Annotated in this window: 53 protein-coding genes, 1 tRNA gene and 5 pseudogenes (1 of these 59 running past the window's edge); 31 read left to right on the top strand and 28 right to left on the bottom strand. The window is 68.2% G+C overall.

Annotated features, from left to right (window positions below):
* From RM423_RS08785 to RM423_RS08760, 6 genes are all read right to left on the bottom strand, one after another.
* Positions 1–450, bottom strand: the beginning of a protein-coding gene (locus RM423_RS08785; protein ID WP_311422644.1) for an alkaline phosphatase family protein. It extends 2361 nt beyond the left edge of the window; 450 of the gene's 2811 nt are visible here — the first part of the coding sequence; the start codon lies at positions 448–450; its stop codon lies off the left edge, out of view.
* A gap of 3 nt (positions 451–453) precedes the next feature.
* A complete protein-coding gene (locus tag RM423_RS08780) occupies positions 454–1809 on the bottom strand; it encodes an ABC transporter permease (RefSeq protein WP_311422643.1) in 1356 nt (451 codons plus the stop codon).
* On the bottom strand, positions 1809–2762 hold the full coding sequence (locus RM423_RS08775; protein WP_311422642.1) for an ABC transporter ATP-binding protein: 954 nt from the start codon (positions 2760–2762) through the stop codon (positions 1809–1811). Before RM423_RS08775 ends, RM423_RS08780 begins: the two co-directional genes overlap by 1 nt.
* Before the next feature lie 567 nt (positions 2763–3329).
* On the bottom strand, positions 3330–4508 hold the full coding sequence (locus RM423_RS08770) for an LLM class flavin-dependent oxidoreductase (RefSeq protein WP_311422641.1): 1179 nt from the start codon (positions 4506–4508) through the stop codon (positions 3330–3332).
* 188 nt (positions 4509–4696) lie between these two features.
* A complete protein-coding gene (locus RM423_RS08765; RefSeq protein ID WP_311422640.1) occupies positions 4697–6187 on the bottom strand; it encodes an aldehyde dehydrogenase in 1491 nt (496 codons plus the stop codon).
* Positions 6188–6312: 125 nt separating this feature from the next.
* Positions 6313–7383, bottom strand: a complete 1071-nt coding sequence (locus RM423_RS08760) for an AraC family transcriptional regulator (RefSeq protein ID WP_311422639.1) — start codon at positions 7381–7383, stop codon at positions 6313–6315.
* A gap of 316 nt (positions 7384–7699) precedes the next feature.
* On the opposite strand from RM423_RS08760, the gene RM423_RS08755 reads away from it, so the two are divergent.
* From RM423_RS08755 to RM423_RS08715, 9 genes are all read left to right on the top strand, one after another.
* Positions 7700–8224: a flavin reductase family protein gene (locus RM423_RS08755; protein WP_311422638.1), complete on the top strand. Its 525-nt coding sequence runs from the start codon at positions 7700–7702 to the stop codon at positions 8222–8224.
* Positions 8221–8763, top strand: coding sequence for an NAD(P)H-dependent oxidoreductase (locus RM423_RS08750; protein WP_311422637.1), 543 nt, complete (start codon positions 8221–8223; stop codon positions 8761–8763). Before RM423_RS08755 ends, RM423_RS08750 begins: the two co-directional genes overlap by 4 nt.
* Positions 8760–9563: a GTP cyclohydrolase II gene (gene ribA / locus RM423_RS08745; protein ID WP_311422636.1), complete on the top strand. Its 804-nt coding sequence runs from the start codon at positions 8760–8762 to the stop codon at positions 9561–9563. Before RM423_RS08750 ends, ribA begins: the two co-directional genes overlap by 4 nt.
* Complete coding sequence (locus tag RM423_RS08740) at positions 9560–10810, top strand: CaiB/BaiF CoA transferase family protein (protein WP_311422635.1); 1251 nt, start codon at positions 9560–9562, stop codon at positions 10808–10810. Before ribA ends, RM423_RS08740 begins: the two co-directional genes overlap by 4 nt.
* A 2-nt stretch (positions 10811–10812) precedes the next feature.
* Positions 10813–11763: a hydroxymethylglutaryl-CoA lyase gene (locus tag RM423_RS08735; RefSeq protein ID WP_311422634.1), complete on the top strand. Its 951-nt coding sequence runs from the start codon at positions 10813–10815 to the stop codon at positions 11761–11763.
* 226 nt (positions 11764–11989) lie between these two features.
* Entirely contained in the window at positions 11990–12862 is an 873-nt protein-coding gene (locus RM423_RS08730) for a nucleotidyltransferase domain-containing protein (RefSeq protein ID WP_311422633.1), read from the top strand.
* A complete protein-coding gene (locus RM423_RS08725; RefSeq protein ID WP_311422632.1) occupies positions 12859–13203 on the top strand; it encodes a HepT-like ribonuclease domain-containing protein in 345 nt (114 codons plus the stop codon). The genes RM423_RS08730 and RM423_RS08725 overlap by 4 nt, the downstream gene beginning before the upstream one ends.
* A 211-nt stretch (positions 13204–13414) precedes the next feature.
* Positions 13415–14257: a GAF and ANTAR domain-containing protein gene (locus tag RM423_RS08720; protein WP_311422631.1), complete on the top strand. Its 843-nt coding sequence runs from the start codon at positions 13415–13417 to the stop codon at positions 14255–14257.
* Between the two features lie 76 nt (positions 14258–14333).
* The gene (locus RM423_RS08715; RefSeq protein ID WP_311422630.1) at positions 14334–15491 is read left to right on the top strand and encodes an RtcB family protein; all 1158 of its coding nucleotides are present in this window, start codon (positions 14334–14336) and stop codon (positions 15489–15491) included.
* Between the two features lie 136 nt (positions 15492–15627).
* Here RM423_RS08715 and RM423_RS08710 read toward each other — a convergent pair whose 3' ends face one another.
* Positions 15628–15933, bottom strand: coding sequence for a hypothetical protein (locus RM423_RS08710; RefSeq protein WP_311422629.1), 306 nt, complete (start codon positions 15931–15933; stop codon positions 15628–15630).
* 226 nt (positions 15934–16159) lie between these two features.
* Between RM423_RS08710 and RM423_RS08705 the strand changes: the two genes are divergently transcribed.
* The 3 genes from RM423_RS08705 to RM423_RS08695 all read left to right on the top strand — a co-directional run bounded on the left by RM423_RS08705 (position 16160) and on the right by RM423_RS08695 (position 16923).
* Positions 16160–16236 (top strand) — tRNA-Ile (locus tag RM423_RS08705).
* Between the two features lie 193 nt (positions 16237–16429).
* Positions 16430–16591 (top strand): hypothetical protein, encoded by a 162-nt coding sequence (locus tag RM423_RS08700; RefSeq protein WP_311422628.1) that lies wholly within the window; start codon positions 16430–16432, stop codon positions 16589–16591.
* Between the two features lie 98 nt (positions 16592–16689).
* Positions 16690–16923, top strand: coding sequence for a hypothetical protein (locus RM423_RS08695; RefSeq protein ID WP_311422627.1), 234 nt, complete (start codon positions 16690–16692; stop codon positions 16921–16923).
* Positions 16924–16944: 21 nt separating this feature from the next.
* On the opposite strand, the pseudogene RM423_RS25520 reads toward RM423_RS08695, so the two are convergent.
* From RM423_RS25520 to RM423_RS08685, 3 genes and pseudogenes are all read right to left on the bottom strand, one after another.
* Positions 16945–17085 (bottom strand): annotated as a pseudogene (locus tag RM423_RS25520) (hypothetical protein); the annotation flags it as partial.
* 660 nt (positions 17086–17745) lie between these two features.
* On the bottom strand, positions 17746–17892 hold the full coding sequence (locus RM423_RS08690) for a hypothetical protein (protein ID WP_311422626.1): 147 nt from the start codon (positions 17890–17892) through the stop codon (positions 17746–17748).
* Between the two features lie 578 nt (positions 17893–18470).
* Complete coding sequence (locus RM423_RS08685) at positions 18471–19268, bottom strand: COG4705 family protein (RefSeq protein WP_311422625.1); 798 nt, start codon at positions 19266–19268, stop codon at positions 18471–18473.
* A 90-nt stretch (positions 19269–19358) separates the two neighbouring features.
* On the opposite strand from RM423_RS08685, the gene RM423_RS08680 reads away from it, so the two are divergent.
* On the top strand, positions 19359–20024 hold the full coding sequence (locus RM423_RS08680) for a response regulator transcription factor (protein ID WP_311422624.1): 666 nt from the start codon (positions 19359–19361) through the stop codon (positions 20022–20024).
* A gap of 11 nt (positions 20025–20035) precedes the next feature.
* On the top strand, positions 20036–21274 hold the full coding sequence (locus RM423_RS08675) for an ATP-binding protein (protein WP_311422623.1): 1239 nt from the start codon (positions 20036–20038) through the stop codon (positions 21272–21274).
* 209 nt (positions 21275–21483) lie between these two features.
* Here RM423_RS08675 and RM423_RS08670 read toward each other — a convergent pair whose 3' ends face one another.
* On the bottom strand, positions 21484–22758 hold the full coding sequence (locus tag RM423_RS08670; RefSeq protein WP_311422622.1) for a HAMP domain-containing sensor histidine kinase: 1275 nt from the start codon (positions 22756–22758) through the stop codon (positions 21484–21486).
* A gap of 253 nt (positions 22759–23011) precedes the next feature.
* On the opposite strand from RM423_RS08670, the gene RM423_RS08665 reads away from it, so the two are divergent.
* Genes RM423_RS08665 through RM423_RS08650 form a run of 4 tightly spaced genes read left to right on the top strand, consistent with a single transcriptional unit; the run spans position 23012 to position 27817 of the window.
* Positions 23012–23692, top strand: a complete 681-nt coding sequence (locus RM423_RS08665; protein WP_311422621.1) for a hypothetical protein — start codon at positions 23012–23014, stop codon at positions 23690–23692.
* The gene (locus RM423_RS08660; RefSeq protein WP_311422620.1) at positions 23692–24399 is read left to right on the top strand and encodes an ABC transporter ATP-binding protein; all 708 of its coding nucleotides are present in this window, start codon (positions 23692–23694) and stop codon (positions 24397–24399) included. Before RM423_RS08665 ends, RM423_RS08660 begins: the two co-directional genes overlap by 1 nt.
* Positions 24399–25160, top strand: coding sequence for an ABC transporter ATP-binding protein (locus tag RM423_RS08655; RefSeq protein WP_311422619.1), 762 nt, complete (start codon positions 24399–24401; stop codon positions 25158–25160). Before RM423_RS08660 ends, RM423_RS08655 begins: the two co-directional genes overlap by 1 nt.
* Positions 25157–27817: an FtsX-like permease family protein gene (locus RM423_RS08650; RefSeq protein WP_311422618.1), complete on the top strand. Its 2661-nt coding sequence runs from the start codon at positions 25157–25159 to the stop codon at positions 27815–27817. Before RM423_RS08655 ends, RM423_RS08650 begins: the two co-directional genes overlap by 4 nt.
* Before the next feature lie 15 nt (positions 27818–27832).
* Here RM423_RS08650 and RM423_RS08645 read toward each other — a convergent pair whose 3' ends face one another.
* Positions 27833–28546 carry a response regulator transcription factor gene (locus RM423_RS08645; RefSeq protein ID WP_311422617.1) on the bottom strand — a complete coding sequence of 238 codons (714 nt, stop codon included), beginning with the start codon at positions 28544–28546 and terminating at the stop codon, positions 27833–27835.
* 104 nt (positions 28547–28650) lie between these two features.
* On the opposite strand from RM423_RS08645, the gene RM423_RS08640 reads away from it, so the two are divergent.
* The 3 genes and pseudogenes from RM423_RS08640 to RM423_RS25510 all read left to right on the top strand — a co-directional run bounded on the left by RM423_RS08640 (position 28651) and on the right by RM423_RS25510 (position 30157).
* Entirely contained in the window at positions 28651–28851 is a 201-nt protein-coding gene (locus RM423_RS08640; RefSeq protein ID WP_311422616.1) for an ABC transporter permease, read from the top strand.
* 106 nt (positions 28852–28957) lie between these two features.
* Positions 28958–29464: pseudogene (locus RM423_RS25515) on the top strand (ABC transporter permease); the annotation flags it as partial.
* 360 nt (positions 29465–29824) lie between these two features.
* Entirely contained in the window at positions 29825–30157 is a 333-nt protein-coding gene (locus RM423_RS25510; RefSeq protein ID WP_396327657.1) for a VOC family protein, read from the top strand.
* A 212-nt stretch (positions 30158–30369) separates the two neighbouring features.
* Here the strand turns inward: RM423_RS25510 and RM423_RS08630 are convergent, their stop codons facing one another.
* From RM423_RS08630 to RM423_RS08620, 3 genes and pseudogenes are all read right to left on the bottom strand, one after another.
* Entirely contained in the window at positions 30370–31584 is a 1215-nt protein-coding gene (locus tag RM423_RS08630) for an IS4 family transposase (protein WP_311422614.1), read from the bottom strand.
* Between the two features lie 209 nt (positions 31585–31793).
* Positions 31794–32690: pseudogene (locus RM423_RS08625) on the bottom strand (IS1380 family transposase); the annotation flags it as partial.
* A pseudogene (locus RM423_RS08620) lies at positions 32632–33102 on the bottom strand (recombinase family protein); the annotation flags it as partial. The pseudogenes RM423_RS08620 and RM423_RS08625, both read right to left, overlap by 59 nt.
* A 343-nt stretch (positions 33103–33445) precedes the next feature.
* Between RM423_RS08620 and RM423_RS08615 the strand changes: the two are divergent.
* Positions 33446–33865: a GNAT family N-acetyltransferase gene (locus RM423_RS08615; protein WP_311422613.1), complete on the top strand. Its 420-nt coding sequence runs from the start codon at positions 33446–33448 to the stop codon at positions 33863–33865.
* An 8-nt stretch (positions 33866–33873) separates the two neighbouring features.
* Here RM423_RS08615 and RM423_RS25505 read toward each other — a convergent pair.
* Positions 33874–34303, bottom strand: a pseudogene (locus tag RM423_RS25505) (phosphatase domain-containing protein).
* Between the two features lie 193 nt (positions 34304–34496).
* On the opposite strand from RM423_RS25505, the gene RM423_RS08610 reads away from it, so the two are divergent.
* The 4 genes from RM423_RS08610 (at position 34497) to RM423_RS25500 (ending at position 38384) form a co-directional block, all read left to right on the top strand.
* The gene (locus RM423_RS08610) at positions 34497–35075 is read left to right on the top strand and encodes a recombinase family protein (protein WP_311422612.1); all 579 of its coding nucleotides are present in this window, start codon (positions 34497–34499) and stop codon (positions 35073–35075) included.
* Positions 35076–35084: 9 nt separating this feature from the next.
* Positions 35085–36572, top strand: a complete 1488-nt coding sequence (locus RM423_RS08605) for a Mu transposase C-terminal domain-containing protein (RefSeq protein ID WP_311422611.1) — start codon at positions 35085–35087, stop codon at positions 36570–36572.
* Complete coding sequence (locus RM423_RS08600; RefSeq protein WP_311422610.1) at positions 36559–37482, top strand: AAA family ATPase; 924 nt, start codon at positions 36559–36561, stop codon at positions 37480–37482. The genes RM423_RS08605 and RM423_RS08600 overlap by 14 nt, the downstream gene beginning before the upstream one ends.
* A gap of 152 nt (positions 37483–37634) precedes the next feature.
* Positions 37635–38384, top strand: a complete 750-nt coding sequence (locus RM423_RS25500; protein WP_396327653.1) for a CPCC family cysteine-rich protein — start codon at positions 37635–37637, stop codon at positions 38382–38384.
* On the opposite strand, the gene RM423_RS08590 is transcribed toward RM423_RS25500, so the two are convergent.
* Positions 38306–39226 (bottom strand): NmrA family NAD(P)-binding protein, encoded by a 921-nt coding sequence (locus RM423_RS08590; protein ID WP_311422608.1) that lies wholly within the window; start codon positions 39224–39226, stop codon positions 38306–38308. The genes RM423_RS25500 and RM423_RS08590 overlap by 79 nt on opposite strands.
* A gap of 106 nt (positions 39227–39332) precedes the next feature.
* Positions 39333–39944, bottom strand: coding sequence for a TetR/AcrR family transcriptional regulator (locus RM423_RS08585; protein ID WP_311422607.1), 612 nt, complete (start codon positions 39942–39944; stop codon positions 39333–39335).
* Positions 39945–40037: 93 nt separating this feature from the next.
* On the opposite strand from RM423_RS08585, the gene RM423_RS08580 reads away from it, so the two are divergent.
* The 5 genes from RM423_RS08580 (at position 40038) to RM423_RS08560 (ending at position 44721) form a co-directional block, all read left to right on the top strand.
* Entirely contained in the window at positions 40038–40982 is a 945-nt protein-coding gene (locus RM423_RS08580; protein ID WP_311422606.1) for an NmrA family NAD(P)-binding protein, read from the top strand.
* A 69-nt stretch (positions 40983–41051) separates the two neighbouring features.
* On the top strand, positions 41052–41588 hold the full coding sequence (locus tag RM423_RS08575; RefSeq protein WP_311422605.1) for a cupin domain-containing protein: 537 nt from the start codon (positions 41052–41054) through the stop codon (positions 41586–41588).
* A 136-nt stretch (positions 41589–41724) separates the two neighbouring features.
* Positions 41725–42414: an N-acyl homoserine lactonase family protein gene (locus RM423_RS08570; RefSeq protein ID WP_311422604.1), complete on the top strand. Its 690-nt coding sequence runs from the start codon at positions 41725–41727 to the stop codon at positions 42412–42414.
* Positions 42415–42808: 394 nt separating this feature from the next.
* Positions 42809–43210: a helix-turn-helix domain-containing protein gene (locus tag RM423_RS08565; protein ID WP_311422603.1), complete on the top strand. Its 402-nt coding sequence runs from the start codon at positions 42809–42811 to the stop codon at positions 43208–43210.
* Positions 43207–44721, top strand: a complete 1515-nt coding sequence (locus RM423_RS08560) for a PIN domain-containing protein (protein WP_311422602.1) — start codon at positions 43207–43209, stop codon at positions 44719–44721. The genes RM423_RS08565 and RM423_RS08560 overlap by 4 nt, the downstream gene beginning before the upstream one ends.
* A 34-nt stretch (positions 44722–44755) precedes the next feature.
* Here the strand turns inward: RM423_RS08560 and RM423_RS08555 are convergent, their stop codons facing one another.
* The 10 genes from RM423_RS08555 to RM423_RS08510 all read right to left on the bottom strand — a co-directional run bounded on the left by RM423_RS08555 (position 44756) and on the right by RM423_RS08510 (position 56038).
* Positions 44756–45700 (bottom strand): hypothetical protein, encoded by a 945-nt coding sequence (locus RM423_RS08555; RefSeq protein WP_311422601.1) that lies wholly within the window; start codon positions 45698–45700, stop codon positions 44756–44758.
* Positions 45693–47255 carry a class I tRNA ligase family protein gene (locus RM423_RS08550; protein WP_311422600.1) on the bottom strand — a complete coding sequence of 521 codons (1563 nt, stop codon included), beginning with the start codon at positions 47253–47255 and terminating at the stop codon, positions 45693–45695. Before RM423_RS08550 ends, RM423_RS08555 begins: the two co-directional genes overlap by 8 nt.
* Positions 47255–47896: a serine O-acetyltransferase EpsC gene (gene epsC / locus RM423_RS08545; RefSeq protein ID WP_311422599.1), complete on the bottom strand. Its 642-nt coding sequence runs from the start codon at positions 47894–47896 to the stop codon at positions 47255–47257. The genes RM423_RS08550 and epsC overlap by 1 nt, the downstream gene beginning before the upstream one ends.
* Entirely contained in the window at positions 47883–49040 is a 1158-nt protein-coding gene (locus RM423_RS08540) for an NAD(P)/FAD-dependent oxidoreductase (protein WP_311422598.1), read from the bottom strand. Before RM423_RS08540 ends, epsC begins: the two co-directional genes overlap by 14 nt.
* Positions 49037–49402 carry a cupin domain-containing protein gene (locus RM423_RS08535; RefSeq protein ID WP_311422597.1) on the bottom strand — a complete coding sequence of 122 codons (366 nt, stop codon included), beginning with the start codon at positions 49400–49402 and terminating at the stop codon, positions 49037–49039. Before RM423_RS08535 ends, RM423_RS08540 begins: the two co-directional genes overlap by 4 nt.
* Positions 49399–50727, bottom strand: a complete 1329-nt coding sequence (locus RM423_RS08530; RefSeq protein WP_311422596.1) for a SidA/IucD/PvdA family monooxygenase — start codon at positions 50725–50727, stop codon at positions 49399–49401. Before RM423_RS08530 ends, RM423_RS08535 begins: the two co-directional genes overlap by 4 nt.
* Positions 50727–52130, bottom strand: a complete 1404-nt coding sequence (locus tag RM423_RS08525) for an aspartate aminotransferase family protein (RefSeq protein ID WP_311422595.1) — start codon at positions 52128–52130, stop codon at positions 50727–50729. The genes RM423_RS08530 and RM423_RS08525 overlap by 1 nt, the downstream gene beginning before the upstream one ends.
* Positions 52131–52141: 11 nt before the next feature.
* Positions 52142–53440, bottom strand: coding sequence for a SidA/IucD/PvdA family monooxygenase (locus RM423_RS08520; RefSeq protein WP_311422594.1), 1299 nt, complete (start codon positions 53438–53440; stop codon positions 52142–52144).
* A 145-nt stretch (positions 53441–53585) separates the two neighbouring features.
* Positions 53586–54857, bottom strand: coding sequence for an APC family permease (locus RM423_RS08515; RefSeq protein WP_311422593.1), 1272 nt, complete (start codon positions 54855–54857; stop codon positions 53586–53588).
* A gap of 173 nt (positions 54858–55030) precedes the next feature.
* Positions 55031–56038, bottom strand: coding sequence for a GlxA family transcriptional regulator (locus RM423_RS08510; protein ID WP_311422592.1), 1008 nt, complete (start codon positions 56036–56038; stop codon positions 55031–55033).
* Positions 56039–56459 lie beyond the last annotated feature (421 nt).

Below are 56459 nucleotides of genomic sequence, written 5' to 3'. Positions count from 1 at the left end.
GAACTTGCCGTCCGGCGAGTACGTCGGACCCTCCTGGCCTACCGTGCCGTCGGAGAGCTTCTGGCTCACCCCGGTGGCCGATCCGACCGTCCAGATCAGCTTGTAGGACGACAGGTCGAAGACCTGCAGGACGACGGACTTGTCGGCGCTCGTCGCGGCGAGGTATCGCCCGTCCGCGCTGACCGACGAGCCCATGAACTTGCCGAACTTGGTGAGCAGGCGGTCACCGAGCGGCTGGATGATCTGGTTGTCGGAGACCTGGATGCCGTTCGCGTACTGCGTGCCGACCTGGTTCTGGCCGAACATCTGCGTGGATGCGTACGCCACCCCAGCGCCGGCGACGAGGACGGCTGAGGTGCCGGCGACGACGATGCGCAGGCGGCGGCCGGTCAGCCCCGGGAGCCCGGAGCGGGCCCCTGAGACGGATCGGCGTTGTCGCGTTACTTGCATTACTTATCCCTTCGCGGTGGGGGTGAGCAGGTCGACGGAGCCGTCGAACTGCCACAGGGGATTGGGTGCATCCCCCGTCGAGGTGTGGACCTGGAAGAAGCCGTTGACTTCCTGTGGTCCATCACCGTCGGCGACGTACCGCCCATCTGCGGTGACGTCGAGCTGATAGCTGGCCGAGCCGGTGGCCGTGGCGCCGGGGATGTGCCAGGACACGACACACCGCCAGTCGTTGCCGGGTCCGGAGTCCTCGACCCGGGAACCGCCCTTGTCGCACGACGCGCCGGTCCGCAACTGCTGCTCCGTCACGTCCGGACGGTGCAGTTCCCGGGACTGCAGGCGGTACAGGTGGGCGTAGGCAGTGGCCAGCGAGTGCTGCAGCTTCGGCCGGTCGATACCGGAACCGGAGGCCGGGACCGCGACGGCCGCCACCCCGATCGTGACCGCGAGCAGCGCACCCAGCGGCAGTACGGCGTCGAGCGCCACGCGTCGGCCGGATCCGTCGTAGGCCAGGTCGGTGAAGTCGCGGCGCATGAACAGCAGGTAGGCGAGCACTGTCGCGGCCGCCGCCCACACGAGGCTGATCCCGATGCCCATCAGGATCGGGCCGCTCTGCGCCGGGTCGGTGAACAGCCCGCGCCAGGCCAGGAAGGCGTAGCTGGGCAGCGCGACGCGCACCACGACGGGCAGCGGCAGCAACTGCGCCAGCTGCAGCAAGATCGCCAACAGCACGGGCATCAGCAGGCCCATCGGGGAGCGGCCGAGCGCGACCGAGCCGAGCAGTCCGACCGCCGAGAACGCGAGCGTCGGCGCGAGTGCCGACGCCCAGGCCAGCAACACCGCGGCGCCCGCGTGCCCTGCCGTAAGAAGATGGCCGTCGAGGCCGACGAGTGGTTGGTTGCCGACGGCCACCAACCCGCCGACGATGCTGGAGCCGGTCAACCCCGCAGCGAGCAGCAGGATGACGCTTCCGCTGGCGAGCGCCTTCGCCGCGAAGATCCGCCGCGGCGAGCGCACGGCGACGAGCAGGTGCCGCCACGTGCCGAGCCGGTCCTCGGCGGCGAACACGTCGCCGGCGACCAGCGATGTCAGCAGCGGCAGCACCCAGCTGCAGCAGAACGACAGCACCACGAGCGAGCCCGCCCAGCCGCTCTGGCCCATCCAGCGGCCGAAGACCGTGTCGGCGGGTAGCGAGCTCTGCCGGCTGACGGTGGCGACGAACAGTGCCGGGCCGACCCAGCACCCGGCGAGCAGGAGGCGGATGCGCCACTGTGCCAGCAGCTTCACCAGTTCGAAGCGGTAGCCGTTGCGGACCGGCGCCGGCCGTGCGCCCGCTCGCGGCAGTGCGACGGTTGCGGTCATCAGCGGTTGTCCCTGTCGTCGTCCGGCGGGGTCTCGGTCAGAGCGAGGAATGCCGCCTCGAGCGGCGCGACGACCGGCGCCAGCTCGCGCACCGCCACCCCGGACCCGACCAGCTGCGCGACGAGGTCGTCCAATGCCGGTACGCCGCCGCGCACGAGCAGCGCCCCGGCGTCCTGGCGCCGGCGCAGGTCGTCGTCGGGCAGCAGGCGCACGTCCGGCGTCCCTGCCGCGATGCGCCGGGCGGCGTCCGGGTCGGAGGTGCGCACCCGGTAGTCGAGCTCGCCGGTCTCGGCGGCGAGCTTGCTGACGGGGCCGGAGAAGACGACCCGGCCGTGAGCGAGCAGGGTGACCTCGCTGCACAGCGCGGCCAGGTCGTCCATCCGGTGACTGGACAGGATGACCGACGTGCCGTGCGCCGCCAGATCGATCAGCACGCGGTGCACGTGGCGCGCGCCGGCGGGGTCCAGACCGTTCGCCGGCTCGTCGAGCACCAGCAGCCGTGGCTTCGTCAGCAGAGCGGCGGCGAGTCCGAGACGCTGCCGCATCCCGAGTGAGAAGCCGCGGACGCGGTCGTCCGCGACATCGGTCAGGCCGACCTGCGCCAGGGCGTCATCGATGCCGCCGGGGTCGTCCCCCCGCAACGAGGCCTGGGCGGCGAGGTTCCGGCGGGCGGTGAGCGAGGGGTACAGACCCGGCCCGTCCACGAACCCGGCCACGCCGTCCGGGAGGGCGAGCGTCCTGCGGACCGGGCTGCCCAGGATCTCCAGGACGCCGCCGTCGGGAACCGCCAGGCCGAGGAACAGGCCGAGCAACGTCGTCTTCCCGGCGCCGTTCGGCCCGACCAGACCGTGCACCTGCCCTTCGGTGATGTCGAGGTCGACGCCGTCAAGGGCGACGACCTCGCCGAAGGACTTGGTGATCCCGCGCGCACGGATCGCGGGCGTGCTGTCCATCTCGATCCCCCTCGATGTTGTTTGCGGCACAAGAAACCCTATGGAGCTTCTTTGGCCTCACGAGGGATGCCAGGCGAACCTTGGGTGAATGCCGAGCGACACTCGCGTCGGTTCTGCAGCCGGGCGGGCAGCTGATCTGGGATCGGCCGGCAGGGTTGGCGTCGGTCGCCTCATCCCGTGCGTGACTCATACCGACTGTGGCCTCTTTGCGAGTGCGCTGATGCGGACCTGTCCGCGCTGGGTGGGTGGCCGGCGCCTTCCCGGCCCGCTCCGGTGACTTGATCAGGATGACTGCCCGACCACATGGTCGTGGCCCCTCACAGAGCTGTCGTCGCGCATGCTCACCCGTTCGTCGTCGGCGTGGACACCCACGCCCGCTCCCAGGCCCTGACGGTCCTTGCCTGCCCGCACGGCGAGCAGGTCGACTCAGCCCGGCCCGTCATAAAAGGCATCGGACGGGTGAAGTCACTCCGCGTGACTCCACCCGTCCGATGAGGAAGCCGAACTACCCGAGTGGTTGTGTCGTTTCCACGTCGGGCAGATCGGTATCACCTGCCGGTTCGTACCTCAGGCGTGGCGAAGGCCTGCTTCGATCATCAGCGGCATGACCTCGTCTCCGAAGAACTTCATCTCCTCGTTGAAGTCGATCATGCCCATGATCATGCCGCCCATGCCTGCGTCGCTGAGTTCCTTCAGCCCCTGGACGACCTGCTCCGGGGTGCCGACCAGCGGGTAGCCGCCCCAGCCGGCGATAAACCGCTCGGACATCTCGCGGGCGTGGTCGAAGGACTGGCTCGCGCCGGACAGCGCGATGTTGATGACGTTGCCGGCCGCGCCCCAGTCGCCCTTGTCTACGACGTTCTGGAAGTCGCGCTTGGCCTCGGCCTCGGTCGGTCGGCATACGACCAGGCCGTAGGTCATCACGTCGATCTCGCGGTGGTACTTGTCCTTGGCCAGGCCGCGGACCTTCTTGGTGTAGGCATCGATGTTTTCCAGCGTGTCCAGGGACGCGAAGTTGACGTCGACGTTGCGGGCGGAGAACTCCACGCCGCGCGGTGAGTTCCCGGCGTTGAGCAGTGCGGGCCGGGGTGCCTGCCAGGGCTTGGGGTAGGCCTCGAGGTCGCGGCCGCTGAAGAACTCGTTGTCGACGTCGAACGAACCGGTCTCGGTCCACAGCTGGGTGGCCAGGTCGATCCACGCCTGACCAAACTCGTAACGCTGGTCGTGCTCGCGCTGCTCGCCGCCGAACATCTCCATTTCCGGCGGCACCCAGCCCATGACGAGGTTGACGCCGAAGCGGCCGTGCGAGATGCGGTCGATGGTCACGGCCTGCTTGGCGGCGACGATCGGATGAACGGTCGGCAGGTGCGACGTGGCGAAGATGCCGATGTTCTCGGTGGCCTGCGCGGTGGCTGCCGCCCAGGTGTAGGTCTCGAAGCAGTTGCCGTTGAAGTTCGTCGAGCCGCCAAAGCCTTTCCAACGGGCGACGGGGACGAGGGCCTCGAAACCGAGTTCGTCGGCCTGCCGGGCGATGGACAGGTTGTGTTCCCAGGAGATCTCGAAAGACGACTCCGCGTGGGACATGATCAGCCCGTAGGAACAGTTCTGCCCGAACAGTCCGAGCTTCATCTTCTGATCGTTGAAGATCGGGTTGGTGCGTCGACCGTCCTCGACCGGCTGGGTCTCTGCGGGCGGTCGAGGATCTGTCGGGGCAAGTCCGAGGCGCTCGTTGGCACTCTGGGTCATGGCTGTCTCCTTTGTCGGCCGGCGGGCACGTTGGTGAATCCGACGCTAGGCAGGGTGTGGCGTAGGTGACAGCCGCACAGTGCAGTCATCCGTCCGCCACGCGCAGAGATCTGCGGTTTAGGTCGTCTGATACGCCACTGGCCCGCATACCGCGAGGTATGCCGGCCAGCAGAACACCGTTCGACGGGTCAGCCGAGTTGGAATGGGTCTCTGGTGCCGCCGGTGAGCTCGACGAACACCGATTTGTTCTCGGTGTACTCGTACACCGCGTCGATGCCGTTCTCGCGCCCGATTCCGCTGGCGCCGAAGCCACCGAAAGGCATGTTCGGGGCCAGAACTCGGTAGGCGTTGATCCAGATGGTGCCGGCTCGCAGTTTGGCCGCGACCCGGTGCGCGCGGTGCACGTCCTTGGTCCACACGGCGCCCGCCAAGCCGTAGGGAGTGTCGTTGGCTAGCTTCAGCGCCTCGTCTTCGTCGCTGAAGGTGTAGGCCGCGAGGACGGGTCCGAACACCTCTTCGCGCACGATGGTGTTCTGCGGTGTCACATTGGTGACCACCGTGGGCTTGACGAACAGGCCACCCTGCGCGGCGTCCGGTTCGCCACCACAGGCGAAGGTGGCGCCTTCGGCGGCGGCGCCCTGTAGGTAGGACAACACCTTCTCGTACTGCGGCTGGTTCGCGACCGGCCCCATCTCGGTGTCGGCGTCGAGCGGATCGCCAAGCTTGATCGAGTTGGCGCGGGCAACCACCTTGTCGATGAGCGCGTCGTGGACGTCTTGGTGGACGATCAGCCGGCTGCCGGCCATGCACGTCTGACCGGTCGCGGCGAACACGCCTGCGATCAGGCCGTTGGCGGCGGCGTCGAGATCCGCATCGGGGAACACGATCTGAGGGCTCTTGCCGCCGAGTTCCAGCGTGACGCGGTTGAGGTTCGCGCTTGCTGCCTGGGCGACCTTCGCTCCCGTCGCCGAGGAGCCGGTGAAGGCGATCTTGTCGACGCCGGTGTGCGAAGCCAACGCCTGTCCCGTCGAGCGGTCCCAGCCGGTGACGACGTTGAGGACACCGGCCGGCAGGCCGGCTTCGAACAGCACCTCGGCGAATGCCACGGTGGACGCCGGGGCGTGCTCGGACGGCTTGACCACGCAGGTGTTGCCGGCAGCGAGCAGCGGGGCGAGCTTGAAGGTCAGAAGCAGCAGGGGTGAGTTCCACGGCGTGATGGCGCCGACGACGCCGATCGGTTCGCGGCGCGTGTAGCAGAAGTAGTTCGGGTTCATCGGGGGGACGGAGCGGCCTTCGATCTTGTCGGCCAAACCGGCGAAGTAGTAGTAGTACTGGGGCAGGCCCTTGAGCTGGCCGAGCATCTCGCGCATCAGCTTGCCGGAATCGTTGACCTCGAGCCGGGCCAGCCGCTCGGCGTTGGCCAGGATCGCGTCGCCGCACTGTCGCAGGATCGCCGCGCGCTGGAAGCCGGTCAGCTGGCCCCACTCGCCCTCGAACGCGGTGCGTGCTGATGCGACCGCCTCGTCGACGTCCTCAGGGCTGCCGTCGGCGAGAACGGCCCACGGCTTTCCCGCGTACGGGTTGGTGGAGTCGAAGGTCTTCCCGGATCGGGCGTCGACGGACTTGCCGCCGATGAACAGCTTGAACTCTTCCAGGCCGGATTCTGACGTCGACGTCATCGGCTGCTCCTCTGTCGGTGAGGTGTCTTGGCTTCGGAACTTGGTACGTCTGACGCTAGGCCGCGCCGTCGGTCCGGACTATCCGCCGGGCGCTCGCGAGACTCACGACAGCGCACCCGGGTAGGTCAGCGGCGCAGCGTGACGCTGGGTAGCTCGCCGAAGCGTTCGCGGTACTGCTGAGCGAAGCGGCTCTGATGGAAGAAGCCCCAGCGGGTCGCGACATCCGTGACCTGTACGTCAGTTGCGTTGCTGCGCAGCAGCTCAGCTCGGACGTGGTCCAGACGCAGGCGACGAAGGTAGGCCATCGGTGACTCGTTGAACGTGTGCTGGAACGACGCATGCAGCGTCCGCACGCTCATGCAGCCGACCTTGGCCAGCTCCTGCGGCGTGAGCGCCTCGTCGGCGTTGGCTTCCATGTATTCGACAACCGGCGCCAGGCGACCGAACCGGACAACCTCGGCCGGCTGAGCCAGGACGTCGCTGAACTGGTGCCTCCCGGCGTGCAGCACCTGCGTCATCACGAACGCCTCGAGTTGTTCGCGAGCAAGCGGCTGCTCGGCCAGCCCGCCGGGACGGTCGAGTTCGGAGGCGAGGAACTTCACCGAGTTGACGAGGCTCGTGCCCACAGAACTCGTGAGATCGAGGCCGAAGTCGAAGTCGATGACTTCGGCGACAGGCTGACCGATGAGGTCGGCGAGATGGTTCTCCAGGCTGACGCGCGGGATCTTGAGGATGAGCTGTTCGGCGTCGGGCGTCCACCGCACCGTGTTGCGCTGGTGGGGGTTCAGCACGATGCCGCGCGCGTGCGACGAGGTTTGTTCGCGTTCGCCGTCCGAACGGTCGGCGTCGGTCGACCCGGCAACGGTGAGGTTGACGTGGTACGTCTCCTCCGTCGCGGGCATCACGAGCTTCGTATTGGCCTGATAAGTCAAGAATCCCAGCGTGAAGCGGTGGTCGGTGACGGCGTTGAGGGTCATGTCCAGGCGATCCGAGTCGCCGGTCAGGTCGTGCGGAAGGTAGATCCGTTCGACGGCGTCTCGTGCTTCTTCCAGGCTCTGCGTTCCGACGATGGGGAATCGGGACAAGGGCCGGCGCGCCTCGGTCTCCGAGCCTGCGCTGTCAGCTGGTTCGTCGGGCACGACCCCATTGCCTCCTCGCGGTTCCAGTACGGCGGCGTTGCCTGTGGCCTGCGACACAGAAGAACGGTAGGTCGCAGGGCTGTTGGTTATCCAGCCGCACAGTGCGCCTGTCTATCCGCGCAGTGCGGCAACGGTATCCGCGTTCCGCGACAAGAACGGCCGGCGGACGTTAGTCGGCGATTCGGTCGAGCAATGGGCCGATGCGGTACTCGACCGGTCTCCGCATCGCGAGGGCCGTGTCGGTGCGGTCAACACCGTCCATCGCCAGGGCGGACGCCGGCACCGCCGGCACACGGAGGCCTTTGCTCGCAGCGGATGCCACCCAACGTTGAGGGGATAGTGGCCTCCACCACGGGTCCGTAGCGTCGAATGAATGACGAGAGGAACCGACTCCGCAGCCGGCGTCCGCAGCTTCACGCCCGAGGCGATGCGCGAGGTCCTCGGGTCGTTCTGCTCCGGCGTCGTGGTCGTCACCGCGCTCGGCGACGAGCCGCTGGGCTTCACCTGCCAGTCGTTCGCCTCGCTGTCCCTGGACCCGCCGCTGATCAGCTTCAGCCCGGCACGAACCTCGACAACATGGCCGCGCATCCGCGAAGTCGGCATGTTCTGCGTGAACGTCCTCGCCGAGAACCACCCCGAGCTCAGCACCAGGTTCGCCCGATCCGGGACCGACAAGTACGCCGGCGTCGACTGGACGCCAAGCCCCAAGGGCTCACCGATCCTCGAGGGCGTGGTGGCATGGATCGACTGCACCCTCTGGGCGGAACATGAGGGCGGCGACCACACGATCGTGGTCGGCGAGGTCCAGGATCTCGCCTCGGACCTCCGACTGCATCCGCTCCTGTTCTACCGGGGCAACTACCCCGAGCGCCCATTGACTCCCGGACAGCCGTCATGACCGCCGTCCTCGCCGTGGTGGCGAGCCCGAGCGCCGGCGGCCGAACCACGACGACAGTACGGGCGATGCTCGCTGCCGCAGCGGACGCGGGCGCCGAGACCGAACTGATCGAACTCGCGACAACAAGCACCGACGACGCGTTGGCGGCCATCGATGCTGCCGACGCGATCATCTTCGGCTCCCCGGTGTACCGCGCGGGCCACACTGCGCTGCTCCGATCCTTGCTGGAGTCGACACAGCGCGGCAAGTATGGCGAGGCCAGCGCGCCACTGCGCGGCAAAGCGACAGCCATCGTCATGACCGGAGCCAGCGCACACCACTACCTCGCGCCTGATGGCCTGCGTTCGGTGCTCGCCACGTTCTTCGCCGTGCAGGTGCTGTCCCCAGCGCTGTACCTCGACGGGGGCTCGTTCACCCCCGACAAGACCCTCACCGACGGCGCGGCCGCGCTGGCCGCGACGCACGGTGCGGCCCTCGTCGAGTTCGCCGCTGCCGTTCAATCGTCGAAGGTGCTGAGCACGATGGAGCCCCAGGTATGACCCTGCCGCGAATCACCCACCCGGACGATGCTGTTCGCGCTGCCCTCGCCCGCCTGGCTGACGGCGGCATGGTTGTGGTCGCGGACGACAAGGACCGCGAGAACGAGGGCGACCTCATCTGCGCGGCCGAACACATGACTCACAAGATGATGGCCTTCTTCCGGCGACGTACTGATCAGATCGTGCGGCGCACCGGCGAGGCGCGCATGCCGACGGACTACGGCCGCTTCAATGCCGTGTGCTTCCGCTCCGCGCACGACGACATCGAACACGTCGCCCTCACCATGGGCGATCTCTCGGCCGCCAACGCATCGGCCGCCGGCGTGCTGGTCCGCGTCCACAGCGAGTGCCTGACCGGTGACCTGTTCGGATCGCAACGATGCGACTGCGGATCGCAACTGCAAGCCGCGCTGCGGACGATTGCCGAGGAGGGCACCGGCGCGGTCATCTACCTCCGTGGGCACGAGGGCCGCGGTATCGGACTCGGCCACAAGCTCCAGGCCTACGAATCGCAGGATCACGGCCGCGACATCGTCGATGCGAACCTCGACCTCGGCCTGCCCGTCGACGGACGCGATTACGGGGTCGGCGCTGCAATCCTGGCCGACCTCGGTGTAAATCGAATCCGGCTGATCACCAACAACCCGCACAAGTACTCGGGCCTCGGCGGTCATGACCTGACGTTGCTTGATCGCATCGCGTCACGCCCGTCGGTCACGCCGGAGAACATCGCCTATCTACGCACCAAGCGCGACCGCATGGGACATCTCGTCGACCTGCCACCCGTCGCTCTCGCATGACCGATACCGCCCCTGCAACCGATCCGCTGCTCGATCACGCCGCGCCACCGAGCGGTGCGCTCGAAGGCATTCGCGTGCTGGAGATCGGCACGCTGATCGCCGGTCCGTTCGCCGGCCGTCTGCTCGGTGACATGGGCGCTGACGTCGTCAAGATCGAAGCTCCTGATCGCCCGGACCCGCTACGCACCTGGGGTCAGGCCGAGGAGGACGGCCACCACTTTTTCTGGACCGTGCATGCGCGCAACAAGCGCTGCATCACCCTCGACCTACGCGTTCCCGAAGGCCAGAAGCTGTTCCTCGACCTGGTAGACCACGCGGACGTCATCATTGAATCGTTCCGTCCAGGCACACTCGAACACTGGAACCTCGGCTGGGACGTGCTGTCCGCGCGCAACCCGCGCATCGTTCTGGCTCGGGTCTCCGGATACGGGCAGACCGGCCCCTATGCGTCCCGTCCCGGCTACGCCTCGGTCGCCGAAGGTGCGAGCGGCTTACGGTTCCTGAACGGCTTTCCTGATCAGCCGCCACCGCGCCTAGCGGTGTCGCTCGGCGACTCGCTCGGAGGCATGTTCGCGTTTCAGGGCGCCCTCGCCGCGCTCGTGGCACGCGACCGCACCGGGCGCGGTCAGGTCGTCGACGTGGCACTGTCCGAGGCATGCCTGGCGATGCTGGAGTCGACCATCCCCGACTACCACCGAACCGGGCACATCAGGCAGCCGTCCGGGACCCGCCTCGACAAGATCGCTCCGTCGAACCTCTACAAGTCTGCCGACGGACGATGGGTCATCATCGCCGCGAACCAGGACACCCTCTTCGCCCGGCTCTGCCATGCTATGGACCGACCCGAACTGATCGATGACGAACGGTTCGTCGACCATGTGGCGCGTGGCCAGAACCAGGACGACATCGACAAGATCGTGGCTGACTGGGCGTCGAACCACGACGCCGACGAGCTGAGTGCCCTGCTCATCGAGGCCGGCGTCGTCTCGGGCCCGGTCAACACCGTGGCCGATGTCGTCCGCGACCCTCAGTTCCGGGCGCGGGACATGTTCGTGCCGCACTACGACTCCCGAGTCCGAGCCGACATACTCGGACCGGGCATCGTCCCCAAGATGACAGGTACTCCGGGCACGGTGAAATGGGCGGGGCAGCCTGAACCCGGCTTTGACAACCGGCACGTTTACACCGACCTGTTGGGTCTGGACCCGAGCGAGATCGCTCGGCTCTCGGACGCAGGCGTGATCTGACGATGACCACCCCCGCGCTGTCGCTGCCGAACTCCGTAAGCATCCGCGAGGTCGGTCCGCGGGATGGCCTGCAGATCGAGCAGCCCATCTCGACCGAAGCAAAGATCCGCTTCCTCGACGCCCTGGCCGCAACGGGAGTCGGACGGATCGAAGCAACTGCGTTCGTTTCCCCTCGCGCCGTCCCGGCGATGGCCGATGCCGACGCGATCGGGGAGCATCTACGAGTGACGCGTCGGTCGCCGACCGGGTCGATCCTTTACTCCGCATTGGTGGCGAACCCACAGGGTGCTGAACGTGCCCTGGCCGCCGGGATCAGCGGCCTCGAGTACGTCGTGTCCGCCGGCGACGGCCACAGCAGAGCCAACGCCCGACGCACCACTGACGAGGCCGTCGCCGCAATCACCGAAGTTGCCGCGATCGCCCATCAGGCGGGCGGACGCTGCGAGGTCATCATCGCCACTGCGTGGGACTGCCCGTTCGACGGACCCACTCCGGTCCAGCGCACCGCTGACATCGCGGCGCGGGCCGTCGACCTCGGCGCGGATCAGATCTGCCTCGGCGACACGATCGGCACCACCGTCCCCGGTCGCGTCGTCGAACTCATCGACGCAGTCCGTGAGGTGACGCAAGGCGTCCCTCTCGGCGCGCATTTTCACAACACGCGCGGCTCCGGACTGGCATCCGCATGGGCAGCCGTCACCGCTGGCGTGACCATGCTCGACGCGTCAGCCGCAGGTCTGGGTGGTTGCCCATTCGCGCCTGGGGCGAGCGGCAACATCGCGACCGAAGAACTGGTGTACCTGCTCGAGAACAGCGGCATCCATACCGGCATTGATCTGGTGGCGGCGATGGAGGCCGCGCGATTGGCCGAAGAACTGGTCGGGCACACCGCGGGAAGCAATCTCGTCCGAGCCGGTGGGCCATCGCGTCCTCTCGGCGAGCGCGCAACTTGACATAAGCGCCTGCTCTGAACAAGCTCGAAGGCTGAATTGCGACCGAGGCACAGCGCACGCCGGATGCGCTCGTTCCTTGCCCGCGATCACCCGCATCCCGACCGGCCAGGACTTCAGATCCAGAAGTCCGGTGACGTCGGCGACCCAGGCGCGGTCACGGACCTGACCCAGATCAGCCAGGCTAGGAATATGCGCAGTACCGTGCTTAATGGGTACGGTATTGCGCATGACGTCCTATGATGATGTTCTCGAGGTAGCCGTCGGCAACCACGGCTACGTCACGGCTCGCGACGCCCGTGCCGCCGGCGTCGACCCGACCGTGCTGCGCAAGCTGGCCGCGACGGGCTGCCTCGAACGTACGGCTCAGGGTGTGTATCGCGTGCCGGTTCTCGCCGGCGGCGTGCACGCGGCGTACGCCGAAGCCGTGGCCTGGACCCGCGGTCGCGGAGTTCTCTCGCACGAATCGGCGCTCGACCTTCTCGACTTGTGCGACGCGAAGCCGCCGATGATCCATCTGACGGTGCCCAGCACGTACACACCCCGACGACTCGGGGGAGACCTCTACCGGGTATGGCGACGCACGCTGGACCCAGCAACGGTCATCACCTTCGACGGGTTACTAGTGGTTCGGCCGCGTGAGTCGATCCAGGACTGTCTGGCCTACGGCACCGACGCCGCGCTGCTCGTTCAGGCCTGCGAGACGGCGCGACGTGAGGGCTACCTGACCGACGACGACCTCGTCGGGCTCGAAAGACAGGTTCAGTTCCAACGCCGGTACTCACCGGGAGGGCGGCTCGACGTGCTGAGCGGCCCGATCGGACAACGCGTCCGCCGGCGGCGGCGGCGACTCGTCGACATCGCTGGACTGCACGGCGTCCGCAACCTGCGGGTGTTCGGCAGCGTTGCCCGCGGCGAGGACCGGCCGGACAGCGACCTTGATCTGCTCGTCGATCTGCCGCCCGGCCTTGGCCTGCTCGGGTTGGGTCACCTGCGTGAGGATCTCGAGGCGATCATGGGTAGTCCTGTCGACCTCGTTCCGGCTTCCGACCTCAAACCCGGTCTCCGCGAACGGGTCGAGGCCGAGCTGATCGCCCTGTGACTTATCGCGACCAACAGCGACTGACCGACATAGCCGAGGCCATCGCCGCCATCGCCTCCCATCGGCAGCGCGGTGACTTCTCCGACGGGCTGGTCTTCGACGCGGTCCGTATCCGGCTGCTCGAGATCGGCGAGGCGGTCAAGGCGCTGCCGGCAGAGCTCACGAGCAGCGAGCCCGCGATTCCCTGGAGCCAGATCGCCCGCATGCGCGACCACCTCGCGCACCGATACTTCGACACCACCCACGCGATCGCCGAGGCAACCGTCGCCCACGACCTACCCATCCTGGCAGAGGCGGTCGCTCGACTGCTCTCACGCGCCGACGCGGACGAGGTGACGTGACCAAGATCGAAATAGGTACCTCGATTTCAAGATCATCGAGCCAGAGATCAACTCGAAGTTACTGGTTCGAGTCCAGTCGGGGGAGCTGAAGGCCCCGGAATTGGGGCCTTCGTCGTTTCCTACACACCTGAACGCTCCGAACCACTGGGTGTCGCGAGGGGCTGGCATAACCCGCGACGCGCGGGTCATGCCAGGGGTATGCTTGCCCGGCATGGGCTCCGGCAGCTGGGTTCTGCGAGGTCTTCCCCTGCTCGCTGAACTTCGGAGCCTGGCGATGTTGAATGATAAGTTACCTAATGATCTTCTTTCTACCTTCGGCGCCTCGGGCGGCGGTGCGACCGGAGAGGTACCCCCGGCCACCGAACGCCTGAGTGACTTTGCCACCTTGGCGCGCGGCCTCGCCAAGCTGCCCACGCTGGCGGACACGCTGCAGGCCGTGGTCGATTACGCGGCCGCGAACATCGAGGGGGCCGAGCACGCGGCCATAACGGTCAAGCGCGGCAAGCAGGGCTATCAGACGATCGCCGCCACCGGACAGTTGCCGCTCCTCGTCGACTCGATCCAGTACGAGACGCACGAGGGCCCCTGCCTCCAGGCGATCGATGACCATCACGTCTTTCGCTCCGATGATCTCGCGACGGACGCGCGTTGGCCGAACTTCGGCGGCCGTGCGGCTGAGACGACCAAGGTCACGAGCATGATGTCGCACCGGTTGTATATCGAAGACGAGGACACGATCGGCGCCCTCAACCTCTATTCGCGCGAACCAGCCGCGTTCGCGTCGCTGCCCCTGACAGCGCTCGACGAGCTGGCGACGCACTGTGCCATCGCGCTGGCCCGGGCCGCCGAACACGACCAGAACGAGAATCTGCGGTTGGCCCTGGACACCAATCGAGACATCGGAGTCGCGATGGGCATCATCATGGCTCTGCACAAGATCACCAAGGAGCAGGCGTTCGACGCGCTCCGGGTCGCCAGCCAGCACACCCACCGCAAGCTGGCCGTGATCGCGCGTGACGTCGCCGAAACCGGAGAGCTGCCCTTCGTCCGCTAGCGTGGTTTCCGGCGCTCGAAGGATGAGGCCAACGCACTGGCAGACGCGCTGGGCCAAGGTAGCAGTGGCGATGGCCATGCAACGACTAAACGACCGGCTGCTGAGCTGGGCATCGATCCTCGAGGAGTCCACCAGGGAACAGGCAGTCCGTACCAGTGGGATGTCGTTCATCTATCCCCATCTGGCGCTGATGCCCGACGCTCACCTGGGCAAGGGGTCCACCGTCGGGTCGGTCATTCCCACCCTCGCAGCGATCATGCCGGCGGCCGTCGGAGTGGATATTGGCTGCGGCATGATGGCCGTCCGCACGCAGTACCACGGAGCGGAGCTGAAGCGCGCGCCGGCGAAGCTGCACTCAGCGATCAGCGCGGTGATTCCGTTGAGCGCGGGCAGGCAGAACACCAGAATCCGTTCCACCGCGCTGGAACGCGTCGCCGAACTGGAAGCGCTGGAGGGTAGCCGACAGGCGGACGCGGTTGCGCCGAACTGGCGACTGCAGTTGGGCAGCCTCGGCTCTGGCAACCACTTCATCGAGGTGAGTCTGGACGAGGACGACCGGGTGTGGCTGTTCCTGCATTCGGGTTCCCGCGGTGTCGGCAACAAGCTGGCGACCACACACATCAGGGCGGCCCAGGTGCAGTGCGAGCGCAGGCGGGTCGAACTGCCGGACCAGGATCTGGCGTACCTCGTCGAGGATGAGCCGCAATTCTGGGCCTACCTGGAAGCGTTGCGCTGGGCGCAGCGCTTCGCCTACCTCAACCGTGAAGAGATGATGGCCCGGGTGGTGGCCGCCTTCGAGAGCTGGCACGGGCCGGTCGAGTGGACCGAGTCGGTCAACTGCCACCACAACTACACCGAGTCCGAAACGCATTTCGGCAAGCAGGTGTGGGTGTCACGCAAGGGCGCCATCTCGGCCCGCACCGGGCAGCTCGGGCTTATTCCGGGAAGCATGGGCACCGCGTCCTACGTGGTCGCGGGCAAGGGCAACGAGCTGAGCCTGTGCTCGTCGCCGCACGGCGCCGGACGAAACTTCTCACGCGCTGCGGCGAAGAAGCGCTTCACCCGCGCCGATCTCGACAGCCGAATGACGGGCATCGCCTGGGGGCATTCCAACGCCTTTCTCGATGAGCATCCCGACGCCTACAAGGACATCGACGTGGTGATGCGTGACGCCGCAGACCTGGTCGAGGTACGGCACCGGCTGCGTCAGATCGTCAACGTCAAAGGCGACTGACTCCGCGAGCACGGCGGTTATTGGACGAAAGTCCGTTCCGACCCTTGACAGCGCAGCCGTGGACGAAGCCGCACTGCGGGGACAGGTACACCAGTTCCGTCAGTTTGCGGCCGCCGACAGCAGGGGAAAGCCGGATTCAGATCGTGGTCGTGGGGTTGCCCGGATCCTCGGCGGCCCAGCCCCCGCCGTGCGCTCGCTGAACGAGCTCGTTCAGCACGGGGCCGATGACCTGTGGAAAGCCGGCCAGCTGGACGGCGATGCTGAAGCGCTCGCTGGTCACACCCACGGAGGGGTCGGCCGGGTCCAGCATCATGTGCTCGCTCTGTGTCAGGATCTGTGAGGCGATCCCGCGGGCGCCGAGAAAAGCATTGATCTGCTCCACCTCGGCTTGGTCGACGGTCTGAAAGAACACCTGTCCACTGATCCATCCGGTCATGTCCATGGGTCCATCCTTGCTGGTGTGCCAAAGCGCGACGTCATCGGTTGCCGCTTGATCGATCAGCCGGGGACGTCCACGTTGACCATCCCGCCGGAGCGGACCCGTTCAACGCCGCTGATGTACGCCCGCTGGCCTGACTCGGCTAATCTCTTCACGGCGCTCGTGCCCGGATCCGTGCGGCTCTGGCTGGGTGAGCGCTCGGGCCGGCGGTTGCGGTCCGCTGTGGTTGGGGGCGGTAGCTCAGCTGGTTAGAGCAGGGGACTCATAATCCCTGGGTCGTGGGTTCGAGCCCCACCCGCCCCACCATGACACGCTTACTCGAACCATTGACCTGAAAAATGTCAGCGAGTACGGGTGTTTGGTCGCCTTGAAGGGGTCCGGTCGTATGACCGGGCCTGTTTTTGTTGGTGGTCCGGGTTTGGCGAGCCGGTGAGCTGTCCGGGCGGTGGCGCTGGGCGAGGGCCAGAGACTTCTGCCGCTGGTAGACCCATGAGGCGTCTTGGATTTCGTCGAAGGGCGGGTTGAGGACGTCGTCGGTGACGGCGACGTGGTTGTCGTCGTTGAGGTAGAACCGTTGGTAGAAGGTCTGGTTGAGCTGGCGGCGGGTGTCGTCGTGGGCGTGGCGGTAGAGCCGGGCCGGGTCGGCGACGAGATCGAGTGACTCACGTAGCCGCTGGGCGCCGAGGGCGAGTTGGTCGCCGGTGTCGGCGAGTTGGCTTGGATGCGGGCCCGTTCGAGCTGGATGGCGTTGGAGCGCTGGTGGATTTTGGCTCGGGTGAGTACGCCGTCGGCGGCGAGGTCGATGAGGCGTTCCTCGCGGGCTTCCAGCTTGGTGAGTTGCTTGGTGAGGGTGGTGTGCAGTTCGCGGGTGAGCCGTTGCTGGTCGGCCATGGTGGTTTCCAGTTCGGCGCGGACGGCGTCGGCGAAGTCCTCGGGCACGGGCAGCAGGGTGTAGTGGGCGGTGATGGCGTTCTCGACCTGGGCGACGGGTAGGTGCGGCAGGTCGCACAGGCCTTCTTGCCGGGAGCGGCAGACGTAGTAGCCGTAGCGCCCGCCGTTGCCGGTGGCTTCGGTGTAGATCAGCCGGCTGGTGCGTTTAGCGGTGGTGTGGCAGCGGTCGCAGTACAGCGCGCCTTTGAGGTAGTGGCTGAGCACCCGGTCACGTTGCCCGCGGGCCGAGCGGACGTTGAGCACAACCTGGACCCGGTCGAACAGCGCTTGGCTGATGATCGCCTCATGCCGGCCGGGGAGTAGTTGGCCGTCGACGGTGACCCAGCCGGCGTAGTAGGCGTCAGCTTGGGTCGCCTTAATCAAGCATCTTGACTCGTTGGATCACGCGCAAGTCGGCGCCGGGGCTGCATCGTTTCTCGCCGAGCAAAGGGGGGGAGTGTCTCAAACTCGTGCAGGCCGATCACACGGTTCGGGGTGCGCAACTCGCTATCCCGAGCGTTCGGGAAGTGACCAGGTTTCGATCACACGCTGCTGCGATTGGCAGCGTCAGGCTCTGGCAGTCTCGAAATATGTGCCATCATCGGCCAGGCGCAGCCGGAAGCCGAGAAGGGTCGAGTTCGGCAACGCCTGCAAACCAGGGTGCCTCGTGAAGCGGTGCGAGAGGTTGGCCCCTTCGTACCTGGGCACTAGAGACGAACAATCGAGCGGTGCCAGCGAACGGGTGCAGGCCTAACCAGAACGGCGCTACGTCAGCCGCGTTGTTCTCGTTGAGGCGCCCGTACGCCGGGCTTCCCAGGAGCACGTCTGCGTAGAAGTCGACACGGGCCTTCCACCGGGCTCGGCCACCGCCCTTTTGCTGGAGGTTTACTGAGTCCAGAACGGGCGTTCCACCCCTGCCCCGTCCGGCACCCTTCCCAGCGGTACCCACCCCTTGGTGCCTTCGAAGCCGTGCTCTGCAACTCCGGGCCACTCGTCGTCGAAGCATGCGAAGACATCGGCATGGGAACTCATGGCCGTTAGGCTAATGCGAGCACGTAATGGGGTGCCGGACGCATCCTCTCGGCGTAAGGTGCGGTCAACCCGAGGAGTCGCCGTGGGCAGCATTGTCGTGGGGCCAGGGACGATCGAACCTGGCGGATGGCGCCTTGCGCTTCGCTGAAGCGGAGGCTCGATTGCGCGGTCGGCCGATCACGATCACCCATGTGTGGGATCTCCCCGTCGAGGTGTTGGTCGAGCTGGACAGCATCTGGCCCCCGGGTTGCCGTGACGGCGTCCGCCATCTCGGGCACGGTCGCGTCAGCGCTGATGGACCAGCACGCTGACTTCACGGTCATATCGTCGCCGACCTAATTTTTGCTCGCGCAGTGTCGCGTCGCGGTGATCCTCGTCTGCGCGGACCGCCTTTAGGCTTATCCGGATCTCGAGGGCCGCGCCACAGGACGCAGCGTTCCGCTGCCGGAAGGCGAGGTACCTATCGGAACCGGTTTTGCAGTCGGGACAGCGGCCGGCGACGGATCAGGATGTGCGCACGCCGCCGTCTCGGTTGAGAGGGCGGCGTGCGCGTCTGGGGACGGGTGTGCGTCGTTGATTCAGCTCGCCGCGGCCGTGCTTGCCGTGCGATCGACCTTGCTGATGCTCAGGTAGGTCACGACTGCCGTGATGGCGCCGAGGAAGATCAGGCTGGTGACAGTTGTGCCGAGCCCGAGCCCGCCGTCGACCTTGGCTTGGGCTAGGTAGTCGCCCAGCGAGGCGCCCAAGGGACGGGTGAGCACGTAGGCGATCCAGAATGCGACGATCGGGCCGAGGCCGAGGCGCTTGTGGGCAAGGAACACTGCCGCGATGACGAGCGCGAACATCAGGGCGGACTTCCAGAAGCCCAGTGCGAGCTTCTCGGCGATGAGGTCTCCGGCTGCAGTGCCGAGGGAGAAGGTGACGAGCACCGTGAGCCAGTAGAAGGCCTCGCGTCGTCGGGTGACGATGGTGTGGATCGACAGGGTTCGTTCGGAGGCGTACCAGGCGGCGAAGCAGAGAACGAGTGCGATCGAGAAGATCGTTGTCGACGTGATGAGGCTGATCTGGAAGTGATCGGTGAGGTTGTCCGTCACGAGGGTGCCGACGACGCTGATCAGCACGATCGACAGCCAATACACCCAGGGGATGTATCGGTTGGCCCGCAGTTGGATGGCGAGCACGACAGCGAACAGCGCGCCGAAGACGACCGTGAGCTGGGTGAGCGACAGCCCGGCGTGCGTGGCGAGTTGATCGGCGGCTGTCTCCCCGACCGTGGTCGCAAGGATCTTGATGATCCAGAAGAAGACGGTGACTTCGGGGACCTTGTTCGCCAAGGTGCGCGCCAAGGACCGGGTGTCGCTCGTGTGAGTGGTCATGTCGGCAACGATCTCTGGTGCAGTGTCTATGTTGGGTCTACAAAGCGTGCAGGTTTGACCGCGTCGGTAAGCGCCTGCGACTGTCATCGCGTGGGCGCCCCTCAGATCGTGCTGGTCGAGGACGACGATGCCATCAGCGAGCCGCTGACCAGAGGCCTGCGGCGTGAGGGCTTCGACATCACCGTCACGGTCGACGGGCCATCCGGCCTGAAGGCCGCCCTCGAACCAGGCGTGGCGCTGGTGATCCTCGATGTCGGACTGCCGTTGATGGGCGGACTCGAGGTCTGTCGTCGGCTTCGCGCCGCCCGACCTCGGCTGCAAATTCTGCTGTTGACGGCGCTGGCCGAGGAAGTACACACGGTCGACGGGCTCGATGCGGGAGCAGACGACTACGTCGCCAAGCCATTTCGCCTCGCCGAGTTGCTCGCGCGGATTCGAGCGGCAGTGCGACGGTCCGCACCGCCCGAGCTCGCGTTTGCCGGTATCCGGGTCGACACCAGCTCGCGACAGGCCTACCTCGGGGACGAGGAACTGTCGATGTCACCGAAGGAGTTCGATCTGCTGACGGCGTTGCTGGCCGAGGCAGGCACGGTGGTAACTCGCGAGGTCCTGCTTCGCGACATCTGGCAGCTCAGTTGGCATCGTTCGGGCCGAACACTGGACCAGCACATTTCGATGCTCCGTAGCAAGATCGGAGCCGACCGGATCGTCACCGTCCGCGGCCACGGATTCCGAATGGTAGATCCTGGCTCGTGAGGCGCCGCTTGTTGGTCAGCACCCTCGCGATCGCGCTGCTGGCGATCCTCACCCTCGGAGTACCGCTTGCGATCCTGGCCCGCAACGAGGTGTTGTCGTCGGCGAGGGATCGGCTCCAGGCGAAGGCAGCCACCGTCGCGGCCAGCGTCGAAGACACCCTCGATCGCGGCCAACCGCTGACCTCGCAACGTCTGGCCAAGATCGCGGCTTCTGACCGGGTCATCGTGACAACTGCGAACGGGACGCAGGTCACGGCCGGCGCGCCGATCCGTGGCGACCTCGTCGGCGTCACGATGAGCGGCGCCGCGGCGACCGTCACCGTCCAGGAGCCGCAGTCAGTGACCGCCGACCAGGCCCGTAACGTCACCCTGCTCGTCGCGGGGCTCGCTGTGCTGTCGACCGCGGCTGCAGTCGCGCTGGCATTTCGTCAGGCCAGGACGCTTGCCGCGCCGCTGGCTCGACTGGCAGAGCGGGCACACCGACTTGGTCGTGGCGACTTCGCGCTCACTCCGGTGATCAGTGGGGTCGCGGAGATCGACGCGATCTCGTTGAGCCTGGAGCGCAGCGCTGCCCAGATCGGCGCGCTGATCGAGTTGCAGAAGGAGTTTGCCGCCGATGCCGCGCATCAACTGCGCACCCCGCTGACAGGAATCGGGCTGCGCTTGGACGAGATCGCCTTTCAGGCCGGTGAGTCGGTTCGTGAGGAGGTCGATCAGGCGCAGCGCCAACTCGAACGCCTCAACGACGTCATCACCACGCTCCTGGCCCGCGCCCGCGATGACTCGGCAGAACCGACGGACCTGGACCTCGCCGCTCTCGTGCGGCAGGAAGCACTGGCGTGGGAACGGGTACTGACAAGACAAGGCCGAGGCCTGCACCTCGAACTGGGCGGCGGTGCCGTCGCACACGGGAGGCGTGAGCACATCCTCGCGATCACGTCGGCTCTGTTGGAGAACGCCCTGCACCACGGCACCGGCGACATCAGTATCGCCGTCGGATCCGATCCGACAGGTGTCTGGCTTAGCGTGGAGGACTCGGGCAGCGGCATCCCGCCCGAACTGGGAGACACCGTGTTCGTCCGATCCGTCACAGGCAACCACAGCGCAGGCAGCGGAATTGGACTCGCCCTGGCACGCGCACTCGCCGAAGCCGACGGCGGCACGCTCGACATCGCAGGCCCCGACCGCGCCCGGCTCATCGCCCGATTCGCAAGGTCGGAGCCGAGGTCGACGGGCTCGCTCACGCGATGATCGGCTCGTAACCCGAATACGTCGTGCACCACTCGGCGGCCGCGCTGAGCGTCGCCGCACTTTTGTCCCGACAGCCGGTGTAGGACCCTTCGGGGGCCGGCCTCTGCCGGACGCCCGACGAACGGCACTCCTGGGCTGCTTTCGCATGATGTCCCCCACCGAGCAGCACTATCTGTCAGTCGAGGCCACCGACATCCCGACGCACCTCGTCAATCCTGTCCGGGTGAGCCGCGGACAACCAGAGAGAATATCGGCGGGTCGGTCGAGGTCAGGGTGACGCGGGCTTGCTCGGCCTCGGCGAGTTTGCGGGCGAACGGCAGGCCAATACCACCGACACGCGAATTGTCGCGGTCGGCGAACAGCTGGTGTGCTTCCTGCTCTGGTCCGTCGCCTTCGTCGCTGACGTCGAAGGCGACGGTGGTGCCGAGGGCGTGGGCGTGCACGGTGACGGCGCCGCGCCCGTGCGTGCGTGCGTTGTCGATGAGGATGTCGAGAATCTGTGTCGCGGCTGCCGCTGAGATCGCAATCTCGCTGGGCACGTTGGTCGCGGCAGTCACGCGCAGCGGGCGGGTCGCTTCGGCGAGCAGGGCGTGCCAGCGCTGAGTCACGCCGTCGAGCAGGTCCTGGACTGAGCAGCGCTGGCCGTCTGGGAGGTCGCGGGCGAGTGCGATGATGTCGGTGACGGTGTCGGCCAACCGGTCCGCTGATTGCAGTGCCTGCTCGACCCTGGAGTCGGTCGGGTAGGAGGTGTGCAGCCGCTCGAGTTCCAGGCGTAGGCCGGTCAACGGCGTCCGCAGTTGGTGCGAGATCTCGGCGGACAGGCTTCGTTCGCGCCCGATCATGGATTGGATGCGGGCGGCGGCGTCGTTCAGCGACGCTGCGAGGACGTCGAACTCGGTGATGCCCGACGGCGCGACTCGGGCGTTGAGGTCGCCGTCGCCCATGGCGCGTGCACCGGCGCGCAACCGCTCGATCGGGGCCGACAGCCGCCTTGCTACGAGTCGGGCGGCTACTGCGGCGATCAGCACCGCGGCGGAGCTCATGGCCGCGATGAGAAGGCAGGCGATCAGGGCGCGGTGGTGGGCGGCGGAGAGATCGCTGCGCAAGACGACGACGCCGCTCACTCGATCACCGTCTGACACCGGTGCTGCGACGATGATCGTGTTGCCGGTCGTGGCCGTCGCTTCCGTGCCGCGAATCGCCGCCAGGATGAGCGCATCACCGTCACGCGGCCCGGGACCGTCGACGAGGTGGCCTGAACTGTCATAGATGCTCGCGATGATCTCGCTGCGGTCGATGCGCAGCGCGTGCACGCGCGTAGCGTCGCCGTGCGCCGACGCTGCAGCCGTGGCGGCCGCTTGCTGGAGTTCGAGGCGTTCGTCGGTCACGTAGCCGCGTGCGGCGAACACCGCAAGCGGGACGGCTAGCAGCAGTACCGCGAGCAGGGCGGTGGCTGCCGCGGTGAGCGTGACGCGGTGACGCACACGAACCTCCATCCGGTCGGCAGGGACACGCGACCGTAGTGCCGGTCCGCGTGCCGCGACGATCATCAGTCTGGCAGTGCCCGAGACACGCTCGAGCGGCCCGCGACGCCTCACCGCAAGGTTTTGCCGTCCGCTAACCGAACTGGGCCGGTCTTCTCGCCTGCGCGCTTCTAGCGTCGAGTTCAACGAGCACCGAGTTGCCGCGCCGCATGACATCAGGCGGTGAACCACCCACCTCTTCGGGAGAATGCAGATGTTGAACACGTTCGATGCTGTGAAGTCGGCGCGGTCGAAAATCGCCGCCGTAGCCGCGCTCAGCGCGGTGCTGCTGGTGCCCGCGTGTGGCTCGAACGGCGGGTCCTCGCCGACCCACTCGGCGCCGTCGACTGGTGCAGCGTCCTCGCCGTCCGCACCCGGCGCGTCATCGGGTGCGACCTCGTCGGGGACGGGGCCGGTCGGTGTCGAGGTGCACCCGCCCGGCGACATCCCGGACAACCAGGCGTTCGTCCCCTACTCGGGTGTGGGATTCACCGTCACCACGCCGGAGGGGTGGGCGCGGTCGAACGCAGGCTCGGCGGTGGTGTTCTCCGACAAGTACAACAGCATCACCGTCACGACCGCCGCCAGCGCGCAGGCGCCGACGACCGTGTCGGCCCGGATGAGCGACCTTCCTGCGATCAAGGCCGCGTCGAAGGGGTTTGCCCCGGGGGCGGTCAGCGTCGTACAGCGCAAGGCCGGCAGCACCGTGCTGATCACCTACCGCGCCTACTCGCCGGTCAATCCGGTGACCTGGAAGGTCGCCAACGAGGCGGTCGAGCGGTACACGTTCTGGAAGGGCGGCACGTCGGTCACGCTCACCCTGGCCGCGCCGGTCGGCTCGGACAACGTCGACCCATGGCGCACGGTCACCGACTCGTTCGCGTGGACGAAGTGATGACAACCTCTGCCGCCCCCGACGGCATGCGTGCCAGCGGTGCTCCGGTCGTTGCGGCGCTGAACGCATCGTCGCTGCATCGGTTCTTCCACTCCGGCGATGAGGAAACCCAGGCGCTGCGCGGTGTCACCATCACTGTCGCGCCGGGCGAGTTCGTCGCCGTCGTCGGGCCGTCCGGATCCGGCAAGTCCACGCTGCTGTCCTGCCTTGCCGGCTTGGACGAGCCCGACGGCGGCACCGTCCGCATCGGCGGCACCCGCATCACCCGACGCCCGGAGTCGGAGCGGGCGCGACTCCGCGCCCGGCTGATCGGCTTGCTCACCCAGAGCGGAAACCTGCTCAACCACCTAAGCGTCGTGCAGAACATCGCTCTGGCCCGGCGCCTGGCCGGCAACCCTGCGGCCCCGACCGGCACGGATCCTCTCGCCGAACTCGGCCTGGCGCACCGCGCACACGCCCGTCCGGACACGCTGTCCGGCGGGGAGACCGTCCGCGCCGGGCTGGCCGTCGCGCTGGCCAACGACCCGCCGGTGCTGCTGGCCGACGAACCGACCGGCGAGCTGGACTCGACCACCGAGGCGCAAGTACTGACCATCCTCACGCGCCGCGCTCACCGGGGCACCGCGCTGCTGGTGGCCAGCCACAGCGCCGCCGTCGCGGCGGCTGCCGACCGCGTGATCACACTGCGTAACGGACAGGTGCAGTGATGGCGCTTCGCGAACGGATCAACGGCCGCGACGTGGGCGATACCAGACCGGGGCTCGGCCTGCCAGGATCGGATGAGGCCGTCGCCCGCTGCGTCGAAGTGGGACGCACCTACGGCACCGGCGACCGGGCAGTCGTCGCGGTCTACGACGCGACCTGCACGGTGGAGCCGGCCGACCGCGTGGCAATCATGGGTCCGTCCGGATCGGGGAAGTCGACGCTGCTGCACATCCTCGCCGGCCTGGAGACCCCGACTGCGGGTCAGGTCAGCTGGCCGGGGTTGGGCGGGCATCCACGCGACGGCGCGCACCGCGCCGGTCTGGTGTTCCAGGCGCCTACCCTGGTGCCAAGCCTGACCGTGCTGGAGAACATCGAGCTGCCGATGCTGCTCACCGACACCAGGAGTGCAGACGCTCGTGAGCGGGCCCGCGCCGCGCTCGACCTGCTCGAACTCGATGGGCTGCGCAACGACCTGCCGCAGGAACTGTCCGGCGGGCAGGCCCAGCGCGTGGTGATCGCCCGTGTCCTCGCCGCTCGGCCGCGGTTGATCCTCGCCGACGAACCCACCAGTCAACTCGACCGCAACACGGCCGCCCACGTCACCGACGTCCTCGTGCAGGTCAGCGACGAGATCGGTGCGGCACTGGTGATCGCGACGCATGACGAGACCATCGGCGCGCGGCTGAACACGGTCTGGCCGGTGCGCGACGGTCGGCTGAACCCCGCGTCCAGCGCCCCCCTTCGTGACGGAGTCGACTCATGATCCGCATCTGGCTTCCAGCGCTGCTGCGCCATCAACCGGCGCGCCTGCTCGGTGCCGCCGCGGGCGTCGCGATCGCCGTCGCGCTGCTTGCCAGTCTCGGTGCCTTCCTTGCCCACGCCAAGGCGAGCATGACCGGCCGCGCCGTGCGCTCGGTCAGCGTCGACTGGCAGGTTCAGACCGCAGCCGGCACTGATCCGGCGAGCGTCGCCGCGCTGGTGGCGCACACACCAGGCGTGCAGGCCAGCCAGACCGTGGGGTTCACGCGCGTGCCCGGCCTCAGCGCCACCACGGCCGGTACCACCCAGACCACCGGCGCCGGCGTGGTGCTCGGCCTGCCGCCGACCTACCAGGCCACGTTTCCGGGCGAGATCCGCAGCCTCACCGGCTCGGCCAGCGGCGTGCTCGTCGCGCAGCAGACCGCGTCCAACCTGCACGCCGCCCCCGGCTCCACGATCGCGATCAAACGCCCCGGACTGTCGCCGGTCACGGTGACCGTGGCCGGCGTGGTCGACCTGCCGCAGGCCAACTCGCTGTTCCAGACCGTCGGCGCGCCGGCCGGCAGCCAACCGTCCGCGCCGCCGGACAACGTGATCCTGCTGCCCTATCAGCAGTGGCAGCAGCTCAGCGCGCCCATCGCCACCCCACGTCCCGACCTAGTCAGCACGCAGATCCACGCCCGGCTCAGTCACGCCCTCCCGAACGACCCCGCCGCCGCCTACAGCACCACCCTCGCTTCGGCGCACAACCTCGAGGCGCGCAGCACCGGCACCGCCACGGTTGGCAACAACCTCGGCGCGGCACTGGACTCCGCGCGCGGCGACGCCGCCTACGCCCAGGTGCTGTTCCTGTTCCTCGGCCTGCCCGGTGCGATCCTGGCCGGGTTACTGACCGCCACCGTCGCCTCCGCCGGTGCGCGCCGCCGACGCGGTGAACAGGCGCTGCTGCGGATCCGTGGCGCGTCGCAACGGCAACTGCTGCGCCTGGTGTCGGTCGAGACCGGCGTCATCGGCGCCGTCGGCTGCTTGGTGGGTCTGGCCGCGGCACTCGTGGTGGGGCAGGTCGCGTTCGGTTCGACCAGCTTCGGTGCCACGACCGGTTCAGCGATGTTGTGGTCCGGCCTCGCCGTTGCCTTGGGCCTGGCGATCACTGCCCTCGCTGTCCTCGTCCCGGCCCGCCGCGACGTGCGCGAGCACACCATCGCCAGCGGACGTCAGGAGATCACCGTGCGCCGCTACCCCTGGTGGGCCCGCTACGGCCTGGACATCGCCGCGCTGGTCGGCGCCGGACTCGTCCTGAACACCACCAGCCACAACGGCTACCAACTTGTCCTGGCCCCCGAGGGCGTTCCCACGATCTCGGTGTCCTACTGGGCGCTGGCCGGACCAGCGCTGCTGTGGCTCGGCGCCGGGCTGCTGATCTGGCGCCTCGTCGACCTGCTGCTCGGACGCGGCCGCCGCATCACCGCGCTGCTGCTAAGCCCGTTCGCCGGACGGATCGCGCCGGTGCTGGGCGCGAGCATGTCACGCCAACGCCGACCACTCGTCAAAGCCGCGACCGTGTTGGCCCTGTCGGTCGCGTTCGCGATCTCCACCGCCACGTTCAACACCACCTATCAGGCGCAGGCCGAGGCCGACGCGCAACTGACCAACGGCGCCGACGTCACCGTCACCCAGTCGGCCGGCGTCACGGTCGGTCCCGCCTACGCGACGAAGTTGGCCGCAGTGCCCGGGGTGACCGGCGTCGAACCGCTGCAGCACCGCTACGCCTACATCGGCACCGACCTGCAAGACCTCTACGGCGTGCAACCCGGCTCGATCCGCTCGGTCACGGCCCTGCAGGACAGCTACTTCCTCGGCGGCAGCGCCGCCAGTCTCATGCGCACTCTGCGGACCAAGCCCGACTCCATCCTGGTCAGCTCCGAAACCGTCAAGGACTACCAACTGCACCTCGGCGACCTGATAAACCTGCGCCTGCTCGACGGCCGGACCCACAAGCCGATCACCGTGGCGTTCCACTACGTCGGCATCGTGTCGGAGTTCCCCACCGCGCCGAAGGACAGCTTCTTCGTCACCAACGCTGCCTACATCACTCAGAAGACCGGCAGCGACGCCGTCGGCACGTTCCTCATAAACACCGGCGGGACCGGCAGTTCCGCCGTCGCAGCAAAGGTCCGCACCCTAGTCGGCCCGAGCGTCGCCGTCACCGGCATCAGCACCACTCGCGGCACCGTCGGTTCCAGCCTCACCTCGGTCGACCTCGCGGGTCTGAGCCGCGTCGAACTCGGCTTCGCCCTCGTGCTCGCCGCTGCGGCCGGTGGCCTCGTTCTCGCCCTCGGCCTGGCCGAACGCCGCCGCAGTCTGGCCATCATGAACGCCCTCGGTGCGCGACGCCGGCACCTGCGCGCCGCGGTCGCCTGCGAGACCGTGCTCGTCGGCGTCACCGGCGCCCTCGGCGGTGGGCTGCTCGGCGCCTACCTCACCCAGGTACTTATCAAGGTCCTCACCGGGGTGTTTGACCCGCCGCCGTCAGCCGTGACCGTCCCCTGGGGATACCTCGCGGCCCTCGCCGCACTGATCGCGGCGTGCCTGGCCGTCGTGACCGCTGCGGCGGTACGCGTTTCCGGACGCGGAATCCTCACGACCATCCGAAGGCTGTGACCGGGGCGTCGGCAGCTAGGAACCGGGGGCGGTGTCGGCCGCGATCCGGTAGCCGAAACCGCGTAGCGTCTCGATCACCGGGACGGCTACCCGGGCGTGCATCTCGGCTCGGTCCAACGTTCGACGCAGGGCCGCCACGTGCACGTCAAGTGTCTTCGTCGAGCCGTGCCAGTGCTCGTCCCAGACGTCGGCCATGAGCGTCGAGCGGCTCACCGCGACGCCAGGCTCGCGAGCCAAGCGGGCGAGCAGGTCGAACTCCTTGGTCCGCAGCGACACCTCGACGTCGGCCAGCAGCACCCGCCGCGTCGACTCATCCACTACCAGCGCACCTACTACGTGACGCGACGGCGACGACTGACGAGGCTCGATCCTACGTAGATGGGCGCGAACCCGAGCCAGCAGCTCTGCCGTGCGGATCGGCTTGGTCAGATAGTCATCAGCGCCGGCCTCGAGGCCGACGATGACATCGATCTCCGCATCCCGTGCCGTGAGGATGACGATCACCGCGTTCGGCCGTCGAGACCTCATCGCCCGGCACACATCCACGCCGTCCATGTCCGGCAAGCCGAGATCGAGGACCACCAGGCTGATTGGCGAAGCGGCCTCGCACGCCTCCAATGCGGACGCCCCGTCCCGACACCAACGGACGCGATAACGTGCCTCCGCCAGCGCGGACCGCAACGCATGCCCGATTGCATCGTCGTCCTCGACCAACACCAAGTCCGCCATAACACATCTCACCATGAAGCGGCCTCGGCATGCCCGGCCGTGTGGAAAGCCACTGACCGTCGGTCAGCGGCTACCTTCCGTTGCTGATCCTCTCGACCGGATTCGTGTCGGTCGACATGTTTCCAGGCTGGCTTCAGCCGGCGGTCCGCTACTCACCGGTGTCGGTGGTGATCGACGGGCAACGGCACCTGACCTCGGGTACCACCGCCGCGTCCACCGTCGCGGTCGCGTTCGGGTGGTGCCTTGCAATCGTCATCGTGTTCGGCATCCTCGACGTTCGGGCCTTCCAGAAGGTGCGGAAGTGACGGCGGTCTCCGGCGCCCCCAGCCGTCGGCAGCGGGGCAAGGACTGGTACGCCCCAGCCTGGTATTGGCCGCCCGGGTCGTGCGGACGTTCCTGCGCAGCCGCGTGATGGTCATCTCGACCGTGCTCTTTCCGTTGCTCCAGCTGTTTATGCTGCTGGCGTTTCGGCTGCTGGTCTACTCGGCCACCGGTGAGGCCTATGTCGTACTCACCCCGCTGATGGCTCTAGTCACCGCATGGTCGGCGATCCTGTCGAACTCGATCGGTTTCTGGACCGATCTGAACAGCGGCATCTTCACCCGGCTGCGCGCGATGCCCATCAACATGAGCAGCGTTCTGATCGGGCGGGTGATCGGCGACTTGGTGCGGATCATGAGCGCGGCGGCGGTAATCGTGGTGTGCGCGTTGATCCCCGGTTTCAGGCTGTCGCGGGGTGTCGTGGCCGCCGTCGGGTTCTTCGTGCTGATCACACTGTTCGGCGCGATGTGCTCGGCCGTGTCGATTGCCGTCGGAATGAGCGCTCAACACCCGGGCATCATCGTCAAGTGGGTGCAGCTGCCGACGCTGACGCTTACCTTGATGTCCTCTGGTTACGTGCCGTTGCACGCTTTCCCCGGCTGGATTCAGCCGTTGGTGGCGGTCAATGCCATTTCGGTTACCACCGAGGCGCTGGTAGGGCTGTCGCATGGGTGGCCCGCTGCTGGTGCCGCTGATCGGCAGCCTGGCGTGGATAGCGTTCTTCGCCGCGGTCGCGACCGTCGTCGCCAGGCGACGTCTGAGGGTCTTGCTCGACGGCCGAGTGTGACGGCCCTGCTGGAAGTCCTCCATCAGCGGGGGTCAGCAGTGCGGATTCCATGCAGTGCGCGCTCACATCGGGCGCAGTGGTATGCATTCGTTGGAAAAGCAATGTTCGTGGAACGCAGTCTCAATCAAGAAAACGGAAAGCCGGTAACCGACGTGTACACCCATCGGGTCATGCCAATCATCACCGTGGACGACATGGATCAAGCTCGTCGGACATATATAGACGTCCTCGGCATGGTCGAAGTCATGGACCACGGCTGGATCGTGACGTTGAGCAATCGGGCCGATTCCAACACCCAGCTCAGCCTCATCACGAAGGACCAGACCGCGCCCTGCAATCCGGTCGCATCGATCGAGGTGGACGACGTTGACGAGGCATTCCTCCAGGCTGAGCGGCTCGGCTTGGAGATCGTGCATCCACTCACCGACGAGGAGTGGGGCGTGCGCCGATTCTTCTTCCGCGATCACGACGGCAACGTGGTGAACGTGCTTTCTCACCTCTAGCCCCAATACCGTTCAGTTAGCTTCGTGCGATCTGGTAGGTGGGAGGGTGCTGCGGTCGGGGCCACGCTGCATGGTGGGTGCGCTTGACGTGCCACTTGGGCATCTTGCGTTTGATGACGCGGGGTTCGGCGCGGCCGCGGCGGGCGGGGTTGAGCCGGCCGAGTAGGCGGTGGAGGAACAGCAGCCAGCCGGGGCTGTCTCGGCCGTGTTGGTCAGGGGGGAAAGGCGCCCGGGTGGGCGAGTGTTTGCCTGGTGATGCGCAGTGCTGCGACGAAGCTGACCCGGTCCGGGTCGTGCCCGGAGCGGGTGGCGGCCTGGGCCATCAGGCAACGGATCGCGTAGTGGCAGCACAGGTGTCCCCAGATCTCCTGGAGGACCAGGTCGGGTGATTTCGAGCGCAGCACGGTCCGTGGTCCGCGCTGGTGGGTCTTGAGCTCATCGAAGGCCAACTCGATCTCCCACCGTTGCGTGTAGGCCGCGGCGAGATCGACCGCGGCGACCTCGGCCGGGTCCAGCAGGGTGGTGAACAGTCGATAGGCGGTGCTGTTCTCGCGGCCGTCGTCAATGCTGTAGTCCACGACGCGGACCAGCATCGGCTCCTCGCGGCGGGCCGCTGCCGGCGTGGTGCGGCGCAGGTGGGCCAGCCAGGAGCCGTCAGGAAGGTCCTCGACGTGGGTGGGTTTGGGGCCTGCCTTGTCGGTGCGGATCCGCCACAACAGGTCGGCCCCGGTCCCGATCGCTTTACGCCACAGGGCATAGGAGAAGAAGCCACGGTCGGCCAGCACCAGCATCCCTGGCTCCAGCCGGCCCAGCAGCGGGTCGGTCAACGCGGTCTCGGACTGGGTGTAAGCGCCGATCTCGGCGGCGAAGACTGCGTGGGTGCCGCACTCGGCCAACGCCAGGACCCGGGCCTGGGGGAACGCCGCCTGCTCGCCCTTGCTCACCCCGGGACGACCGAAGTGCGCTGCGTTCGCGGCCGTGTCGGCGACATCGAGACAGGTCCCGTCGATCGCGACCAGCCGGCGCCCCGCCAGCCACACCCCCGGCATCTGCACTGTGCCGATCGGCCGGGCCACCCGCTGAAACAACGCCGCCAATGGCGCCGACCCCAGCCGTGCCCGGGCCTGGAAGATCGCCGACTTGCTCGGCGGCCGATAGCTCTCCCGCCACCCCGACGCCCATGAAAGACCGTCGGTCAGCTGCGCCAGCACATCCTCATACGACCCCTCCGAGTACAGCGCCATCCCGATGGAGAAGTACGCCATCACCCGGGCCGGCAGCGACCGATGACGCAGTTCGGTCCGGCCGACCCCGGCGATCACCTCATCCACCAGATCCGGCGGGAACACCCGGGTCAGCACACCCACCGACACCAGATCCGACAACCGACGACCCGTCTCCGGCTTCACCCATCCAGCACGAGGCATGTCACCAAACTACACCGTTGTAAGTTTAACTGAACGGTATTGCCTCTAGCCCGCATCTTTCATGAGCTGGTTGCTGGAGCTGGTTTCTGAGGCGGCAGCCTCTGTGGTGTGTGATTCTGCCGGTTGGGCATGACGGTTTGGCCGAGGTCGCTCGGTGCGCCGTTCCACGGGCCGGTCTGCGTTTGGTTGTTTGGGCCGGGTGGTTGAGGTCAGCCGGGTGCGGGGATCTGGCGGAGGCGGTCGATGCCTGCGGTGAGCAGTTCGGCCCAAGGTGCGTGGGTGGGGAGGCGCAGGCGGCGGGTGCGGCCGTGGTCGGCGATCCGGCCCGCGATGGAGAACAGCCGCAGGCGGAGTCGTTTGGGTTCCCAGCGTCGCGTCGGGGTGCCCGGTGAAGGCGAGCATTTGCAGCCATGCGGTGAGCTCGACTGCCAGGGTCACGAGGGCGAGCCAGATGCGGTTCTGGTCGAAGTCGTGCAGGGGCAGGTTGCGCAGACCTGTCTCCTTCGCGATCCGGATGCGGTCCTCGCAGCGGGCCCGGCGGCGGTGGTGGAGTTCGAGGTCGGCGAGTTGGCCGCGGGTTGTGTTGGTGGCGAAGGCGGTCACGCGCCGTCGTGGTCGGTGATCCGCAGCTGCGCGCCCGGGTGCGGGCGTTCTTTACGCAGGATGACGCGCATCCCGTCCGGCCACGAGGCGAGGTTCAGCAGGCCGGTCACCTCGGTGACGAACGCGCCGTCCCGGATCTGGCCGTCGCCGTCATAGGCCGGCTGCCACACTTTCGTCCTATCTAGCATGGCCAACTCCGTTGTGAAGGTGTCGGGCAGACCGAACCCGACCGAGTACTGCACCCGCTGCCCAGACAGCCACGACAGCAGTTCGTGGGTGCCGCCGGCGCCGTCGGCGCGGACCAGCACCGACCTGCCCGGCCTGCGGCCGGGTTTGTGCCCGGGGAGCTGGGCGAACGCTTGGCGGATCACGTTGATGTGGTCGGCGGCGGTGTTGGAACCGGCGTTCCCCTTCCTCAGCATGACCGAAAGCGGCTCGCCGGTGCCGCCTGGGCAGCTGCTCGACCTGCTCGACGGTGAGTGATCTGCGACGGCCGCGGTAGGCGCCGCGCTGCTTGGCCAAGGCGATGCCTTCGCGTTGCCGCTCTCGGATCAGCGCGCGCTCGAACTCTGCGAACGCACCCATCACCGACAACAGCAGCGTGGCCATGGCGGAGTCGTCACCGGTGAAGATGAGCTGCTCCTTCACGAACTGCACCTGCACGCCGCGGGCGGTCAGACCGCGGACGATGGCGCGCAGGTCGTCGAGGTTGCGCGCGAGCCGGTCCATCGAATGCACGACGACGGTGTCGCTGTCGCGGACGAACTGCAGCATCGCCTCGAGCTGGGGCCGGTGTAGATCTTTGCCCGAGACGTAATCGGCGAACACCCGGTCGACCTCGACGCCGTCCAGCTGCCGATCGGTGTTCTGCTCCAGCGTGCTGACCCGCGTGTACCCAACCCGCTGACCATTCATCTGCGCCCCAACCCACGAAGTGTCAGGTTGAAATCTAAGAGCCGCCACAACGAGTGTCAATCAAGGCCGAGAGTGACCCTAACCTGACGTGCGGCGCCCCAAGCGGCCTGACGTCCGGTTGGGGCGTACCCCAACCCGACAAGACGAGGCTGAACCAACCCCGATCTGCTTCATGATTACTGACCGTCCCGTTGATCGGTCGCCAACGGACAGCCGATCCGGTTTCCGTTCCCCTGTGACACACCTCGACCTGCCCACGACGCAGACACCGGTATCTCGGCCGCGATACGGGTCTGTCAGGCTGCTGACCGTGATTGTCGACGCCGTTAGCGTTCGTGACGTCGTGCCGCTCATTGATGCGTTGACCGCCGAACTCGCCGACAGTGGGTACGACGAGAGCGAGATGTTCGGCTACTCCGTCAAGAAGCTCGAGCAGGGCGGCGTGCATCTGATCGGCGCATCGGTCGACGGCATCGTCGTGGGCATCGGCGGCGTGGAACTTGCTGACGACGGCACCGCGGAACTCAAGCGGTTCTACGTCGATCCCCTGCACCGCAGGACCGGAGCCGCGTCGGCCATCATCACCGCGCTGCTCTCCTACGCCGCCAGTGTGGGTGCTCACGTCGTCCGCCTCGAGACCGGGGTTGAACAGCACGCCGCGATCCGGTTCTACGCCCGGCACGGGTTTGAACACGTCGAGCCATTTGGCCCCTACCTTGCTAGCGCGTCGTCGGTCTGCATGGCACGCCTGCTGTCCGGCTGAACATCGGGTCACGGCACATCGAAACGTGCGACATAGCGGCGCTGCCAGGGGGTTTCGACGGCACGCCGGTCATACCGGTCTCGAACGTAGGCGACCGCGTCGTGTGGCACCCCATCGATTGCGGCCAAACAAGCGAGCGCGGTGCCCGTCCTGCCGCGGCCGCCGCCGCAGGCAACCTCGACTCGCTCCTCGGCAGCGCGACGCCATGTCTCAAGGAATGCGTCTCGGGCGTCATCGGACTTCGTCGGCAGTCGAAAATCAGGCCAGCGGACCCACGGGGCATCCCACGCCACTGGATTGGGCTGCTCGTTCAACAGATAAATGCCGAACTCGGGCGCCGGACCGCCCGTCGACTGCCGCCGCAGCCCCGGCCACGCACCAGTCGCCGGACGGCAACGCCAAGACGCCCGGACTGCCCTCCAGCCAACTGCTCATGATCGCCTCCTATTATCGCTCGCACCCCCGCACGAGGATCGTCTGCGGGGCATCTGAGTTCGGCGGTGACAACTATGCGAGCGAGGGCAGCGACAACTTTGCGCTGCTTCACATGGGCCTCGAGCAGGAGGAGTTGTCTCGCGACTCGTGTCCACGAACTACGGCAAGCGAGGCACGTTCGCGATAGGTTCGGCGGGTGGCGCTAGTCGGGTACGCGCGGGTGAGCACTCGGGACCAGCACCCCGAGGCGCAGACCGACGCGCTGTCGGCTGCGGGCTGCGAGAAGACGTTCACCGACCACGCGTCCGGGACGCTGGCCCGTCGGCCTGCGCTGGACGAGGTGCTGTCCTACCTGCGGGCCGGGGACACGATGGTCGTGACCAAGCTCGATCGGCTCGGACGGTCCGTGCGCAACCTCAAGCAGATCGCTGACGACCTACAGGGCCGCCAGATCGGGCTGCGCGCCGTCAGCCAGGGCATCGACACCACCACTCCCGGCGGGCGGCTGTTCTTCCACATGCTCGCCGCGATCGCAGAGCACGACCTGATCGTGGAGCGCACCCACGACGGCCTGGCGGCTGCGAGGGCCCGTGGTCGCAAGGGCGGCCCGAAGTTCAAGATGACGCCCAACAAGATCGCGCAGGCGAGGGCGATGTACGACGGCGGGCAGCACACCGTGCAGGAGATCGCCGACACCTTCGGGGTCTCGCGGCCGACGGTGTACCGACACCTGACCGACCGTGGGGCCGCCTCGGCCGCCGAGCCTGCGCAGTAGCCGGCAGCGGTGACGGTCTCGGCGCGGCTGACCCCCGAGGAGAAGGCCGCGCTGGTCCGCCAGCACCTGGACGACGGGGTCCCGCTGACCAGGCTCGCCGCCGCCGCGGGCCTGCCGGCACGCACGCTGCGGCGCTGGGCCGCCAACTACCGCACCACCCAGACGACCGCTGCGCTGCAGCGGCAACCCCGCAGCGACGTCGGCCGGCGCCGGCTGCCCGAGGACCTGGTCGCGGCAATCGAAGGACTGGCGCTGCGCAGACCGGCGCCGACGACCGCCTACGTGCACCGCCGGGTCAGCGACCTGGCCCGCGACCGCGACCTGCCCGCGCCCAGCTACTCCAGCGTCCGGTCGGTCGTCGCCGCTATCGACCCCGGGCTGCGGACGCTCGCCCACCGGGGGGACGCGGCCTACCGCGACCAGTTCGAGCTCGTCCACAGGCGCACCGCAGCCCGTCCCAACGAGCAGTGGCAGGCCGACCACACCCTGCTCGACGTGCAGGTCCTCGATGCCAAGCAGCAGCCCGCCCGGCCGTGGCTGACCGTCGTGCTCGACGACCACTCCCGGGCGGTCGCCGGCTACACCGTCTTCCTGGGCGACCCGACCGCCGAGCAGACAGCGCTGGCGCTGCACCAAGCCGCCGGGCGCAAGGCGAACCCGGCCTGGCCGGTCACCGGCCTGCCCGACGTGCTCTACAGCGACCACGGCAGCGACTTCATCAGCGCCCGGCTCGAGCGGGTCTGCCTGGACACCCACATCCGGCTGATCCACTCCCGGGTCGGCGTCCCACAGGGCCGCGGCAAGATCGAGCGGTTCTTCGGCACCGTCACCAGCGAACTGCTGCCGCACCTGCCCGGGAACATCCCGCACGGCACCCGCGGCCAGCCCGTCACGGCGCCATCCCTCACGCTGGCCCAGCTCGACGGCATCCTCGAGCGGTTCGTCGTCGAGGACTACCACGCCCGGCCGCACTCCGAGACCGGTCAGCCGCCGGTCGCACGCTGGCTCGCCGACGGCTGGCTGCCGCGCCTGCCAGCTCACCCGGAGGACCTCGACCTGCTGCTGCTCACCGCAGCTACCGGCCGAAAGGTCCAGCGCGACGGGATCCGCTTCGCCAGCACCCGCTACGTCTCACCCGTTCTCGCCGCCTACGTCGGCGAGACCGTCACCGTCCGGTACGACCCGCGCGACGCGGCCGAGCTGCGCGTTTACCACCACGACCAGTACCTGTGCCGGGCGATCGCCCCCGAGCTCGCGGCCGACACCGTCACCCTGCAGCAGCTGCAACAGGCCCGCACCGCCCGACGCAAGCAGCTCAAGCAGCAGCTGCGCGAGCGCCGCAGCCTCGTGGACTCGCTGCCTGTCGACGACCGACACCTCCCACCGCCCACGTCGGCGCCGGCCGACATTGCCGTGGCTGAGCCCTTGAGGGCCATGCAAGGCCCGGCGGTCGGTCCGCGAACGCGACACGGGCTGCGAACCTATGCAGCCGACTGAGCCGCCCGCCCCCTTGAGCCTGCTCGGCAACAACGACGACGGCCGCCGTTTCCTCACCGGCGCCCTCGGCGAGTTCAGGGGCGTCACCTCCGCGCCTCCCGACCGGCCGCCGTTCCTGGTCACCAAGGAGCACAGGCGGTTCGCCGAGTTCGCTGACACCGTCCGCCGGCACCGCTACATCGGCGTCTGCTGGGGACCGCCCGGGGTCGGCAAGACCCTGTCCGCGCGGCAGTACGCCGGCACCGACGCCTGGGAGCAGTGGCAGCGCGTCCTGGCCGCCGGCAGGAACACCGACCCTGGGCCGGTGCCGGCCGCCGTTCTGTCCGCCCGGACCGCCCTGTGGACGCCCACCGTCACCGCGACCGCCAAGGAGATCGACCAGGCGCTGCCCCGGGCCTGCCAGCAGATCTCCTGGGCCGTCGACTACCACGAGCACGGCCACGTCGACCCGCTGATGCACCCGGAGTCCTCGGCGTCCGGGCTCACCGAGCTGCTTATCGTCGACGAGGCCGACCGGCTCAAGACGGTCGGGCTGGAACAGGTCCGCGACTACTACGACCGGCACCACATGGGCGTCGTCCTGATCGGCATGCCCGGCGTCGAGCGACGCCTGGCCCGCTACCCGCAGCTGTACAGCCGGATCGGCTTCGCCCACGAGTACCGACCACTCAGCCCCGACGAACTGACCGCCGTGCTCACCCGCCGCTGGCACACTGACGGGCTCGCCACCACCGACGACTTCACCCAGGCCGTCGCGATTGCCACCATCGCCCGCATCACCGGCGGCAACTTCCGCCTCGTCGATCGGCTGCTCGCGCAGATCCAGCGGATCCGCCGCATCAACAACCTCGAGACCGTCACCGCCGAGGTCGTCGAGGCCGCCCGCGAAGCCCTACTCATCGGCACCTGACGCACCAGTAGCGGCCACGCAACGGTGCGATTTCGCGGCCACCTAACGCTGCTCTTCACACCATCCGGCCGACAGGGTGATCATGTGTCGCTGGCCGGTCGGCTACTGGGAAAGGGGGGCGCAGTTGCTGACCGGCGTTACCGTCGCTCGTCATGAACTTGGCGGGACGGCTTCGATGGCTTCTCGGGCTGAAGCCGCTCCGAGGGCAGGGAGTGCAGTGCGGCCCCAACGACGGTCCCTACGCGTGCCCGTGCTGCCGGTCGATCACCCTGGCGGAATCGGGGGCGTACGAGCTGTGTCCGGTGTGCTTTTGGGAGGACGACGGACAGGAGGACCACGATGCCGACGAGGTTCGTGGCGGACCCAACGGGCCGCTGTCCTTGACGTGGGCGCGCACGAACTTCGCCGTCATCCGGGCGAGTGACCGCGCGTTCCTCGACCAGGTCAGGCCACCACGACCGGACGAGCGGCCCGCGACTAGGTGCCGTTTCGCGCTGCTGTTCGCGCCGTGCCGGGTCAGGCGCAGCCGCCGGTCGATCAGTTCGGCCAGGTCCAGTCGCTGGGCCAGCACCGCGGCTGGGAGCAGCCCCGCGTTCGGCACCAAATTCGTCTCGTCGAAGCTCACCGACACCCGGCTCAGCTCGTGGTTTGCTCGCACCCTGCAAGTGCCCTTCCACCCGGCGGACAACGGCCCCTCAGCAAGGTCATCGTCCCAGGTAGAAGGGCATGTGCGCGCCCGGCAGGCCGCTACCGATCAACGAGAAGCGGTGGATCCGGGCTTAGGGCGGCGGTCGTGGCAGGCGTCGCGGTGGCGGTCACGCGATCACCGGCTGCGGTGCGGTGCGGTGACCTTCCGGCCGGTCAGGTGGTCGCGCAGGCGGGTCCAGTGCAGGTCCGGGTAGCGGTCGTTGTCCAGGGGCCGCAGCTGGGCCTGGCCGGTGAACATGTCGTGCAGGTACTGCATGCCCTGCCAGGCCGGGAAGGGCTGGCCCGGCTGGGGGGCGACCTGCCGGGCGATGCTGGCGAGTGCGCCGAGGCTGGCCGTGCTGCCAACCCGCAACGTCCGGTACGGCCGGCCGGTGCTCTCCGACAGCGCGGAGGCGATGCTGCGGGCGCTGACGGTGTCGCCGGCGATCCGCAGCAGGCGAGGCGTGGTGGCATCCAGCGCGGCAGCGGCGGTGTAGGCGGCGGTGTCGTCCTTGGTGGTGAAGTCCAGCGGCTGGTCCGCCTGGCCCCAGTGCAGCACCCGCCGCAGCCGAGGCTGGATGATTGGCATCTCGGCGCCGAGCATGTCCATGAACGCGCCGTTGAGGACCGACGTCACCCGGATCGAGGCCCGGTCGGCGCGGCCGCCGAACTCCCGCCGCAGGTCGAAGTTGCGGTTGTGGCCGGGCTCGGTGCGGGTGAAGTCTGCGGAGAAGTCCGAAGGGATGAAGCGCGGGACGCCGGCGCGCACGGCCGCGTCGAGCAGGGCGCTCTGCCGGTCCAGGACGACCTCGCGCAGCCCGTTGAGCGCGGAGACTACGACCGCTGCGCCCTCGCTGGCGGCCGCGACCGCGTCGACGTCGGCCGGGTCGGCCGCGGCTGGCGTGGCGCCGAGCTCGCGCAGACGGGCCAGATCGGTGGGGGAAGCGTCGGGGCGCACCAGGGCGCGCACCTGTGCGCCGCCGGCGACCAGCGCGACAGCGATGCGGCCGCCCAGGTCACCGGAGGCACCGGCGAGCACAACGGTGGGACGGGTCATGACGGTCTTCCGATCAGAGGAGGGAGGAGTCTGCGGGAGGGTCGGTCCGGGCCGACTGCACGTACAGGCGCGGAAACGGTGAGACAGCGGTCAGGCTGCGGGGAGGTCAGCGGCGAGCTCCGGCGGCAAATGTGGCCTGGGCGGCCAGGGCCGGCAGCAGGACGCCGTCAACCACCCGGACGACGTCCTGCTCGGTGATCAGGCGTCCCTGAGCCGCGACCTGCTGGTAGGCGATGGCCGGGAACACCTGGGCGAGCGTCGGCACGTCCACAACCGCCGAGACTCCTTCCCGGTCTACCGCTCGGGACAGGACCTGCTCGAACAGGTTCCCGAAGGGCGCTCCCAACGCGTGCTGGGCGGCGTCCCGCAGGGCCGGGTCGTACCGGGACGCGCTCATCACGGCGGCCAGGATCTGGGAGTCGCGCCCCTCGCGCTGCAGGTACGCGCGGCCGCACTCGAGCAGGTCGGTACGCAGGTCCCCGGTGTCGGGCACGTCGGGAGCCTGTAGCGCCGCCGCCGCCGCGGCGACGACCAGCGCGGCCTTGCTGGGCCAGCGACGGTAGATCGTCGCCTTGCTGGCTCCGCAGCGCTGGGCCACCGCGTCCATGGTCAGGCGCTCGTAGCCCTGCTCGACCAGCAGGTCCTGTGTCCCCCGCAGCAGCTGCTCGTCGATCCTCGGGTCCGAGGGGCGTCCTGGACGTCGGGCCGTGGTCTCCATGCCAAAAGCATAGCAGTACTGGACAGGTCCGTATCGATACTATAAGGTACTCAAACAGCGGAGTCGCTCAGGCTCTGGACACAGGGAGCCACCATGACCACCAGAACCACTGCAGGAACGCCCGCAGCGACGACCACAGTGCTGCTGGCCGGAGCGACCGGCATGCTCGGCAACCGGATCGCGGCGCACCTGCTCGACCAGGCCGACGTCCAGGTTCGGCTGCTGCTCCGGGCCACGCGCGCGGCCGACCCGGCCAAGGCGCAGGCGCTGGACACCCTGATCGCCGCGGGCGCCACCGTCGCCATCGGCGACGTCACCGACCCGGCGTCGCTGGACGCCGCCACCGCCGGCGTCGACGTCGTGGTGTCCGCGCTGCAGGGCGGGCGCGACATCATCGTCGACGGGCAGGTCGCGCTGGCCCAGGCCGCTGCCCGCAACGGCGCCCGCCGCTTCCTGCCGTCGGACTTTGCGATCGACCTGTTCGCCGCCCCCGAGGGAGCGCCGCAGTTCGACGCCCGCCGGCAGGCCGACCGCACCATCGACGCGCTGCCCATGCAGGTCGTGCACGTGCTCAACGGCGCGTTCATGGACATGATGCTCGACCCCGCCACCCCCGGGCTGATCGACGTGTCCGCCGGCACCGTCATGCTCTACGGCACCGGCGACGAGCAGTTCGACCTCACCACCGTCGAGGACACCGCGCGCTTCACCGCCCGCCTGGCCACCGACCCCGCCGACGTGTCCGGCGTGCGCTACCTGTCCGGCGCCCGCGCCAGCTTCAACACCATCATCGCCGAGACCGAGCGGCTCACCGGCACCCCGCTCACCCGCACCGTGCTGGGCAGCGCCGACGACCTGCGGCACATCACCGCCAGCGCCGACGACCCCTGGTCGGTCGTCCCGCAGTGGTACTTCCTGGCCATGCTCACCGTCGCGCCGTTCGCGACCAACGACAACGACCGCTACACCGACGCCCGCCCCACCGGCCTGCGCGACTACCTCACCCAGGCCCACCAGGCGCTGGCCGCAGCTGCCTGAGAAGAGCGCCGGGCCCGACCCACCACCACCACCGCAACGCCCACACCACCTCAACGAGGGAGGACGACCATGACCGACCCGACCCCTGCGCAGAGCAGCGAGGCGCCCGCGGACCTGAAGGCCGGCTACGCCTACGCCCCCGGCGACGCGCCCGCCTACTGGAACTTCGGCACCTACTGGCGGCTGCTGTCCACCGGCGACACCACCCAGGGCCGCTCCACCACCTTCGACGAGCTGTTCCCGCAAGGCCTGGTCGCGCCGCCGCACGTCCACGACGACGCCGAGGAGGCTTTCTTCGTGCTCGAGGGCGACCTGGTCTTCACCCTCGGCGACGACGACGCCGAGATCACCGCCCCGCCCGGCACCTACGTGTACATCCCGCCGGGCACCCGGCACTCGTTCCGCAACGACTCCGTCGTCGGCCGGGTCTACAACACCCTGGTGCCCGGCGGGTTCGACCACGGCATCACCGAGCACGGCACCCCCGCACCCCAGGTCCAGATGCCGCCCCCCGGCACCAGCGCCCTCGAGGTCTGGCAGCAGATCGTCGCCGGCCGACCCGACGTCCCCTGGGAGCAGCAGGCCCACGACGTCGCCAAGTGGTAACGGCCCCGCCCCGCTCCCAGCCGTTCCGGGCAGCGGGCGGCCGGGCCCGCGCCCCGACACCGCACCGGTGCCAGGGCGCGGCGCCCATCCTCATTGCCACAGTGTCCCGTAAGAGGTTGAGTGGGACGCTTTCGTCATGGCGAACCCGGTCGTGCGGCGACTCGACTTCGGCTACTTCGTGCGGCCGGCGGACGAGACCGGGACGGGCAGGGCTCGAGTCGAGCCGTGTCTGGGCTACCTGGTTGACCATCCGGACGGGCTCTTGCTGATGGACACCGGCATGGGCGCTCATCCGCACGTCGACGCGCACTACCGCCCCGCGCGGCGCGACCTGCCGGGCGCCCTTGCCGACGTGGGCGTGCGCCTGGAGGACGTGCAGCTGCTCGTCAACTGCCACCTGCACTTCGACCACTGTGGCGGCAACCCCCAGCTGCCCGGACGGCCCATCTTCACGCAGCGCGTCGAGCTCGAAGCCGCCCGCGGCCCCGACTACACCCTGCCCGAGCTCGTCGACGCCCCCGGTCTTCGCTACGAGCTACTCGACGGGGAGGCCGAGGTGCTCCCTGGCGTGCTGGTCGTCCCTACGCCCGGGCACACGGCCGGGCACCGGTCCCTCGTGGTGCGCCGCGACGACGGCACTGTGGTGGTCGCCGGGCAGGGTCACGATTCTGCAACCGCGTACGGCGCCGACGTGCTGGCCCTTCGAGCAGCTCGTGAAGGCCAGCCTCCGCCGCTCCCGGCCGCGCCGGCCTGGCTCGACCGGCTGCAGCGTCTCGACCCGGCCCGTGTCGTGTTCGCCCACGACCACGCCGTCTGGCAGCCCTGACGGCGCCCGGCAACAGCGAGTTTTCATCCCACGGACCGATCGGCTACCGGACAAGATCACGGTCTCGGCGCCGGCCAGATAGCGCTGCCAGAATCGCGCCAACTACCCCTGCAAGTCACAGCGCATCGGCTCTGGGGTTTGGTTGTCCCACATCCAAGGAACTGGGACGCTCCCAATGCGCGCTGTCCGCGGCATGAGCGCGTAGCCGCGTCAGCGGCATGAGCGCGCACGCGCGACAGCGGCATGAGCGCGGCATGTCCGGTCGATCGACGGTGTAGACGAGTCCGAGAAATAGGGGCTTAGCAACGATCGGGCGCAGGTCGGGATCCGAACACAACGTGCATCGACTGACCGATGCTGTGCGTTTTGAGCGTTTGACCTGTAACCTCGGGTTATGGCTGAAGCACTCGCACAGGAGACCGCTCAGACCCTTCGCGCCGCTCTCGACGAAGCTCTGCGTAGCGCAACGAACGTGCCGACACGAGCTCGGGAGGCCCTCGAGCGTCTCTTAGTTGTGCTGGAGTCTCATAACGACGCGGTCGTGTTCCCTGCTGATGCGACGCTGTCGACCCAGGAAGCGGCCGCGCTGCTAGGCGTCAGTCGCATGACGGTCGTCCGCCTTATCGACCGGGGCACGCTCGCGGCCGAGCGCGGCGCGGTCCACCGCCGCATCGCCGTGTCCGAGCTCGCCCGCTACCAACGCGACAGCGCCCGCCGACGTCGCTCGGCGATGGCAGCCCTCGCTGACGATCTCGACGAGAACGCCCCGCCGGATGAAGTGATCAGCACCAGGTGAACCACGATCCCGACAACCGCAGCATCCTGGTGGACGCCTGCGCGCTCATCCCACAGAGGTTGATGATGACGCTGCTGTGGTTGGCCGAGGCCAATGTGTTCGAGGTGCTGTGGTCGGCCGCGATCCTCGACGAGGTCGAGAAGAACCTGCACAAGAAGCTCGGCCTAACCCCCGGCCAAGCAGCCTCCCGGGTCGGGCAGATGCGTGACGGGTTCGACGCCGCCCTCGTCGACGACTTCGACCACCTCATCGACGGCATGACCTGCCACGAAAAGGACCGGCACGTGTTGGCCGCCGCAGTCCGCGCCGGGGCCGGCACCCTGGTCACGTTCAACCTGAAGGACTTCCCAGCCGAGTCAACCGCCGAACACGGCATCAACGTGATGCATCCCGACCTCTTCTTGGCACGTTTGCTCGTCGAGCAGCGCCCCGAGGTTCTGTCCGCCCTGCAGGCCGGCGTCGCGGACCTGCACAAACCCCCGATGACCACACAGGAGTTCCTCGCGTCGTTGACGCACACGGTGCCGCTGTTCGTGAACCTTGCCGCGGACTCCCTGAAAGAACCGGACGAGGAGGTGTCGCCGATACCAGCGATGGTCAGCGCCGATGAGAGCGAGACGCTCGCCGCGTTCGGCGAGCCCGGCGACCTGACCAACCCGGCCCAGGTCGCCATGCTTTGGTGGTCCGGCCTGTTGAACAACCTCGGCCAGGCCCGCCAGTTGACCTACGAAGAGTCGGCGTGGGGCGACTACCAGTGGGCCATGGACATGCTGGAGGGCCGGGCGCTCGCTTCGAAGGTCATTCCGGCGGTCGACGCCCCGTACCTTGTGGCGTTCATGCGCTTCGTGCCGGAACCGGCCACGACTGTGCACGTGTTCAACACGTTTGCCACGACAGCGGTCGTCGTCCTGCTCACCAGGGTCGAAGACGGCACATGGCGGGTCTGGGGCCTCGGCAGCAACATGGTCGCAGCCCGCGACATCGTCGGTGAGGAGATGGCTCGCCTCGCACAATTCCTCCCAGGCGGCGGCACGGGGATGGTGTTCGAGTGGCTCGAGCGCATCGCCGAACCGGACCCGCCGGTCGAGATCGTCTGGGACAGCGTTGATGACCCGCTGCGGCTGTCCCTTGCGCAGGGATGGCTGCTCGGCACGGAGGTCGTGACCCTTGAGGACCCGGACCGGGACGGGCACGCCGAAGCGCTGTCCGCGCGCGGCAGCACCCACCCGCTGTTCGACACGTTCTACGCCGATCTCGTCGCGCACTTCCAGCAGGTGTACAGCGACATCGACGGCAACCCGGCGCTTGTCGGTCACACCGAGACCGTCGGTGTCGGTCTCGAGCTCATCGTGTTCACGACCGACGACGTCGCCAAAAGCCACGACAATGAGAGAGCGCAGCAACTGTTCACGCTCGTCATCGCTCAACGTCAACTCGGCCTTCGGCCGCCCTGTCCTCGCCATAACCCCATTCTACGACTTACAGCACACATTTACGGTGCACCACACTAGCTTGGAGGCGAGTAGATCGGCGGATGGCTAACACCTACCGCGGTTCTGCCGGTGCGACGGCGCGCGGCCGGCGCGCGGCGAATCCGAGGTAGAGCGTTAGCGTCGCCAATCCGGGGGCGACCAGCAGCCAGGTCGGGGCCAGCCCGGCCACGCGCATCAGCGCGGCGAGCGTGATCACCGTCGCGGCCACCGCAGTCACCGTGCTGCGCGGCGCCGAAGCCTGGGTCGGCGGTATCCAGAAGCCGGCGATGGCCCTTATGTTGCCGATCAGGAGGAGCAGCAGGATCGCCGCGGCCACCGGTGCGGCCAGGTGCCGTGCCGGTGCCGGGGCCACATGCAGGGGCGCGAGTCGGACGAACAGGTAACCTGCCACGACGATGATCACGCAGCTCGCGACCGCGGTCGCGGTGCGCCGGAACTCCGGCCGGTGTCGGGCGGCGAGCTGCTCCCAACCGACCGCGAGCAGGGCGGTGCCGAACAGGACGGTGACGGCGGGGGCCTGCCCCAGGGCCTGCCGCCCGACCGCCGCGCTCAGCGAGCTGTTCAGGGTGCCCAGCACCAGCGCGACCAAGGCGAGTCCCACCTTGAGGCCGGCCGGCGCCGGTGGCACCGATGCCCACAGCGCCGTGCCGGCGATCGCCACCAGCCAGGCCGGCCACACCGGTCCGGACAGGGTGAGATGCAGCAGAGCGGCCGCGATCGTGACCAGGTAGCCCGAACCGCCGCAGAACCCGGCGATGTATACCAGGTGCCACCGCCGGGGCAGTTGCCGGACGCCACTGGGATGCCGTTGCGCATCCGAGCCGAACGGCCGCAACCAGAACAGCGCGGCGGCCCCGACCAGCGCGCCGCACCCGACGAGTACGGTTACCGCGCCGGCGCGGGGCGACAGCGCGGCGGCCAGCGGACAGACGACGACGATCCCGACCCCGAGCATTCCCCGTACAAGCCTGGCGACGTCAGCCCACCAGTCACTCATCGAGAGCAAGGGACCGGATCTCGATCGGGGTTGCGCCCACCGTCAACCGGTACGGGGTCCGGCCCGGCGAGGTCGAGAAAGCCGCGAGCTGCGGATAGGCGGGGTCGATGGCGGTTAGGACGTCGTTGGTCCAACCCGGCATTAACGGGTGCGCCAGCCCGGCGATCTGGCGCAGCGCGGTCAACCGGGCTGAGCCGCCAGCTGAGTCTACGAGGGCCGCGAGGCTGGCATCGGTGACGTGACACCGGATGGATTCTGCGGCGGCGGCCGGCGAGAAGTGTGCTGGTTCGAGGCTGGCGCCCACCTCACTGCGCCAGCTGTCAACCCGTTCCAGCAGCTCGGCGTCGGTCGCCCCCGGCGTCGGGGCGAGGGTCGCATCGTCGAAGCGGGCGAGCAGGCACTGCAGGCCACCGACGAGCACGTCACGGGTGGTGTCGGCGAACGCGCGCCGGGAGAAGTTCGTCTGCTTCGTCTCCGGCCCGGTCAGACAGAGGTGGAACCGCAGGCTATCGGCCGGCACCGTGGTGAGGAACTCCCCACCCCAGATGGCGTGGCCCCGGCTGGTGGAGAACTTCGCACCCTCGAGCCGGTAGAACTCGTTGGTGTTCAATTGGGCCGGCGTGGGCACGGTGCCCAGGGCCATGGCAAGCGCCGTCCACAACACCGCGTGCGAGAACGAGCAGTCGAAACCGAAGAATTCCAACACCTGGGCTTCGTCGTCGGCCCAGTCCGGCGTCTCGTGCCCAGAGGTACGAGCCGCCAGCTCGGCCGCGGCCAGGTAACCGAAATAGCCGCTGAACCACGTATCGAGGTAGTGGCCCGCCCACTCCTCCAGCGGCACCCCGATCCCGTACTCGCCGATCCGGCTGATCGGCGTGGCCGGCAGTGGCTCGGACAGCATGAGGTCCAGGTACTGCCGCAGCCGCGGCCGAAGCGGCCGATCGCGGAAGTAGTCGGTCAGCGTGTGCCGGTACTTGTCCAGCGGGAAGAAGATGCGCCGGTGCCGGCGGAGTGTCGGAATCGAGCCGCAGGTGGTGCAGTAGGCCTCGCGCAGCTGGCCGGAGGTCTGGGGCCGGCCGCACTCCTCGCAGTAAAACCCGTCCGAGGCGGCTCCGCAGTGGTGGCACGAACCCCGCATCTCAGCCTCGTACAGGTAGTGCTCGCAGGTGGAGCACCAGTAGACGTCATCCTCGGCGACCTGAAGGCAACCTCGATCCCAGAGCTGAGAGAAGTGGCGCGTCACCAGCAGGTCGTGGTGGGCGCCGCGATGCGGGCGGCCCACGAAGCCAGGCAGCATATGGCCGAGGGCCAGCGTCTGCTCGATCCGGGTACCGAGGGCGCGAGCCGTCTCGTACGGGTCTGCACCCAACTCGCGGGCGCGGCGCGGCACATAGCAGGAGTGCTCGTCGATGTAGGAGACATGCAGCACCGAGTGGCCCTGGCCCTGCAGGTAGCGGGCTTGCACGTCGGCACCGAGGAACGGTCCGGACAGGTGACCCAGATGCAGGTCACCGTTGGGGTTGGGTGGCGCGGCCGTGACGATGTAGCGGGTCATCAAAGAACCTCTCCGAGCGAATTCCGAGGGATCGTGACTTGTTCGGTGGCGCGCTGCGGACTGTTACCGCGCCACACTGTTCCGGGTGAGAGCTGACTGTGTTCCGGCAGGTCGGCCAGCACCACCGCGTTGGCACCGATCACGCAGTCGCGTCCGACGACCACCGGGCCGAGGATTAAGGCGCCGGTGCACAGCACCGAGCCCTGCTGGATGACGGGGTGGCGGCGGCCCTCGACGACCTTCGGATGCCACCAGCCGACCGATCCGACGGTCACGTTGTGATACAGCATGACGTCGTCCTCGAGCACGGCCGTCTCGCCGATGACGACTCCACAACCGTGGTCGATGAACACCCCCGAGCCGAGTGCGGCTCCGGGATGCAGGTCGACGCCGGTGACAACCCGCGCCAGGTAGGCGACGCCGCGGGCGAGCAACCGCCGCCGCCGGTGCAGCAGGTGGGCAGCCCGGTACAGCCAGATCGCGTGAAGGCCCTGGTGGGTCAGGGCGTAGGCGAGGTTGGGCGAGGCCGGGTCCTTGGCCATGACCGTCTCGACGTCGCACATCAACCGCGTACGGAACAATCGTTGCCGGAATCCACGCCGGGCCTCGTGCATTAGCCCGAGCGTTTCAGAGATGCGCATATCGACGCTCCGGAACGAGTTGGTCGCCGCGCGCGAACCGGCGCAGATCGTAGGCGGCGATCGCATCCGGCGTCCGGCCGGTGACCACGCCGTCGGCGACGTGCCGCCCGACTGCGGGAGCGATCTTGAATCCGCCGCCAGAGAACCCGCAGGCCAGGTGCAGGCCGTCGCATTCCGGCACAGGGCCGAGGACGGGCCGGTTGTCGGGCGTGTAACCGTCGCAGGCGGCCTGACTGCCGACGACCCGGGCCTGGGCGAACGAGGACACCCGGGCCGAGCTGCGACGCACCGCCTCGGTGACCTCGGCACGGCTCAGCGGCTGCGCCGGTAACGGTTGGTCCCATCTCGGCCGGGCTCGGACGCCGAGCGCGACGGAGCCGTTCGGGCGCGGCACAAAGTAGGCGCCGGTCACGTCGTCGATCACCACCGGGCCCGAACTCGGCGCCGGGTCACCGTGGATGACGGCCAGCCCGATCCGGCGCGCCACGACGGGCAGTTCGATGTCCAGCTTGGCCAGCAGCTCGGCGGACTGCCAGCCGGCCGCGATCACGAGGTCATCGGCAGCCAGATCGTCGACATTGGTTCGCAGCCGCCAGCGACCGTTGGCCCGTTCGATGCCCTCGACGCACACCCCGCACCGCAGATCACCCCCGGCGCCGACGAAGGCGGACCGGTAGGACAGCGCGGTGGCAGTCGCGTCGCCGTAGCCGCCGTCGGTCTCCAGCACCCCGAACTCGTCGGCACCGATCGTCATGTACGGGTAGCGGCCGGCGAGTTCGGCCGAGGTCAGCCAGCGCGAGGCCGGCTCGAACCGATCGATGTAGCCGCGGTGCACCGAGGCGTCGGCGGCCGATTCGGCTTTTAGCAACAGCAGGAACTGCTGCCGGGTGTACCCGCTGCTGCCACCGACATGGTCGGCGAAGCGGCGGTAGAATCCGATCGACTCCCCGGCCAGGGCGATGTCCTCGGCCAGGGTGTGGTGCCGGCGCAGGATACCGGCCGAGTAGGCGGTGGCCCCCAGCAGCGGCAGGTGGGTGTCCAGCAGCTGGACGTCGTGGCCGGGCGCACTGGTGTTCCGCAGGTTCCACGCGATCGACGCCCCGACGACGCCGCCGCCGATGACGACCGTGGTGCGGTTCGTCATGCCGGGTCAGGCTCTGGGGTGGTCCGCACCGGACCGTCCCACCACATCGAGACGAACACCAGTGGAGTCGGGCCGTCGTTGACCACGCAGTGGTCCACGCCGGGCTCCATGTACATCGAGCTGCCGTAGCCGATCCGGTACTGCTCGGCCCCGTGGCGGACCAAGCCGCCGCCGGCCACGACGAAGAACACCTCGTTCTCGTCGTGGTGATGCGGGGTGGAGGTCTCGCCGGGAAGCACCTGCACCCAGGCACCGCCCCACTCGGCGGCCTCGATCCCGTCCCACGGGAAGAATCGGCGGGCCACCGTGTTGTAGGCCGGCTCGGCCTGCCAGTCCTGCTCGTGCAGATGAAAGATCCTCACTTCGATGCTCTTTCCAGTACGGGAGCCTCGGACAGTTGCCGCAAGCTCTGCACGATCTCGGCGGCCCGATGAGCGAGCAGGCTGAACGAGGTCGCGCTCGCGATGCCATGCCGGGACTCGGACATGCCGTTCAAATACAGCGCTACGTCGTCAGCGTGCTGGAGCGGAACCTGGAAGTCGCGTTCCACGGCTAGCCGGCCGTCGCTCTCGACGGTGAGATGTTCGGCCAATGGGCGCAGGACCTCCGGGACGGCCGGTTCGCGGTAGCCGGTGCACAGGATGACCGCGTCAACCTCCAACTGCCGGACCGCGCCGGTGTGGCACTCCTGCAGGCGCAGCCGCACACGGTCGTTCTCGGCCTGCAGCGAGGTGACGGCGTGCCGGCGGATCATGTCCAGCCGTTGCTGACCTGATACCTCGCCGTCGTACCAGGCGTTGTACAGCCCGGTCGAGACGTCTGGGTCGACCGCGGCGTAGTTCGTCCGGTACTGCTCGTCGAAGATCTGGGTGCGCGCGCTTGGCGGCAGCGCGTGGAAGTAGTCGGTCTCCGGTGGCCAATAGGCCTGGTTCGCGAAATGGCCGAGATCGTAGAGCCGGAAGCCGCTATTGCGCACGATCGAGTGCAGCTGCACGCCGGTCGAGTGGTATAGGTGCAGCAGCGCCTCTCCGGCGTTCTGCCCGCCGCCGATGACGGCCACCGAGCCCAGTCGACCGGCCAGAGTGCGCATCCGGTGGGCGAACTGGCAGGAATGAAAAACCCGCTCACCCAGCGCCGGGCGGAACTCGGTTGGTACGTACGGCTCGTGGCCGGTGGCCAGGACGACCCGGTTGGTAAGCGTGGTGCTCAGCGCCCCGTCTTGATCGCGGGCCGTCACGGCCAGGGCCACCAGAATACCGTCGCTCCCGTGCACGGGTTCCACCGACACCGCGCCGTGGCCGTAGCGGACCTTCGACATCACTCGGGCCGCGGCCCACTCGCAGTAGTCCGACCACTCCGCCCGGGTGACATAGCCGCTGCGCAACGTAAACGGGTAGAACCGGTCCCGCTCGTGTAGGTAGTGGATGAAGCCGAACGGGCTGGCCGGATCGCGCGGGGTGCCGAAGTCGCGAAGGAAGTGGTGCTGGATGTCGGTGCCGGGCAGCACCATGCCGGGCTGCCAGGCACTCGACGGGGCCCATTCGATGAAGACGGCCTCCCGAGCGAAGTCCGCGGCCCAGCCGCCGTCGAACTCCGACGACGCCGCATCCGTCAGCGCGGCGCCAAGTCCGATGCCGGCCGGACCGAAGCCGATCCCGACCAGGGAGGCAGATTCGGGAACGGCCATCATGCGAAGCTTTCGGACAGGGCGAGTGCTCGACCGGAGGGCAGCGGGGTCGTGTCGACGCAGGACTCGACCAGCTCGGCGAGTAGGCCGCAGGCGGCGTCGATGACCTCGGCCGTGACGTTGAGCGCCGGCAGGATCCTAACCACGCAGTCCTGCCGGCCACCGCGCTCGACGATCAGACCGAGCTCGACCGCACGTCGCTGAACGATTCGGGCCAGCGAACCCTCGGGTGCGCCGGTCTCCGGATCCTGCAGTTCGATGCCCCACATGAGTCCGAGCCCGCGGACCTGACGCACGTGCGGCAGCGCCTCCAGCGGCTCGAAGATCCGGCGCACCTGCGCGGCTCGGCGCTGTACGTTGTCCAGGATGTCGTCGCGCTCGAAGATCCGCACGGTCTCGATGCCGGCCGCGAAGCCCAGCTGGTTTCCGCGGAACGTTCCGGTGTGGGCTCCCGGCGCCCAGGTGTCGAACTCGCTGCGGTAGATGATGATGCCCAGCGGGGTGCCGATGCCCGACAGCGCCTTCGACAGGCAGATGATGTCCGGTTCGATGCCGTACTGCTCGAAGGCGAGCCAGGTACCGGTTCGGCCGCAGCCGGTCTGCACTTCGTCCACGATCAGCAGCGCGCCGGCCTCCCGCGCGGCGGCGGCGACCCGGTGGACGAACTCCGGTTCGGCCGGGATGACGCCGCCCTCGCCCTGGACGAGCTCGAGGATGACCGCGGCCGGCGGCAACATCCCGCCATTGACGTCGCGCAGCTGGGTCTCGATCGTCGCCGCGCAGTTCACCTGGCATGTCGAACGTTCCAGGCCGAGCGGGCACCGGGAACAGTGGCTGTAGGGGGCGAAGTGCACGCCCGGAACGGTGTTGGCCACCGGTTCGCGCTGGTCGAGCAGCCCGGTGAGCGACATGGCCAGGTGCGTGGTGCCGTGGAAGCCACCGCGGAACGCCATGATCTCCCGCCGACCGGTGGCCGTCTTGGCCAGCTTGATCGCAGCGTCGACGGTGTTTGCCCCGGTCGGGCCGCAGAAGTGGATCTTGTAACCGTCGGCCCGCATCGCATCAGGCAGCAGGCCGAGGTGGACGGCGGTGAACTCGTCCTTGACCTCGGTGGGCATGTCGAGCCCGTGCGCGAACACCCCGAGTTGGCGGGCCGCGACGTCGACGAGTTCGGGGTGGCTGTGCCCAAGCGGCAGTACGCCAGCACCCATTAGGAAGTCGACGTAGCTGTTGCCGTCCACGTCGACGAGGAAGCTGCCTTCGCCGCGCGCGATCGCGAACGGGAGGTTGCGGGGATAGCTTCGCGCGTTCGACTCGTGCTCGGCCTGCCTTTGCAGCAGCGCCGCGGAGCGGGGACCCGGCAGCGAGCGGGCAGTCAGGGCGGCGTGGACATCGATGGACATGGGGAGGGCTCCTAGTTGATAAGCGAAGGCAGCAGCGGCTGTTGGTTCTCCAGCCGACGCAGCTCGGTGAGCAGGGAGGAGGCGATCGTCTGCGCCCGGACAGAGAGCAGGCTGAATGAGCCGGCATCGCCGATGCCGTGGGTGGATTCGCACAGACCGTTGAGATAGACCGGACCGAGGTCGAGGCCGGGCCGGGGCTGTAACCGGTAGTCGCGTTCTACCTGCAGGTAACCGGAGTCGGTCCAGGCGAAGTCGTCGGCCACCTCGGTCAGCAGCGGGTGATGCGGCTCGTGCCGGCTGCCACGACCCATGTCACGGAATCCGGTCGCCAGGACCACCGCATCGGCCAGCACCACGCGCGGCGAGCCGTCGCCGGGTCCGACCAGGGTCAGCTCGACCTGGTTGTCGCGTGGTTCGACCCGCACCACGTGGCTCTCTCCGAGCAGTTCGACCCGCCGACGGCCGAGCACCCGGTCCTCGTACATCTGCAGGTACAGCCGCTCGAGGACGTCGAGGTCGGCGGCCGAGTAGTTCGTCGGACGAGTAAAGGAGTCCAACAGCCCGCGATCACCCTCGCTGGCGGTGAAGTAGCGGTCTGTGAAGGCGGGGAAGTAGATCTCCTCGCTGAACGGGCTGTGGTCCTTGGCCCGCAACGACCACGATCGGGCTACCAGGTGTACCCGGCCGGCCGGCAGCCGGTTGGTGAGATCCAGGGTGAGCTCGACCGCGGACTGGCTCGCCCCGATCACCGCGACCTGGGCGTCGCGGCCGAGGTCCAGGGCCTCGATGGCCGCCAGATACCGCGTGAGGTGGAAGATGCGCGGACCGTCTAGCCCGGCGAATTCGTCCGGGATCAGAGGGGTCCGGCCCGGACCGAGCGAGATTGCACGGGCGGTGAGGTGTTGGCCGTCGGCGAGTTCGACGCGGTAGCCGCCGGGCAACTCCTCGCTGCGACGAACCGCGCTCACCCGGGCGCCGTAGCGCACGTCCGCCGGCACGGTGTTGCGCACCCAGTCGATGTACTCGGTGTATTCCGAACGGAACGGGAAGGCGACCGGCAGGTTCAGGTGCTCGATCAGCCGGTCGTGCTCGAAGAGGAAGTTGATGAATGAGTAACGGCTGCGCGGATTGCGCAACGAGACCAGGTCACGGATGGGGTTGTGCTGGATGTCCGAGCCGGGCAGCAGCATGTTCGACTGCCACCGGGGTTGGGTCGAGGCTTCCAGATAGACCGCCCGCGGCGGCTGGGGTAGCTCGTCGAGTGCGATCGCCAGGGCCAGGTTGGCCGGACCGTAGCCGACGGCCACCAAGTCATAGATCTTGTCGAGGATCTTGATCTCACTACCTCCGTTACTGAGCCGCCGCAGTGTCGCCGCGATGATGGCCGACGGACCGGTTCCGTCAGAACCTGCTCGACGCGCGCGTGGTGTTTGTGCTGCGCGTTCGCGGCCAGGATCAGCCCGGCGCGGATCGGGCTGGTTCCTTGGCCGCCCCGCGACCACGCCCGGCGACCGCGCGGTAGCCGAGCGCCCCTAGCGCGATCACGATCGGCACCAGGACATGACCGACAGCGAAGGGCACCGTGACTAGGGTCAGGATGAAGCCGATTACGGCGATCACCCGGCTGGATCCGGACAGGATCTTGATCGCCGAGGCGGTGCCGAGCAGGTAGACGAAGATGACCAGGGTGGACGGGATGTACACGATCTGCTGCGTGCCCCAGTTGAAGATCCAGGCCAGGATGAGCCCGGCACCGCCGACGGCCGCGACCAGGCAGATCCCGCCAGCCGGGGAACTGTGTCGGTTGAGGTGGCCGAAGCGTCGGGGCAGCCAGCCGTCTCGGGCCAGCGAGTAGCCGAGTCGCGAGACCGACGCGACGAACGCGTTGGTCGTGCCGAGGCTGATCACCAGGGCCACGACGGCTGAACTCCAGCCAGCGCCGACGCCGATCGCCGACTGCAGGAGCTTGCCGATCGCGTAGTGGTCAGTCTGCTCGTTGCCATAGGTGCCAGTGGCGACGACGGCGGCGGCAATGGCGAGATAGAGGATCGTGACGACTACGATGGTGACCGCGGTCGCGCGGCGCAGATCGCGCCCGCTGTCCTGGAACTCCTCGGACAGGTGGGCGACCGCCTCCCAGCCGGCGAAGGCGAAGAACAGCACGACCACGGCGCTGCCGATGCCCGACATCCCGTGCGGTGCGAACGGGGTGAAGTTGGCAGCTCGGGCGTGCGGGATGGCGAACAGGCTGGCCACCAGCAGGACCAGGGCCACTGTCAGGGCCAGGGCGACCTGGACCCGGGCGCTGGTGCGGATGCCGGCCAGGTTGGCCAGCGCCGCGGTCAGCAGAATCGCTCCGGCGAAGAGGTAGCTCCAGTGCTGGTTCAGGTGGGCGGCCGAGGCGAGGTAGTACCCGCCGGTCAGCGGCACGATCGTCTGCCCGACCGAGCCGGCGACGAAGTACCACCAGCCGGCCACGCCGCCGGCATGGGCGCCGAATGCCTTGGCCGCGTACGTCGACACCCCGCCGGCGTGGGGCAGGCGGGTGGCCAGGGCCGCGAACGTGAGTGCCAGCGGAACGCCTAGCAGGCAGCTGAAGCCCCAGGCCAGCAGTGAGGCCGGTCCGGCGAGGGTGGCCGCCTGGCCCGGCAGCACCAGGACGCCGGCGCCAAGGATTGCGCTGACGTAAAGGGCAACGCCCTGCCCGAGTCCGATGCTGGGGGTCAAACTGGTCGGGTGGGAAGAAGTGGTGGCGACTGCAGCTGGCTCTGAACTCACCTAATAACCATGGTCGATCCTAAAGTCGCCATACACCCCGAAACGAGACAAGTTTCGTAATTAAACAGACATGGCGGCCGACTGCGGCGGGTCGAGATGCCCGCAAATGTCTCGGCTTCGGATTAGGCCACGACCGCCGCGCCCAAGGCTCGCTCGGACGGCACCAAATGGTCGTCGAAGAAAGCCCGGCGATAGGCGGCGGGTGAGATGCCGACGTCGCGACGGAATCGTTGACGAAGATTTGTGGCGGTGCCGAAACCCGACCGCGCGGCGATCGAGTCAATGGTGAGGTCGGTGCTTTCCAATAGGTGCTGAGCGAGCAGGATCCGTTCGCGGTTCAGCCATTGTTGCGGCGCCATCGCCGTCGTCGATCGGAATTGTCGGACAAGGGTGCGCTGGCTGATCCCGGCCTTTCGTGCCAGGGCCAGCACCGACACGTGGCCCAGGTTCTCCCGCGCCCACTGTTGCAACCCCGCTTGCTGGTCGGCGCTGCCGGGCGAAGCGCCCTGGTGCCGGACGTACTGGGCCTGACCGCCCTCGCGGTGCGGCGGCATCACGATCCGGCACGCCAGCTCGGTGGCCACGGCCGAGCCGTGGTCCCGGCGGACCAGCTCCAGGCACAGGTCGAGCCCGGCGGAGGTGCCGGCCGAGGTCCAGATGGCACCGTCCTGGATGTAGAGGATCGAGGCGTCGACCTTCACCTTTGGGTAACGCTTGGCCAGTTCCTCGGCATGCATCCAGTGCGTCGTGGCCCGGCGCCCATCGAGCAAGCCGGCCTCGGCCAGCACGAAGGCGCCGGAGCAGATGGAGGCGATTCGCGCCCCGCGCGCGTGCGCCTGCAGGATCGCGGCCACAAGGCCCTTCGGTGCGGCGGCATGGACGTCGCCACAGGCCGGAATGATGACCGTGTCCGCCGTCGCGAGATCGTCGAGCGAGGCGTCCTGGGCGGCGATGAAGCCACCGGCCAGCCTGACGTTCGGGACCGCCGGACAGATCTGGAAGTCGTACCAGTCGTCGGTGATGTCGCGCCGATCGATCCCGAACACCTCGCAAGGCACCGCGAGTTCGAAGATCGGCGCCCCGGGGTTCGCCGCTACTGCTACGCGATGTCTGGCCGTTTTTTTTCGCATGATGGCAAGTCTGCCACTGCTGCTCGGAATCGGAAAGCACCAGACTGGACTTATGAACAGTTCACTGTCCGATCGAGCGGCCACGGAGGACATTCACTTCACCGATGCCGAGGACCGGGAAAGCCTCGAGGTAATATTCGCCAGTCCCGCAATCGAGCGGCGCGCCGGGCACCGGCCTCACCGGTCGCCATGGGTGATGCTCATCGCACAGCACTGGCTGTCCACTGGTCGTCTCTAGCGGGTCGTGTCATCGCGATCCTGCTGACCCACCTGCCTGGACAGAACAGCTAGCCCCAATACCGTTCAGTTAAACTTACAACGGTGTAGTTTGGTGACATGCCTCGTGCTGGATGGGTGAAGCCGGAGACGGGTCGTCGGTTGTCGGATCTGGTGTCGGTGGGTGTGCTGACCCGGGTGTTCC

The sequence above is a fragment of the Jatrophihabitans lederbergiae genome, assembly GCF_031845305.1.
Classification (GTDB): Bacteria; Actinomycetota; Actinomycetes; order Mycobacteriales; family Jatrophihabitantaceae; genus Jatrophihabitans_A; species Jatrophihabitans_A lederbergiae.
This window is presented reverse-complemented; position numbering and strand designations above follow the sequence as displayed.

Bases quoted from the DNA above. Each gene is read 5' to 3' on its own strand.
- RM423_RS08665 (WP_311422621.1), top strand. From the start codon at position 23,012: ATGTTGAACACGTTCGATGCTGTGAAGTCGGCGCGGTCGAAAATCGCC.
- RM423_RS08585 (WP_311422607.1), bottom strand. From the start codon at position 39,944: ATGGAGACCACGGCCCGACGTCCAGGACGCCCCTCGGACCCGAGGATC.
- RM423_RS08555 (WP_311422601.1), bottom strand. From the start codon at position 45,700: ATGAGTGACTGGTGGGCTGACGTCGCCAGGCTTGTACGGGGAATGCTC.
- RM423_RS08755 (WP_311422638.1), top strand. From the start codon at position 7,700: ATGACGAGAGGAACCGACTCCGCAGCCGGCGTCCGCAGCTTCACGCCC.
- RM423_RS08510 (WP_311422592.1), bottom strand. From the start codon at position 56,038: ATGCGAAAAAAAACGGCCAGACATCGCGTAGCAGTAGCGGCGAACCCC.
- RM423_RS08780 (WP_311422643.1), bottom strand. From the start codon at position 1,809: ATGACCGCAACCGTCGCACTGCCGCGAGCGGGCGCACGGCCGGCGCCG.
- RM423_RS08770 (WP_311422641.1), bottom strand. From the start codon at position 4,508: ATGACCCAGAGTGCCAACGAGCGCCTCGGACTTGCCCCGACAGATCCT.
- RM423_RS08525 (WP_311422595.1), bottom strand. From the start codon at position 52,130: ATGTCCATCGATGTCCACGCCGCCCTGACTGCCCGCTCGCTGCCGGGT.
- RM423_RS08575 (WP_311422605.1), top strand. From the start codon at position 41,052: ATGACCGACCCGACCCCTGCGCAGAGCAGCGAGGCGCCCGCGGACCTG.
- RM423_RS08550 (WP_311422600.1), bottom strand. From the start codon at position 47,255: ATGACCCGCTACATCGTCACGGCCGCGCCACCCAACCCCAACGGTGAC.
- RM423_RS08740 (WP_311422635.1), top strand. From the start codon at position 9,560: ATGACCGATACCGCCCCTGCAACCGATCCGCTGCTCGATCACGCCGCG.
- RM423_RS08630 (WP_311422614.1), bottom strand. From the start codon at position 31,584: ATGCCTCGTGCTGGATGGGTGAAGCCGGAGACGGGTCGTCGGTTGTCG.
- RM423_RS08730 (WP_311422633.1), top strand. From the start codon at position 11,990: ATGACGTCCTATGATGATGTTCTCGAGGTAGCCGTCGGCAACCACGGC.
- RM423_RS08580 (WP_311422606.1), top strand. From the start codon at position 40,038: ATGACCACCAGAACCACTGCAGGAACGCCCGCAGCGACGACCACAGTG.
- RM423_RS25510 (WP_396327657.1), top strand. From the start codon at position 29,825: ATGCCAATCATCACCGTGGACGACATGGATCAAGCTCGTCGGACATAT.
- RM423_RS08540 (WP_311422598.1), bottom strand. From the start codon at position 49,040: ATGACGAACCGCACCACGGTCGTCATCGGCGGCGGCGTCGTCGGGGCG.
- RM423_RS08720 (WP_311422631.1), top strand. From the start codon at position 13,415: ATGGGCTCCGGCAGCTGGGTTCTGCGAGGTCTTCCCCTGCTCGCTGAA.
- RM423_RS08660 (WP_311422620.1), top strand. From the start codon at position 23,692: ATGACAACCTCTGCCGCCCCCGACGGCATGCGTGCCAGCGGTGCTCCG.
- RM423_RS08735 (WP_311422634.1), top strand. From the start codon at position 10,813: ATGACCACCCCCGCGCTGTCGCTGCCGAACTCCGTAAGCATCCGCGAG.
- RM423_RS08765 (WP_311422640.1), bottom strand. From the start codon at position 6,187: ATGACGTCGACGTCAGAATCCGGCCTGGAAGAGTTCAAGCTGTTCATC.
- RM423_RS08650 (WP_311422618.1), top strand. From the start codon at position 25,157: ATGATCCGCATCTGGCTTCCAGCGCTGCTGCGCCATCAACCGGCGCGC.
- RM423_RS08655 (WP_311422619.1), top strand. From the start codon at position 24,399: ATGGCGCTTCGCGAACGGATCAACGGCCGCGACGTGGGCGATACCAGA.
- RM423_RS08715 (WP_311422630.1), top strand. From the start codon at position 14,334: ATGCAACGACTAAACGACCGGCTGCTGAGCTGGGCATCGATCCTCGAG.
- RM423_RS08600 (WP_311422610.1), top strand. From the start codon at position 36,559: ATGCAGCCGACTGAGCCGCCCGCCCCCTTGAGCCTGCTCGGCAACAAC.
- RM423_RS08570 (WP_311422604.1), top strand. From the start codon at position 41,725: ATGGCGAACCCGGTCGTGCGGCGACTCGACTTCGGCTACTTCGTGCGG.
- RM423_RS08710 (WP_311422629.1), bottom strand. From the start codon at position 15,933: ATGGACATGACCGGATGGATCAGTGGACAGGTGTTCTTTCAGACCGTC.
- RM423_RS08685 (WP_311422625.1), bottom strand. From the start codon at position 19,268: ATGACCACTCACACGAGCGACACCCGGTCCTTGGCGCGCACCTTGGCG.
- RM423_RS08590 (WP_311422608.1), bottom strand. From the start codon at position 39,226: ATGACCCGTCCCACCGTTGTGCTCGCCGGTGCCTCCGGTGACCTGGGC.
- RM423_RS08775 (WP_311422642.1), bottom strand. From the start codon at position 2,762: ATGGACAGCACGCCCGCGATCCGTGCGCGCGGGATCACCAAGTCCTTC.
- RM423_RS08530 (WP_311422596.1), bottom strand. From the start codon at position 50,727: ATGGCCGTTCCCGAATCTGCCTCCCTGGTCGGGATCGGCTTCGGTCCG.
- RM423_RS08645 (WP_311422617.1), bottom strand. From the start codon at position 28,546: ATGGCGGACTTGGTGTTGGTCGAGGACGACGATGCAATCGGGCATGCG.
- ribA (WP_311422636.1), top strand. From the start codon at position 8,760: ATGACCCTGCCGCGAATCACCCACCCGGACGATGCTGTTCGCGCTGCC.
- epsC (WP_311422599.1), bottom strand. From the start codon at position 47,896: ATGCGCATCTCTGAAACGCTCGGGCTAATGCACGAGGCCCGGCGTGGA.
- RM423_RS25500 (WP_396327653.1), top strand. From the start codon at position 37,635: ATGAACTTGGCGGGACGGCTTCGATGGCTTCTCGGGCTGAAGCCGCTC.
- RM423_RS08690 (WP_311422626.1), bottom strand. From the start codon at position 17,892: ATGAGTTCCCATGCCGATGTCTTCGCATGCTTCGACGACGAGTGGCCC.
- RM423_RS08750 (WP_311422637.1), top strand. From the start codon at position 8,221: ATGACCGCCGTCCTCGCCGTGGTGGCGAGCCCGAGCGCCGGCGGCCGA.
- RM423_RS08565 (WP_311422603.1), top strand. From the start codon at position 42,809: ATGGCTGAAGCACTCGCACAGGAGACCGCTCAGACCCTTCGCGCCGCT.